Here is a 53463-nt window from a genome sequence, read left to right on the forward strand (position 1 = left end):
AGCGATTTCAAGCACTTGCTTGAAGAGTGGCGCGCCCGAAGAGATTCGAACTCCTGACCCCCAGATTCGTAGTCTGGTGCTCTATCCAGCTGAGCTACGGGCGCGCATCAGGCCATGTTTTCGACGGCCCCGCGATCCGATCCGAAAGACCGGCCGCGAATGTGTGCAGTTCCCTAACGACTGAATTTGCGAAAAGCAAGCCGATCCGGCAAAAGTTTTGTCGCAAGCCTGTCATCCAGCGATGCCGGCGCCGATCCGGCATTCTGAAGCCGCCGTGGGCGGCCTTGATCGAGACGGCGGACGATCAGGCGAGGCCAGGCAGGAACAACGGGCATGGAAGGCGGGGAATCCCTTGGGGAAACGGCAGGGAAGCGTCAGGCCGGGCGGCGCAGGCTGCCACGGGCCTGGTCGAGGCGCACCGGCTGGTCGGGGATGGTGACGGCGAATGTGGTGCGCCCGCCGATCGACTCGACCAGTTCCACCGAGCCGCCATGTGCCCGGATCAGTTCGTGGGCGATCGCCAGGCCGAGACCGGTGCCGCCGCTGCGCGCGGAGCCGCGGAAGGCCGCGAACAGGTTTTCGCGCGCCTTCGGCGGCAGGCCGGGGCCGGTGTCGGTGACGGCGATGCGGCTGACGCTGCCCATGCGCTCGGCCGATATGGCGAGCCGGCGCACGACGGCGCTTTCGGTATCGGCCGCCATCGCCTGCACCGAGTTGCGGCACAGATTGGTGAGCACCCGGAAGAGCTGGTCGGAATCGGCATCGACTTCGAAAGCCGCCTCGACGGCGTTGATGAATTCGATGCCCTCCTCGATGGCGAGCAGGCCGTGCACGTCCTCGACCAGCTGGCGCAGCCGCACCCTGCGGCGTGACGGCGGCGGTTCCTGCGTGCGGCCGTAGTGAAGCACGCCCTCCGAATAGGAGACGGCGCGGTCGAGCGCGCGCAGAAGCTTGGGCGCGAAAGCCTGCACGGTCGGATCCTTGACCTGGCGCAGGCGGTCCGACATCAGCTGGGCCGAGGCCAGGATGTTGCGCATGTCATGGTTGATCTTCGACACGGCGAGGCCGAGGTCGGCCAGATGCTTCTGCTCGGCCAGCATCTTCTGCAGCCGCTCCTGCATCTGCGACAATTCGCGTTCGGCCACGCCGATCTCGTCGGCGCGGTCGGCTGGATGGATGATCCGCCCGGGGTCGTCGGGTGCCTCGGAGAAGGACAGCATCGAGCGCGTCATGGTGCGGATCGGGCCGATCATGATCAGGTCGATCGCGGCGTAAACCAGCATGGCCGTGAACAGCGAGATCAGCAGCGAGACGAAGGCGACGTTGCGCGAATAGATGAGCATGGCCTTGCGCAAGGAGTAGTCCGGCATGATCAGCTCGAACTCCTTGTCGCTCTCGCCGACCGGCCCAAAGACGCGCAGCATCCTGTCGCCGCCGAAAAACAGCGTATCCAGCGCGCCCGTCATGCCCTTGACCATGCCGACGCTGGCGAGATCGATGTGCTCGTCGACCTGTGGCGGCATGTCGGCCACCACCAGAAGCCGCGAGACGCCGCCATCACGCACCGCGATCGCCTTGGCGCCGATCGCCATCAGCACGTCATTCTGAGCCGTGCGCGACAGCGAGGTCGACTCGCCCTGCACCAGCACGATCGACACGGCGGCGGCCGTGCTCAGCCTCTCCTTGAGCCAGCTCAGCCTATAGCTGGCGATCCAGGGCAGGAAGATCAGCACTTCGGCCAAAAGCACGAAAACGATGGTGAGCAGCAGCAGTTTTGTCGACAGTCCGCGCGACAGCGGCACCGTACGGACGGCGTCCGACGCCGTTCCGGTCCCTTCTCCCGCTTGACTGGCTTCGCTCATGCGACTCGATCTTCACAATCACTTGATCAGCCAAGATTATGCGATTACGGCTTTTTTGCCAATTTCGCCCTTGGTCGGAAAAATAGATGCTCAAAAGACGCGCGTCTTTGGCGCGCCGACGCCGGATTGACTTCCAAAACCCTTCTTTCTATAAGCCCGCTCACGCTCGGGCCATTCGTCCCGGCGCGGTTTCGATCGCGCCAAAACCGGCCCGGCAAAGCTCCTGTTACAAAGTGACAGACACAAGAAGGGCCGCACCCCGCGGTATTAAAACAAATGAAGCGTACCTACCAACCGTCCAAACTCGTCCGCAAACGTCGGCACGGCTTCCGTGCCCGCATGGCTACCAAGGGTGGCCGTGGCGTCGTCGCAGCTCGCCGCAATCGCGGCCGCAAGCGGCTCAGCGCCTAAGCGAGACGAGATCGTTGCCCGCAACCGGCAAGCCAGTGGGTCAAAGTCCCAAGCGGCTTCTGAAACGCGCGGAATTCCTGGCCGTCCGCCGCGGTGAAAAGCGCCGCGGGCGGTTTTTCCTCGTCGAGGTCCTTGACCGCGGCGATGGCGGGGTGCCGCGCGTCGGCTACACCGTCACCAAGAAGGTCGGCAACGCGGTTGTTCGCAACCGCGTCAGGCGGCGGCTGAAAGAAGCCGTGCGTACCCACGCCGCCGATGACATGATGCCCGGCAATGACTATGTCATCGTCGGGCGCGACGATGCGCTGCGCGCCCCCTTCGGCCAGTTGAAGGCCGAACTCTCCCGCCGACTTCGCGGAACACGATAGGCCAAGGGCTCTCGATGGAAAACAACCGGAACTTCTTCATCACCATCGCGCTGTCGGTGCTGATCCTGACTTTGTGGCAGGTTTTCTACATGAACCCGCGCGTCGAGGCGCAGCGCGAGGCCGCCAAGGTCGAGCAGCAGCGCGTCGAGGACCAGAAGAAGGCGGCCGATGCCGCCAATCCGGGGGCGTCGACACCGGCGCCGGGAACGACCGCTCCGGGCGCCATCCCCAATGCGCCCGGCGGCGACGTCGTCACCGCTGCCGGCCGCGACCAGGCGCTGGCGGCTTCCAAGCGCGTCAAGATCGACACGCCGAGCCTCGAAGGCTCGATCAATTTGACCGGCGCGCGGCTCGACGACCTCAAGCTCAAGCATTACACCGAGACCGTCGACAAGAATTCGCCCGAGATCGAACTGCTCAACCCGCAGGCGCTGCCCACGGGCTATTTCGCCGAGATCGGCTTTGTCGGCAACGACAAGACCGGCGCGGTGCCGGGCGCGGAAACGGTGTGGAACGTCGACGGCAATCCGACGCTGACCCCGTCGACGCCGGTGACGCTCACCTACACCAACGACAAGGGTCTGACCTTCAAGCGCACCTTCTCGGTTGACGCCAACTACATGTTCACCGTGTCGGACACGGTGCAGAACGCCGGCTCGAGCGCGGTTTCGCTGTTCAACTATGGCCGCGTCACGCGCTACGACAAGCCGGCGGTGGCCAGCACCTATGTGCTGCATGAAGGCCTGATCGGCTTCACCGGCACGGAAGGCCTGCAGGAACACAAATATGCGTCCGTCGAGAAGGACAAGCAGTACCAGCCTGGCAAGTCGACCGATGGCTGGCTCGGCATCACCGACAAATATTGGGCCGTCACGCTGGTGCCGACCGAGAAGCAGCCTTTCCAGCCGCGCTACGCCTATTTCGAGGATGGCCGCCATCGCTACCAGTCCGACTTCCTGACCGACGCCATCAATGTCGATGCCGGCCAGTCGGCGACCGTCGAGACCGAAATCTTCGCCGGCGCCAAGGAAGTCGGCAAGATCAACGCCTATGCCGAAGACCGCCACATCAAGCGGTTCGACCTTTTGATCGACTGGGGCTGGTTCCACTTCATCACCAAGCCGATGTTCTGGCTGATCGACACGCTCTATAAATTCCTCGGCAATTTCGGCCTGGCGATCCTGGCCACCACCGTCATCGTCAAGGCCATCTTCTTCCCGCTCGCCAACAAGTCCTACGCATCGATGGCGAACATGAAGAAGGTGCAGCCCAAGATGCTTGAAATCCGCGAGAAATACGCGGACGACAAGATGAAGCAGCAACAGGCGATGATGGAGCTGTACAAGACCGAGAAGATCAATCCGCTCGCCGGCTGCTGGCCGGTGGCGCTGCAGATCCCGGTCTTCTTCTCGCTCTACAAGGTGCTCTACATCACCATCGAGATGCGGCACGCGCCGTTCTTCGGCTGGATCCAGGATCTGGCCGCGCCCGATCCGACCTCGCTGTTCAATCTGTTCGGGCTGATCCCGGTCACCCTGCCGCACATGCTGATGATCGGCGTGTGGCCGTTGATCATGGGCGTCACCATGTTCCTGCAGATGCGCATGAACCCGACGCCGCCGGACCCGACGCAGGCCGCGATCTTCACCTGGATGCCGGTGATCTTCACCTTCATGATGGCGGGCTTTCCGGCCGGCCTGGTCATCTACTGGGCGTGGAACAACACGCTGTCGATCCTGCAACAGGGCGTGATCATGAAGCGCCAGGGCGCCAAGATCGAACTGTGGGACAATCTGGTGGCCTTGTTCCGCAAGAAGCCTTCGCCGGCCGAATAGCCGCCCTCCTGAAGGCAAACAATGTCAAAAGCGCCGGCTCGTCCGGCGCTTTTTCGTTCGGGCAGGCCTCTGTTCACGTTCCCGTGATCGGCGAAACTGCGAGCACGCGCGGGGCGTGACTGCGTGTGCGTTTCCAAAGGCTATCAATTCCGATCAGCCCTCACCCGGAGGAAGACCACATGCGCTTGCCCATATTCAGGACCATCGCCATTTCAGCCCTTGTCGCCGGCATGGCGATTGCCGCTCCCGCCTATGCCAAGAACCCGAATGTCGGCGGCGCGCCGATGTACGCCACCAAGAACATCGTCGAGAACGCGGTCAAGTCGAAGGACCACACGACGCTGGTCGCCGCCGTCAAGGCGGCCGGCCTGGTCGACACCCTGCAGGGTGCTGGCCCGTTCACCGTCTTTGCCCCGACCAACGAAGCCTTCGCGGCGCTGCCGAAAGGCACGGTCGACACGCTGCTCAAGCCCGAGAACAAGGACAAGCTCACCAAGGTGCTGACCGCGCATGTCGTGGCGGGCAAGATCTCGGGCGCCGAGATGATGAAGAAGGCCAAGGCGATGGGCGGCAAATACGAGATGAAGACCGTCTCGGGCGACACGCTCACCGCCGAAGTCAAGAAGGGCAAGCTCTACATCATGGACGAGTCCGGTGGCGAGGCGAAGGTGACGATCGCCGACGTCAACCAGTCGAATGGCGTCATCCATGTCGTCAACAAGGTGCTGTTGCCGAAGTAACGGCTTCCGGCGAAAGGGGGCGTTGGCGGGCCGTTGGGGCTTTCTCGGTCCGCCATCCCCGCCTCACCACGAGGTGCCATGTTTCTTGGGAAGCCGTGTCGGCCAGGCCGGGGCCCTGTCGTCCCTCACAGGGCCCCGGTTTCCTTTAATGCCGTGAGGACGGTCAGCATCGAAACTCGACCGCCCAGGCCGATCACTCCATGACGGCGCTATGGTCGACCTTGGCCGGCGTTCCCGGCTTGCGCAGCAGCAGCACCAGCGGGATCGCCGCCAGCGACAGGATCATCATCAGCTTGAAGTCGTTCATGTAGCTGATAACAGTCGCCTGCAGTGTCACGACGCCGTCGAGCGCGGCGCGGCCGGCGGCGGTGTAGGGGTTCATCGCCTGGAAGATCGCCGGATCGCTGAACGCCTGGTTGAAGGGCGTGACATAGGTGGCGATGTTGGCGTGGTTGATCTGCACATTCTGCGTCAGAAGCGCGGTGACCACCGATATGCCGACGCTGGAGCCGATGTTGCGCGACAGATTGTAGAGGCCGGTGCCTTCCGCGCGCCGCTCCGGCGCCAGCGTGGCGAAGGTGATGGTGGTCAGCGGCACGAACAGGAAGCCAAGCCCGGCGCCCTGGATGAAGCCGGTTGAGATGATGGTCCATTGCGAGACATCGGGCGTCCAGCCGGTCATGTCGTACATTGCCCAGGCGGTGACCAGCAGGCCGATGAGCAGCAGCCAGCGCGTGTCGACCTTGCCGATCAGCCGGCCAACCAGGAACATGCAGGCCATAGTGCCAAGCCCGCGCGGCCCCATGACGATGCCGGCCGTCACCACGGGATAACCCATCAGCGTCTGCAGATAGGGCGTCATCAGCGCCAGCGAGGCGAGATAGGTGATGCCGATGATGAAGATGAAGACCATGCCGACGGCGAAATTTCGGTCGAGGAAAAGCCTCGGATTGACGAAGGTGTTGCGGGCGGTGAAGGTGTGGACGAGGAAGATGTAGAAGGCCGACGCGCAGATCACCGCCTCGACGATGATCTCGGATGACGAGAACCAGTTGAGCTGCTCGCCGCGATCGAGAAACATCTGGAGGGCGGCGATGGTGATGCTGAGCATGCCGAAACCCAGCCAATCCAGCCTTGCCTTGAAGTCCAGCTTGGTTTCAAGGACGTATAGCGACACGCCGGCGAAGGCCAGCGCGCCGATCGGAACGTTGATGTAGAACACCCAGCGCCAGCTGACATTCTCGGTCAGCCAGCCGCCAATGACGGGTCCCAGCACCGGCCCGACCATCACCGAAATGCCGAACAGCGCCATGGCGGAGCCGCGCTCCTCCACGCTGTAGATATCGAGCAGGATGCTCTGCGACAGCGGCACGAGTGCGGCGCCGAACAGGCCCTGCAGCAGGCGGAAGCCGACGATCTGCGGCAAAGACTGCGCGAAACCGCACAGAACGGAGGCAACGACGAAGCCGGTGATCGAGGTCAGAAGGATGCGCTTGCGGCCGAAGCGATTGGCAAGATAGCCCGAAGGCGGCGTCATCACGGCGGCTGCCACGATGTAGGAGGTCAGCACCCAGTTGATCTGGTCGGCGCTGGCCGAAACGCTGCCCTGGATATAAGGCAGCGCAACATTGGCGATGGTGGTGTCGAGCGCCTGCATGATGACGGCCAGGATCACGCATGCGGTGATGGCGCCGCGATTGGCGACCACCGGCGTGGCAGCTGTCGCGGACGCGCTGGTCATGACTTTTGTCCGAACAGGCCGGTGAGGTTGGTGACGAAGTCCGGCAGGCCGCGCGCATGGCCCGTGTCGACATCGACCACGGCGCTCATGCCGCCGCGCAGCGGCGGGTTGCCCTCGATACCATCGATCGTCACGCGCATCGGAATGCGCTGCACGACCTTGACCCAGTTACCGGTGGTGTTCTGCGCCGGCAGCAGCGAGAAGCTCGACGACGAGGCGGGACTTATCGAGGCGACCTTGCCGTGCCAGACGGCACCCGGATAGGTGTCGACGCTGATCGTCGCGGTCTGTCCCGGCCTGACATAGGTCAGCTCGGTTTCCTTCGGTTCCGCCGCGATCCACAGATCGGTCGACGAGACCAGGCTGAACGCCGGCTGCGAGGCCGGGAGATATTTGCCGACCTGCAGCGCGTCGACATTGGTGACGATCCCGTCGAACGGTGCCTTGACCACGGAATCGGCGAGGTTGCGCTGCGCATCGTCGACACCCGACTGGGCCTGCAGGTAGAAGGGGTTCTTCTCGACCGGCTGGTTGGCGTCGCCGCCGAGCTGCGCGAGCGTGGCCTGCGCCTGCGCCTTGGCGACGGACACTTTCTGACGCGCGGCGACGAGATCGTGCTGGGCGCTGTCGAAAGAAGCCTTCGAGGCGGTGGAGGTCTTGAGCAGATCCTGCTGCCGCTGGAAAGCGGCTTCGTAATAGGGGATGTCGGCCTGCGCCTGCTCGATCTGCGACAGCGACTGCTGGTAGCTCGCCTCCAGGGTCAGAACCTGGTTGCGCACCGTGCCGAGCTGGGCCTGGGCGGCGGCGAGAGCGGTCTCGAAGGAGGCCGGCCGCAAGCGGAACAGCACATCGCCCTTCTTCACCGCCTGGTTCTCGTGCACGTCGATCTCCTGCACGGTACCGGAGACGTCGGTGGAGACGCCGAGCGACTGCGCCTGGATATAGGCATTGTCGGTCGTCATAAGCTGACCGCCGGTGACATAGTAGTAACCGCCGACGACAAGGGCGACGGGAAGCAGGGCAAAAAGCACCGGCCGCGTCAGGCCGCGCTTTGGCTTGACCGGCACAGGGGGAGCAACAGCGACAGGAGGAGCCTGCTGTGACTGCGGCTCCTTGGCCGGAGCCTCGAGCGCCGCCGGCTCCAGGGCGACCGGCGCTTCCAGTTCGTCATTGTCGATGACGACATTGGCCCGCCGTTGTTCGCGCTCGCTGTCGAGCTGGATAATCTGGTCGGTCCGGCCCGCCGGCGTTTCTTCTCCGGCAGGCTTCTTGGGGGATGTCGAGTCAGCCATGTATTTTCTCCCGGTCGACGGCCCGATGGGTGCGAGCCGCGAACAGATTGGATTCGATCAAGCGTTGCGTTTTCAGCCGATGCCCAAGCCGCCAATGTCCAAGCGGCCGATGCCCAAAGCCCCGATGCCCAGGCCCCCGATGCCCAGGCCATTGTCGAAGCCGGCGCGCGGCGTCACGCGGCACGAAGCCGATGGTGGATGAGGAGGGCATGATAAGGGATCGTCTGCGGACAAGTTTTCGTGAGCATGCTTATTATCATCATGCACATAATCCTGCTGGACGGCGCGCGCAAGACGCACTAAGCCGCCCAGAAGAAAAAACTGATGGGCCACGGCACGCGGCAAGTGCCGGGCGATACGCGTTTGCCGGCAAGGATTTCGACGATGAACTGGATCAGGATCGCAGCCGTCACGGCTCTGGTTGGATGCCCCGGTGCCGCTGTTGCAAAGGAAGCGGTCAGCTGCGGCGGCGCCGCCATGCTGGGCGGCGCGCAGCTCAATTGCAGCCATGTCGAACCCAAGGCGCCGCCGCAATTCTGCACTTTTAGCTGGGATCTCCACACCATGGCGGGAGATCAGAAGGTCGTCGAAGGCAGCTTCATGCTGCCGCCCGGAGCCTCCAACGTTCAGGTCTACCAGGGCAGCGGTTTCGACAGCGCGCTGTCCAACCCGATCGTGATCTGCCGCGGCAACAAATGAGCGCGGTGAGCAAGGAAGGCTCGCTCGTCAGCCGATTGGTGCTATAGGGCGGATCACGTTATTTTGACCAGGCGCGCGGATTTCCGGATCCGCGTGGCTATCACTTCCTGGACGGACTTCGACATGGATGGACCCAATCCCGGCATCAAGCACCCGATCCCGATGCACACGCGCGTCGGCTTCCTCAGGCCTCTGGTGACAGCGCCGAACATCGAGATCGGCGACTTCACCTATTATGACGACCCGGAGGGGCCGGACAAATTCGCCGAAAAATGCGTGCTGCATCACTATCCCTTCATCGGCGATCGTCTCATCATCGGCAAGTTCTGCGCCATCGCCGAAGGCGCGCGCTTCATCATGAATGGCGCCAATCACGCCATGTCCGGCTTCTCAACCTATCCATTCAACATTTTCGGCCATGGCTGGGAAAAGGGTTTTGACCCACAGACATGGTCGAAGGAAGTGCGCGGCGATACGATCGTCGGCAACGATGTGTGGATCGGTATGGAGGCGGTGATCCTGCCTGGCGTGGAAATCGGCCATGGCGCCATCATCGCCGCCAAATCGGTGGTGACGCATGACGTTCCGCCCTATGCGATCGTTGCCGGCAACGCGGCCACGGTGGTCAACACGCGTTTCGACGACAGGACGATCCGGCGGCTCGTGGCGGTGGCCTGGTGGGACTGGCCGGTGGACAAGATCGGCCGCAACCTCGATGCCATCCGGGGCTCCGATATCTCTCTTCTGGAGGCAGCAGCTTGAACGTTCCCAACAGCACCGCGATCCAAACCGACCTGTTCACGCGCGGGTGGATCTTCATCCGGGGCGTGCCGGCCATGAAATTCCTGCCGCCGGAAGGACCGCCGGAGATCGCCTTTGCCGGCCGCTCCAATGTCGGCAAGTCCTCGCTGATCAACGCGCTGGTCAACCAGAAGGGGCTGGCGCGTACCTCGAACACGCCGGGGCGCACGCAGGAACTCAACTACTTCGTGCCGGACGGATTTTCCGGCGAGGGCGCCGACCTGCCGCCGATGGCGCTGGTCGACATGCCGGGCTACGGCTATGCGAGTGCGCCCAAGGAAAAAGTCGACGACTGGACCAAGCTGGTCTTCGACTACCTCAAGGGCCGGGTCACGCTGAAGCGGGTCTATGTGCTCATCGATGCCCGCCACGGTATCAAGGCCAAGGACGACGAGGTGTTGTCGCTGCTCGACAAGGCGGCGGTGTCCTACCAGATCGTGCTGACCAAGACGGACAAGATCAAGGCCGCCGGCGTGCCGCGGCTGATCGAGGAAACGCTGGCCAAGATCAAGAAGCGTCCTGCGGCGTTTCCGTTCGTCCTGGCGACCTCCTCGGAAAAGGCCGAAGGCCTGGAGGACTTGCAGGCTGCTATCGTGCTTGCAGCCAATGGCGGTTAGCAGCGCGGGACAGGGCTGATGGCGTTAGGGCCGTTGGCGGCGGGGATTATGATTTTTCCGGCGGACCGTCTCTGACATTCGGAATTGACCGAAGCCTCGCCAACTTCGTCATCCACGGGCGGAGCAGGAGCGAAGCTCCGTCGCGGAGACGCGAGGATGACGAAGGGATTAAGGTTCCCGCCGACCGCCAAAAGACGCGCCAGGCAAGCGACGTCCGGAACCTTGGCTAAGGCTTCGCCTCGATTGCGATCAGCTGGTGGCTCTCTTCCTCGGCCAGCCTCTCGGTGCCGTAGGCCTTGAGGAACATGTCGACCCCCGACCTGACAATGTGGTCGATTTCCTCCTGGCTCGGCGCCTTGGTGCGGTAGGCGAAGATGCACTGCCTGAAAAGGCCGGCCAGGCACAGTTCGGTGAATTGATAGGCGGCAAGATCGACATCGTCGATCTCAAGCAGGCCCCGTTCGATGGCGACATTGAGGAATGTCACGACCTTGTCATGGCCGCGTTTGGGGCCGCGTTCGTAAAAACGCGCGCCCATGTCGGGTATCCGGTCGGAGGCGCCGATGACCGTGCGCTGCGCCTGGATGACCCTGGCCGAGGTGATCTTCATCGACAGCACCTTGCCGTACTTAACCAGCGTCTGGCGCAAATCGTCGGCGCGGTCGAGCACGTCATACATGTTCTTGAAGATGGTGCCGCGCTCTTCCTCGATCAGCGCCTCGAACAGCTCTTCCTTGTTGGCGAAGTAGACATAGATGGTGCCTTTCGACACCCCGGCCTCGCGCGTGATGTCGTTCATCGAAGCGGCCTCGAAGCCTTTTTCTATGAAGACACGACGGGCGCCGTCGATGATCTGGCCGCGCTTGACCGGATCCTGTCCGGCCGCCGGGCGGCCACGGCGCAGACCGTCCAGCAGGTCTTCGCAGTGGTCGGTTTCGGCATTGCTCACAGTCTCAACCATCAAAGTGACACCTCGAAAATAATTCGAACCAACCGGTTCGATTTCCCCTTGATATGGTCCTCTTTCCGCGCTATGTCAACGCCCGGATCGAACCGAACGGTTCAGTATTATATTTTAGAGAGATGTCATGTCCTCGAACACGCCCGCCACCGCCGAAGTCCGTCCTTTCCCCAACGCCAAGGTTGCCCCGGCGACGGAAGCGCCCGACGTGCATGTCCAGCCGGCTGTCGCACCGCCACCTGAAGCGGAAGCCCCGGCCAAGAAGAAGCGCTCGGTGCGCTCCCTCCTGCTGCCGATCATCGGCCTTGCCCTTTTGAGTGGCGGCGCCTGGTATGGCTATGACTACTGGACCACGGGCCGCTTCATGATCTCGACGGACGACGCCTATGTCCAGGCCGACATGGCGTTCGTCTCGCCAAAAATTTCCGGCTATGTCGATCAGGTCCTGGTCAGCGAGAACCAGCAGGTCAAGGCCGGTGATCCGCTGCTGACGATCGATGCCGGCGACTACAAGATCGCCGTTGCCCAGGCCGAGGCGCAGATCGCCACGCTAGCCAAGACGCTCGACCGCATCGACGCGCAGACCAAGGCCGCGCAGGCTTCCCTGCAGCAGGCACAGGCGCAGAAGGTCGCCGACCAAGCCGCCGCCGACAATGCCGGCCGTGCCCAGCAGCGCGCCGCGCAACTGGTCAAGACGCATGTCGGCACGCAGGCACAGCTGGACGACGCCCAGACCGCGCTCGACCAGGCCAAGGCGGCGCTCGTCGGCGCCGACGCGCAGATCGCCGCCGCGCAGGCCAATATCGGCGTGCTCGAGGCGCAGCGCGCGGAATCCGCCAGCACGCTGGCCTCGCTGCAGCTCGGCCGCGACAAGGCCGCGCGCGACCTCTCCTTCACCGTGCTCAAGGCGCCATATGACGGCGTCGTCGGCAATCGCTCCGTCGAACAGGGCGATCTGGTCAGCCCCGGCCAGAAGCTCGCCGTCGTCGTGCCGATGGACAAGCTCTACATCGTCGCCAATTTCAAGGAGACGCAGCTTGCCCGGCTGGTGCCCGGCGAAAAGGTCAACATCTCGGTCGACGCCATCGACGGCCAGCCCATCCAGGGGACCGTCTCCTCGCTGGCGCCGGCCTCGGGCGCGGTGTTTTCGCTGCTGCCGCCGGAAAACGCCACCGGCAACTTCACCAAGGTGGTGCAGCGCGTGCCGGTCCGCATCGACGTGCCCGCCGATGCGCTGAAGACCGGCAAGCTGCGCGCCGGCTTGAGCGTCGTCGTGGCCGTCGACAGCCGTACCGCGCCCGCCGCGACCAGCAACTAAGCGCTTTTCGGAGGGCGGCTTGGTGGCTGATTGAAGCACCGAGCCGCCCGGCCTGCCTCAACGAGGCCCCAAGGAGGGCCAGGAAATGGCAACCGCAACCATCACCGCAGGATCGCCGCCGGCAATGCCGGCCGCGCCCGACACGATTTCGACGCGCCGCGTCATCGCCTTCCTGGCGATGGTGTTCGGCATGTTCATGGCGATCCTGGACATCCAGATCGTCTCGGCCTCGCTGGCCGAGATCCAGGCCGGCCTCAGCGCAAGTTCCGACGAGATCCCGTGGGTGCAGACGGCGTATCTGATCGCCGAGGTGGTCATGATCCCGCTGTCGGGCTTCCTCAGCCGCATGCTGTCGACGCGCGTGCTCTTCACCGTCGCGGCGGCGGGCTTCACCGCGGCCAGCGCGCTGGCCGCGACCGCCACCAACATCGACCAGATGATCGTCTACCGCGCCGTGCAGGGCTTCATAGGCGGCGGTATGATCCCGAGCGTCTTCGCCGCCGCCTTCACCATCTTTCCGCCGTCGCGCCGCGCCATTGTCTCGCCGATGATCGGCCTGGTGGCGACGCTTGCGCCGACCATCGGCCCGACCGTCGGCGGCTATATCAGCCACGCCTTTTCCTGGCACTGGCTGTTCCTGGTCAATGTCGTGCCGGGCATTCTGGTGGCGACCGCGGCCTGGACGCTGATCGATTTCGACAAGCCCAATCTCAAGCTGTTCTCGAAGTTCGACTGGTGGGGCCTCGGCGGCATGGCGGCCTTCCTCGGCTGCATGGAATATGTGCTGGAAGAAGGCCCGAACAATGACTGGATGCAGGACCAGGGCGTGTTCATCTGCGCCATCGTCATGACCATCGGCGCGGTGATCTTCTTCTGGCGGGTTTTCACCGCCGAGGAACCGATCGTCGACCTCAAGGCGTTCAGCAACATCAACTTCGCCTTCGGCTCGCTGTTTTCCTTCGTCATCGGCATCGGCCTCTATGGGTTGACCTATCTCTATCCGGTCTTCCTCGGCCGTATCCGCGGCTACGATTCGATGATGATCGGCGAAGCGCTGTTCGTCAGCGGCCTGGCGATGTTCGTCACCGCGCCCATTTCCGGTATCCTGTCCAGCAAGATGGATCTGCGGCTGATGATGATGATCGGCCTTTTCGGCTTCGCCACGGGAACGTGGTGGATGACGCATCTGACCGCCGACTGGGATTTCTACGAGCTGCTCATCCCGCAGATCCTGCGCGGCTGTTCGATGATGCTGTGCATGGTGCCGATCAACAACATCGCGCTTGGCACCTTGCCGCCGGACCGGTTGAAGAATGCCTCCGGCCTGTTCAACCTGACACGTAACCTCGGCGGCGCGGTCGGGCTGGCGCTCATCAACACGGTGCTGATCGACCGCAATGCCTTCCACTACGCCCGGCTCGCCGAGCACGTGCAGTGGGGCAGTGCCGCCGCGCAGACCAAGCTGCAGAACATGACGCTCAATTTCGAGCAGACCACCGGCCTGGATGCCTCAACTGCGGCGATCTCCAAGCTGTCGGGCATGGTCCAGCAGCAGGCGGCGCTGCTGTCGTTCATGGACGTGTTTTATCTGCTTACGGTGCTGTTCGGGACGCTGGGGTTCTTCACCATGCTGATCAAGAAGCCGGCCGCGCCCGGTGGTGGCGGAGGCGGCGGGCACTGATAGCAATTCCAGGAAAGCGTGAAGTGGTTTTCCTGGAACTGCGTGAAACAAAGAAAAGTGGGCAGCGGTTTCGGGAAGCTCCTCCAGTCCACGCCCGAAGCTCTGACCCACGCAAAAAACTCCGGGCCGCAAAGCCCGGAGTTTTTTATTGCCCTTGGTGTCGTCAGGCGGTCGCGGGCTTGAAGCTCAGCGCCACGCCGTTGATGCAGTGGCGCAGGCCGGTGGGCGCCGGGCCATCGTCGAAGACGTGGCCGAGATGGCCGCCGCAGCGCCGGCAATGCACTTCGGTGCGGGTCATGCCCAGCGACCGGTCCTCGGTCTTGCCGATGCCGTTGGCGATCTCCTGCCAAAAGCTCGGCCAGCCGGTGCCGGAATCGAATTTCGTCTCCGAGGGATAGACCGGCAGGTCGCAGCCGGCGCAGGCGAAGATGCCCTTGCGGTGTTCGTTGAGCAGCGGGCTGGTGCCGGGATACTCCGTGCCCTCCTTGCGCAGCACATTGAAAGCGGCCGGCGACAGGATGGCCTTCCATTCGTCGTCGGTCTTGGTGACCTCGAATTTCTCGGCGGCCAGTGCGGCCTGCGGGGCGCCCATGCGCAGCATTGCTGCCGCGGCTCCAACGACGCCGATGGCGGCGGCACCGCTCAAAAGAAAGTCGCGACGGTTCATGACCAGTTCCTCCTGTCGTCCGTTTTGCCAAACTATACCCGCCACGCGAAAGTCAAAAGCCGGTGACGGCTGCTCTCAAACGAACCCCGCGCCGTTCCACGATTGACCATGGAACGGCGCGGAGCACGCATGTCGATAGCGGATCACGGGAGCGAGACGACGCGATCGACGGAGAGCTCTTGCAACGGGTTCGTCCGCGACAGCCTCCCCGTTACATCCTCCACCCGATCACATCTTCGGGAGCAGAACCTTGTCGATGACGTGGATGACGCCGTTGGACTGTTCGACATCGGCGATCGTCACATTGGCGACATTACCGTTCTCGTCGGTGACGGTGACCTTGCCGCCATCGGCCTTGAGCGACAGTTCGCAGCCGCCGACCGTCTTGACCTTGTGTGTGCCGCCGTCGGCCTTGGCCATCGCGGCCACGTCAGCCGCCATGGCCTTGGCGCCAATGACATGGCAGGTCAGGATCTTGGTGAGCTTGTCCTTGTTCTCGGGCTTGAGCAGCGTGTCGACCGTACCGGCCGGCAGCGCGGCGAAGGCTTCGTTGGTCGGCGCGAAGACGGTGAACGGGCCGGCGCCCTGCAAGGTCTCGACCAGGCCGGCGGCCTTGACGGCGGCGACCAGGGTCGTGTGATCCTTGGAATTGACGGCGTTGTCGACGATGGTCTTGTTGGCATACATGGCGGCGCCGCCGACCATCGGGTTTTCAGCATAAGCAGCCGTGGCAAGCGCCGAGACAGCGATCGTACCGGCGAGCAAAAGGGTGGCGAATCTACGCATTGTATTAAAACTCCTCGGGTTTTCTCTTCCCATCTTTGGGAACGCGAGGAGATACGAGACACAAACGCGTGAGTTTCAGAATGTTTTTGAATTTTCAATTTAATCGTGGGGTCGAGAGAGTTATTCGACTCAATATTTTGCCGGCTTACGCGTCTGTTTAGACACGCATGACATAAGATGCATTGGAATTATTCTGGTGACGGTTTCGCGGTGAGGAGACGAGGTCAGATGCTCTTCAGGTCGCCCGCGGCCACCACCGGCCCGGTGGGCTGCCCGGTAGGCGAACCACCGGCGGGCTCAAGACTGACGGCCAGCACCGCACCTTGGGCAAGCTTCTGCTGGGCTGCCGGCGAGACGACGATATGCGCTGTCGACCCGACCGGAATGACACCCATCGACACCGGCGGATTCTTGCCCTCGATCATCCAAAGTTCGAAGTCCTTGCCGGAGGCACGCTCACCGGAGACATGCGACAGGCCAACCTCGTGATGCGCCGCATCATAAACGGCCAGATATTTGACGTCGCTGCCATCGGCAGCCAGCGAGGCGACGAGCCGAGCCTGCGGCTGTGCGACCGGTGGGTTGACGTAAGGGATCGCAATGTAGATCGCCAGTGCGGCGACCGCCGCGGCGGCTAGTCCGCGCCAGAAGGCGAGGCTGGACCACAGGCCGGCACGCGGTTCGGCAGGTGCCGCGGCGGCGGATGAAAACAGCCGGCCGTCGATCGCCGGCTTCACCGAAGCCGGCGGCTCGACTTCCGGATAGGCCGCGGCCAGCGGCGACAGGCGAACTTCCCAGCCATCGACGAGCCGCGCGAAATCGGTCTCGGCGTCGATGCGCCTGGAGGCTATCTGCCGCTCTTCGACCGGCAACACGCCAAGAACGTATTCGGCGGCGAACAGGTCGTCGCCCCCTCGTTCCGGTCCGTTGTCCTCTGCCAGCGTCATCTTTCCAGACATTCTCTCAGTTTCATCAGGCTGCGGCGCAGCCAGGTACGCATCGTGTTCAACGGCACGCCGTGGCGTTCCGCCAGTTCGGCATAGCTTTCGCCCTTGAGATAAGCGCCCCGGACGGCCGCCGCCCGGTCTTTTTCCAACTCGTCGAGACAATGATGGATACGCTCGGATTCGTCGCCCGCCACCACCATCGCTTCAGGCCCCGGCGCCGGATCGGCCACGTCGAGCGCGGCATCGATATCGGCGGCGGGCTTGCGCCGCGCCCTGATGCGATCGATCGCATGATTGCGCGCGATCGCTACCAACCAGGAGATCGGGCTCAGATCGGATACAGCAAAGCGATCCGCCTTCGTCCATATCTTGACGAAGACTTCCTGCAGCGCTTCTTCAGCATCTCCCCGGTCGTTCAATACACGAAGGCATACGCCGAAAAGTTTCGCACTGGTCTGTCGGTAAAGCAGATCGAACGCTGCCCGATCCTTCATCGAAGTCCGGACGATCAGCTTGGTAATGTCCTGCGGCGTCATGCGAGCCAAATTAGGCGATTGCGTTGTATTTGCAACGCCGGAAATATGCTGTGCACCTAAAGTTCGGCGCCACGCGCAGGCTGCGATTGCCAAGGAAATTGCCGCTCACTAGCGTGGCGGCAAACGGGGGAGCGCGCATGTCGGTCGAACGGGTCCTGTGGGAAGAAGACGCAACCGGCCTTGCCGGCCTGGTGCGCAAGGGCGAGCTGACAGCGATCGAGCTGACTGAAGCGGCGATCGCCCGCGCGGAGGCAACAAGGCCCGCAATCAACGCCACGGCGGAGCCGCTCTATGAAGCGGCACGGGTCCGGGCGAAGAGCATCGACCGTTCGCTGCCGCTGGCCGGCGTGCCCTTTGCCATCAAGGATCTCGGCATCGCCATCAAGGGCGTGCCCACGCATGGCGGCAGCCGCATTCCCGCCTGGGTGCCCGATTTCAACTCGGTGATGACAGAGCGCTACCTCGCCGCCGGACTGATCCCGATCGTCACCTCGACATCGCCGGAACACGGGCTGCGGCTGATGACCGAGTCGAAAGCCTTCGGCATCACCCGCAATCCCTGGAACACCGGCCACACCACCGGCGGATCGTCCGGCGGCGCGGCAGCCCTGGTCGCCGCCGGCGTCGTGCCGGTGGCGCATGCGTCGGATGGCGGCGGCTCGATCCGGGTGCCGTCCGCTTGCAGCGGGCTTGTCGGCCTCAAGACCTCGCGCGGCCGCATTCCGCTGTCGCCGCTGGTAAGTGAAAGCTGGTACGGCATGGTCGTCGATCACGCCGTCACCCGCTCGGTGCGCGACTGCGCCCTGCTGCTCGACCTCACCCACGGTCCCGATCCGCTGGCGCCTTATGCCGCGCTGCCGCCCAAGGGCCCGTTCGCCGCGGCCGCCGCGCGTGATCCCGGCAAGCTCAAGCTGGCGGTGTACCGCAAATCACCCCTCGGTCTGCCGATCTCGGCCGAGACGCTCAAGGCGCTCGACATTGCAGTGGCGCTCGCCCGCGAGGGCGGCCATACCGTCGAGGACATCGAGCTGCCCTTCATCGGCCGCGAGTTCTTCGCCGATTTCTGCACGACGGTCGCCTCCGCCGTTGCCGGTTCATTGCGGGGTGAAGCGCTGCGCGTCGGCCGCTCCGTGACGGGCGACATCGAGCGCGCCACGCGGGTGCTCGGCCGGTTGGGCGAATTGGTCTCGGCCGGCGAGGTCTATGCCGGCCTGCAGCGGCTGCATGCCGCCTCACGGCGGATGATCGAGGAAACCGCGCGGTACGACGCCGTCCTCATGCCCATCATCGCGCACCCGCCGCTTCCCTGCGGCGCCATGGATCCCAAAGGCGCCGACGAACTGATCGAAAACCTGCTCGACAAACTCCACCTGACCCCGTTGCTCAGGATCAAGCCCCTGTTCGGCCAGTTGATGGACAAGAGCCTTTGGTTCACGCACTGGCCGGCGATCCACAATGTCAGCGGCCAGCCGTCGATCGCGTTGCCCGTCCATGTCACGGCGGCCGGCCTGCCGCTCGGCATCCAGGCCGCCGGCCGGCCGGGCGACGAGGAAACGCTTTTGTCGTTCGCCGCGCAGATGGAGAAAATCTCGGGCTGGCTTGGCCGCAGGGCGCCGCTGATGGTGCCGTCACAATGACGACACCGTGAACCGACTATGACAGCAATGCCATTTGCGGCTCGCGTCAATTCCCGCTAAGACGCCGCCGTCCTTAGCTAGTATTATCCAGGGAACCACGCCGATGACGGACGTCGCCGCCACCGCCGAAATGCAGGCCGCCCTCTTGTCGCGCGCGCTGCCTTACATGCAGCGCTACGAGCACAAGACGGTCGTGGTGAAATATGGCGGCCATGCCATGGGCGATCTCGAACTCGGCAAGGCCTTCGCCCGCGACATCGCTCTGCTCAAGCAGTCCGGCGTCAATCCGATCGTCGTCCATGGCGGCGGCCCACAGATCGGCGCCATGCTGGCCAAGATGGGCATCGAATCCAAGTTCGAGGGCGGACTGCGCGTCACCGACCAGAAGACGGTCGAGATCGTCGAGATGGTGCTGGCCGGTTCGATCAACAAGGAGATCGTGGCGCTGATCAACGCCGAGGGCGAATGGGCGATCGGCCTGTGCGGCAAGGACGGCAACATGGTTTTCGCCGAAAAGGCGCGCAAGACCATGATCGATCCCGACTCCAACATCGAGCGCGTGCTCGATCTCGGCTTCGTCGGCGAGCCGGTCGAGGTCGACCGCACGCTGCTCGATCTTCTGGCCCGCTCCGAAATGATCCCGGTGCTGGCGCCGGTGGCGCCCGGCCGCGATGGCCACACCTACAACATCAACGCCGACACCTTCGCAGGTGCCATCGCCGGCGCCTGCAAGGCTTCGCGCCTTTTGTTCCTCACCGACGTGCCCGGCGTGCTCGACAAGAACAAGAAGCTGATCGATGAGCTGACGGTCGCCGAGGCCAAGGCGCTGATCAAGGACGGCACGGTGTCGGGCGGCATGATCCCCAAGGTCGAGACCTGCATCGAGGCCATCGAGCGCGGCGTCGAGGGCGTCGTCATCCTCAACGGCAAGACGCCGCATTCGGTGCTGCTCGAACTGTTTACCGAGCACGGCGCCGGCACGCTGATCGTGCCGTAGCCGACGATCAGCCGGCTAACTTCGGTTCTCCTGGCACCTGACTGCCCTCGAGGACGGGGACAGCCAGCTTTCGCGCCGGGCGTGAAACCCTCATCGATTCCTCTTCGGCGTCCTGCGGCGCGCCCCAGAATTCGGCCAGCGTCGGGCCATCCTTCACACGGCGGTCCGTCGCCAGAAACCCCCAGACCTCGCGGAACCAGACGCGGCGGCCCATTTGTGTGTACCAGCGCATCGAGTGCCGCTGCTCGGGATCGGGATGGAACAGGATGCGTGCCAACGCCTTCGGCCGCGACTGCACGGCGAGTTCGATCAGCTTGACGCAGAAGAACAGCATCCATGGCTTCAGCCGGCTCATGTGCAGCACCTGGTGCTTGTAGTCCCACAGGCGGGCGTCCTTTTGGATGACCCTGCGGTCGCGCGCGATGCGGAAGAACGGCGTCCAGCGGTGCGGCGTCACATAGAGCGCCTGGATCTGGTCCGGGTCATAGGCGAGGAGCTGACGAAAGCCGCGCCACAGATCGCGAAAACCCTCGTCCTCGAAGCCGGCCACCCAGGTCGCCATCGACAGGATGCCATGTTTTCGCAGCAGCCTTATCGCCTCCCGGTCGGACGAGGTGCTGCCGCCCTTGCGGATCAATTGCAGCGTCTGCTGGTCGGTGTTTTCCATGCCGAGCAGCCAGCGGATGACGCCGGCCTTGCGGTAGAGATGCAGCATGTCGGCATCGCGAACGATGTCGTCGGCGCGTGTCGAGCCGACGATCAGCACCGGCACGTTCTCGGCGATCATCGCATCCAGGAAAGCGCGCCAGGCCTTCTTCGAGACGGTCGGGTTCTCGTCGGCGAGGTTGACCAGCTCGACGCCGTGCTCGCGGTGCAGCCAGGCGATCTCCTGCGCGAATTTCTTGGGGTCGCGGTGCCGCCAACGGGTCCAGAAGCCGCGCTGGCCGCAATAATTGCACAGATGCGGGCAGCCGCGCGAAAACTGCATGACCACGGCACGCTTGCCGCCCCAGTAACTGTATCTGCGGTGGTCGATCAGTTCCCAGCCGACGCGGTAGGCATCGAGATCGGCAATGGTCATCGCGGCCTGCGTGGCGAAGGGACGGCGAAGATCGTCGCGATAGGCGATGCCGGCAACGCTTGCAGGCGGCTGGTGCATTTCCAGCGCCTCGACCAGCGCCATCACGGTCGCTTCGCCCTCGCCGCGCACGATGAAGTCGAAAACGTCCGCTTCTGCCAGTATGTCGCGCCAATGATAGGTCGGGAAGACGCCGCCATAGATGACGATCGTCGCCGGCGCGCGCGCCTTGATCATGCCGGCGATCAACAAGGCGGTCGGATGCGCCGAAGTGGATCCGGAATGGCCGATCAGGACGAAGTCGGGACAGTCCTCCAAGGCTTCCGCGACGACTGTGGCAAGCGGCATCGGCCCGAACTCGGCATCGACGAGCCGCACCTGGTGGCCGGCATCGATCAGCGGGCCGCCGATGGCCAGCAGGCCGAGCGGCGGCAGGTGATCGTCGGGCACGCGGCTGCCGATGGCGGTATGCGGCGGATTGATCAGGACGATTTTCATGACGGACCTCCGGGGAAGTTGGTCCGCGCATGCTGGGTGGCGATCGTGCCGCCCGATTGGCCCGTTTCAGCAGTTTGCTTGCAGCTTTTCCGCAGAAACGGGGAAGCGCCCTCACCGCCTCAGATGCGCGAGCGGCACGTGGCCGGGTCCCTTGATGTTTTGCAGCACCAGCTGCGTGTGGACGTCGCGCACCCCGTCAAGCCGCATCAGCCGGTGCATGACGAAGGCGTTGAGTTCGTCGACCGAGGGCACCATGACATGCAGCAGGAAATCGTGGTCGCCGGTCATCGTCCAGCACGACGACACCTCGTCCATGCGCTGCACGGCGGCAATGAAGCTTTCGGGCGAGCCGTCGCTGTGGCTGACCAGGCGCACCTGGATGAACACCTCGACCATCAGGCCGACCGCGCGGCGGCTGATCACGGCGGCAAATCCCTTGATGATGCCGGCTTCCTGCAGCGCCTCGAAGCGCCGCGCGCAAGGCGTGGTCGACAGGCCGATCTCCTGTGCCAGCTCGGAGACGGGCTTGCGCCCATCGCGTTGCAGGACATCGAGCATCTTGATCTCGAAGTCGTCAAATTGAGGCATTTTCACTCCCCTGATGCGAATTATGAGTGAATATTATCCCGATTGCCGCCAGCGAGCCATCATCAAAACCGATTTGCCTCGGCAAATCCGGTTAACCTCTTCTCAGCCATTGATGATTTGCGAGGGAGAGAAAGCCATGACGACGATGAGCGTTGCCGAATATGCCCGCGACTGCGCGGCACAGGGTTTGCGCGGCGACTATTCGGTCTGCCGCGCCGATTTCACCGTGGCGCAGGATTATGACTACAGCGCCGAGGAGCAGGCCGTGTGGCGCACGCTCTGCGACCGCCAGACCAAGCTGACGCAAAAACTCGCCCATCATTCCTATCTCGACGGCGTCGAGAAGCTTGGCCTGCTCGACCGCATCCCCGATTTCGCTGACGTCAGCGCCAGGCTGCGCGAGCTGACCGGCTGGGAGATCGTCGCCGTGCCGGGCCTCATTCCGGCCGCACCCTTCTTCGATCACCTTGCCAACCGCCGCTTCCCGGTCACCAACTGGCTGCGCGCCAGGCAGGAACTCGACTACATCGTCGAGCCGGACATGTTCCACGATTTCTTCGGCCATGTGCCGGTGCTGTCGCAGCCGGTGTTCGCCGACTTCATGCAAATGTATGGCAGGAAGGCCGGCGACATCATCGCGCTCGGCGGCGACGAGATGATCACACGGCTCTACTGGTACACAGCCGAATACGGCCTGATGCAGGAGGCCGGCCAGCCGCTGAAGGCCTTTGGCGCCGGGCTGATGTCGTCCTTTACCGAACTGCAGTTCGCCGTCGAAGGCAAGGACGCCCACCATGTGCTTTTCGACCTGGAAACGGTGATGCGCACCGGCTACGAGATCGACAAGTTCCAGCGCGCCTATTTCGTGCTGCCGTCCTTCGACGCCTTGCGCGATGCCTTCCAGAACGCGGATTTCGAGGCGATCGTCGCGCGCCGCAAGGGGCAACCGGCGCTCGACCCGGCGACGGTCTAATGCGTTTCGGTCAAAAATGACCTCGCCATTAGGGTAGACTAAGGCGCGTCGCATGAGTCCCTCTCGACGCGACGCGCCTTAGACGCTTTGATCCCGACAGATTATTGCAGGGCGGCGGGGTTCATCCACAGGAACTCCCAGACGTTGCCGTCAGGGTCTTCGATGTGGCGGTTGAACATGAAGCCGAGATCCTGCGCCGGATTGGGATCAGCGCGGCCGCCTGCCGCCACGCCCTTCTCGATCACGGCATTGACGTCGTCCTTGCTGTCGGTGGTGAGAGCGATCAGCATCTGGCTTTCACGCTTGGGGTCGCCGATCTGCCTTGCCGTGAACTGGCCGTAATGCTGATGCGTAAGCAACATGACTCCAATGGAGTCCGAGAACATGATCGAGCTGGCCTGGTCGTTCGAGAACTGCGGATTCAGCGTGCCCCCGATCGCGAGATAAAAGTTGGTCGCTGCCTGCAGATCGCGCACCGGCAGATTTATGAAGATCATCTTGGTCATCGGTCTAAAGCCTTGCCTTCGTTGACAGGTACTAGTCAGTCCAGTACCGTTTGACGACTATCACGCGGGAACGGTACCGTCTAGTACTGGTAAAGGAGCGCCATGCAAATCGAAGGGGAGACCAGATCGGCACGCAAGGATCGTGAAATCATCCAGGCGGCCACGGCGGCGTTCATCGCCAAGGGCTATGATGGAACCAGCATGGAGGAAATCGCCACCAGGGCGGGAGCTTCCAAGCAGACTGTCTACAAGCATTTCACGGACAAGGAGACGCTTTTCGCCGAAGTCGTTCTATCAACCGCGACCCAGGTCAACGATATCATCGAGTCCGTGACGACACTGCTTTCAGAGGCGAAATTCATGCAGGGTGGCCTGCAGCAGCTTGCCCGACGTTTGATAACGCTGCTCATGGATGAAGAGTTGTTGAAGCTGCGACGCCTGATCATCGCCAATGCGGATCGAATGCCGCAGCTTGGTCGCAGCTGGTACGAAAAAGGTTTTGAGCGCATGTTGGCCTCGATGGCGTCGTGCTTTCAAAAGCTCACCAATCGGGGACTGATGCAAACCAGCGACCCCCATCTGGCAGCCAGCCATTTGTTTGGAATGCTTCTCTGGATCCCCATGAATGAAGCCATGTTCACTGGGAGCAACCCGCGCTCCAAGGCCGAACTTGAACGGCACGCGGATGCCTCGGTAGAGGCGTTTCTTGTCGCCTATGGCGTCCAGCCTAAATAGTCCGTCGCCCGCCGACGTTTGCGGCAAAGCCGGCCGGGTGTTGGCCGCGGAGGCGTCCCGCCACGCGCTACAATGCGTAGATGGTGCGGTTGAACTTCGTCTCCATCACCACATGGGAAGCGGTTTTGACGACGCCGCTGATTTCATTGACGGCATTCACCTCCCGGTTCAGCTTCTCGAGCGTCTCGGCGGCGAGGTGAATGATCAGGTCCCACTCGCCGGTTATGGCGTAGACCGCCTGGATCGAAGGCATCGCCTTGATCTTCCTGGAGACGTCCGGATAGCTCTTGTTGTTCAAGGCGGCGAGCGTGAAACAGTGGACCGCGTTCTGGGTCACCGCCTTGGCCAGCCGCACGGTATAGCCTTCGATAATGCCGCCGGCCTCCAGCTTCTGTATCCGCTCCTGCAGCGCAGTCCGCGATACGCCGAGCTGCCGTGCCAGTGAAGCGACCGGCTCACGCGCATTCTTCTGCATGAGCGCGAGCAGCTGACGATCCTTCTCGGTCAATTCCACAAACAAATCCTCTCGCTCGATCCGCGCTGTAACCGCCGCGCGATCCTATCGGCTGAACCGCCTCCGCGACAATCGGGAAGACTGGCTGGAAGACTGGCCGGGGCGAACAGCACAAGGCGAACCTTTCAGGCACTTTGCCGTCTCAAGGCACGCAATGACTGCGTAATCGCCATTATCGCGCATTTCGCCGGGTGGAAGCCTGCTTTTTGCGACCTGACTGTCTGGGGCACAAACGCCGGTCCATCAGGGGGAACAAGCCCCGGCGTGGGGCACAAACCAATCCGCGTTGGACTTGTGCAGAAGCGCTGAGGTCCAACGTTACGCATCCTATCAGTTTCAACCACAAGGGAGGGATAACTTTGAAAAAGCTGCTCGATTTAGCCATTCTTGCCGCCGCGACATTCGCGATCACGACGGCCGCCATGGCCGGGGAAACCCTGGACCGCGTCACGTCGAAAAAGGCGATGGTCATCGCCACCAACGCCGCCTGGCCGCCACAGAGCTTCCTCAACGACAGCAACGAACTCGCCGGTTTCGACATCGACGTCTCGCGCGAGATCGGCAAGCGGCTTGGTGTCGAGGTCTCGTTCGAAACGCCCGACTGGGCGACGCTGACCGGCGGCCGCTGGCAGGGACGCTACGACCTCGGCGTCGGATCGGTCACCCCGACCAAGGCCCGTTCCAAGGTGATCGACTTTGTCGGCATCTATTATTACAGCCCTTATGTCTATGTCGTGCACAAGGACAGCGGCGCGAAGTCGGTCGCCGATCTCAACGGCAAGATCATCGGCGTCGAGACGGCCACCACCTCGGAGGATTTCATCCGCCGCAAGCTCGAAATCGACGCACCCGGCCTGGCTCCCATCGAATACAAGCTCGAACCGGGCGAGGTCCGCACATACGCGGATTCGATGCTTCCCTTCGATGACTTGCGGCTTGGAGACGGCGTGCGCCTGAACGCCGTGATCGCGCCTGAGCAGACGGCGCAGAACGCCATCAAGAACGGTTATCCCGTGAAGATCCTGGAAGGCGAGTACGCCTTCCGCGAGCCGCTCGTCGTCATCGCCGAGAAGAAGGATCCCGAGTGGACCGCAAAGGTCGCTGGCATTATCACCGGGATGAAGACCGATGGCACGCTCGCCGCGCTGACCACGAAGTGGTACGGCAAGGACTACAGCGCCAAGTGAGGTCATTGCGCCGGCTGCCCTCGGCAGCCGGCGGCGTTATCCCACAAAATGAACCACCACTCACAGCAAAAGTCGCCGATGGCCTATCCGGACACCTATTACGCCCGCACCCTGACCGACCGGAAGACGAGGCCGCCGCTGCAAGGCGAGGCGCGATGTGACGTGGCCGTCGTCGGCGCCGGGTTGGCCGGGCTGACGACGGCGCTGCAGCTGGCGCGCGCCGGACTGCATGTCGCCGTGCTGGAAGCCCAGCTCGTCGGTTTTGGCGCTTCGGGCCGCAATGGTGGTTTCGTGACGCCCGGCTTCGCCACCGGCGGCGACAACATCGCCGCACGTGTCGGCGGCGAGGCAGCGCGCGACCTGCACCGGCTGTCGATCGAAGGCGTCGAATTCGTGCGCGACATCATAGAGGCGCTCGCAATATCGTCTGCCGAGCCGCGCGCCGGCCTGCTCAGCGTCCTGCGCTACGACGATGGCGACGCGCTGAAGGCCTATGCCGACCAGATGGCACGCGACCATGGTTACGAGCTTCAATATCTGCGCCGGGAAGACGTCCGATCAGCGCTGAAGTCCGCCCGCTATTACCAGGGCCTGCGCGACCCAAACGCCTTTCACATCCATCCGCTCAACTATCTCCGTTGCCTGGCCGACGAAGTCGAGCGCCTGGGTGGCAAGATCCATGAGAGCTCCGAGGTCGTGCAATGCGACCTGTCGGGAACGCAAAAGATGCTGCGCACCAGACAGGGCACGCTTCGGGCGCCCCAGATCGTGCTGGCGACCGGCGGCTACACCGGGCCGGTGTTCGGCCAGCTCTACCGCGCCTTCCTGCCGATCGCGACCTATGTGATGGTTTCCGAGGCGGCTCCCCGCCTCATCGCGCAGGCCATCGCCACCACGGATGCCGTCGGCGACAACAGGCGGGCCGGCGACTATTATCGTCTGGTCGAGAGCGGCAATCGCCTTTTGTGGGGCGGGCGCATCACCACGCGCCCCGCTTCCGCCGACGCGCTGGCGCGCGAGTTGCGCCGCGAGATGGTCGGCACCTACCCGCAGCTTGCCGGTCTCAAGACCGAATTGGCCTGGTCGGGTCTGATGTCCTATGCCCGGCATCTGATGCCCCAGATCGGCGCGCTGCAGCCGGGCGTCTGGTACTGCACCGCTTTCGGTGGCCATGGCCTCAACACCACGGCGATTGCCGGAAAAGTCGTCGCGGAAGGTATTCTGGGCGCTTCGGATCGCTACCGGCAGTTCGCGCCGTTCGGATTGAACTGGGCCGGCGGCGCCGCCGGCCTGGCCGCCGCGCAGCTCACCTACTGGAAGCTGCAGGCGCAGGACTGGTGGCGGGAACGCAACGCCACCGCCAAGGTGGTGGCATGATCGGCCGGCTGATGCTCTCCCATCCAGGGCTCGCCCGCCGTGCGGCCGCGGTGTTTTTTCCGGCGCTGCTGGCCGCGGCCCTCTACGCCATGGGCATCAAGTCGAGCTGGCTCGCTACGTTGATGCCCGACGCATCCGACTGGGTGCGGGCCAACCCCGCCTTGTCGCAGGCCCTCTCCGCCGTATCGATCGCGCTGCTGGTGCTGGTGAATTGCAAGCTGCTGCTCCTCCTGCCCCGGCGCCAGCAGATCGTCGGCGTCTGGATCGAGCTGTTCGCGCTGCTGATGCTGTTCTTCTATTCCTTCGACCTCTCGCTCGCCTTCATCGCCAGAAAGATTGGTTTCCTGGTCACGCAGGGCGTCACCACGACGCTTTACATTTCGGCGATCTCGATCCTGATCGCGACCGTCATCGCGCTGGTCGGCGCCATCGCCAAGCTGACCGGAAACGGCATCGTCTACGGGCTGGCCACCTTCTACACGTCGCTGTTTCGCGGCCTGCCTCTGCTGATGCAGATCTACATCATCTATCTCGGCCTGCCGCAGGTCGGCTATGTGATCGGCGCGGTGCCGGCGGGCATCGTGGCGCTGTCGCTGTGCTACGGCGCCTACATGACCGAGATTTTCCGCGCCGGCATCGAAAGCATCCCGCGCGGCCAAAGCGAAGGAGCCACGGCGCTCGGCCTGAGCCCGGGCCAGACCATGGCGCTGGTCATCCTGCCGCAGGCCATGCGGGTCATCATCCCGCCGACCGGCAACCAGTTCATCGCCATGCTGAAGGATTCCTCGCTGGTGTCCGTCGTCGGCGTTTGGGAGATCATGTATCTCGCCCGCACGATGGGCCAGACGGAGTTCCGTCATATCGAGATGCTGATCACCGCCTCGATGATATACTGGGCCCTGTCGATCGCGCTCGAATTCGGCCAGGCCTATCTCGAACGGCGTTTCGGCCGATCGGGTCGCCAGGTGTGATCCGGCGGCCTAAAGTGTGCCGGAACGGTCCATGCGACATTTTTAGCGCGCCGGGGCACCTCGGCCTTCAGCCGCTTGAGCTGGGCGCGTTGCAGGTCGAGCGCGCTGGCGGCCGCCGCCGTTCTGGTGCGCATCGCCGTCCAAGGCTTTTGAAGCCGCTGCCGGCGCCATCATTGGCGCCGGGCTTGCCGGCCGATGCGATTCGGCGGGCCGACTTTGTCGGCCCTCAGACGAAAACCACCTTGCTCAGGTGCTCGCCCAACCGGCAGGCGAGCGCGGTGATGGTCGTCGTCGGGTTGGCTTGGCCCGACGTGCAGAACACCGAAGAGCCACCGACATAGAGATTGTCCATGCCATGCACCTTGCAATTGGCATCCACCACGCTCCTGGTCACGTCGGTGCCCATGCGCGTGCCACCCATATGATGGTGCCCCGCCGTTTCTTCGTCGGTCGGATAGTCCGCGCCATTGCCGATCCAGTCGGCGATGCGCACACGGCCCAGGTTCTTCTCGATCAGCGTGGCGCCGAACAGCCTCAGCCCTTCGAGCAGCGTGCGCCGTTCCAGCTCCGATTTCTTCCAATGCAGCTCGATGCGCGGCACACCGGCATGATCGACATCGGTTTTCGACAGTTCGATCTGGTTGGAGGCGAGCGGCGCCTGCTCCCAGGCGACATAGAGCTGCGCGGCACAGCGCAAATTCTGGCTGAGCTTGGATGACATCCATTCGGCCATGTTTGGCGCCGTGCAGGCGAGATCGGCGATGAGGTTCTTGACGCCAGGATATGGCTTCTCGATCAGCCTGATACCGAAATTCATGATCCGCAGCCGCTCCATCGCGGCAAGCGTCGGCGAGAAGAAGGCCTCGTTGACGGCATCGACCTCGAAGGCACCATAATTGCCCAGGATGGCATCGCCGCCCTCGAAGGTCGGATGCTCCATCCAATAGCGGCCGAGGGCCGTGGCGTTCGGCACCACACCGCCATTGGAGCGCTGGTTCGACCATAGAAGCAGCCGCGAGTTCTCCAGACCGCCGGTGCAGACGATGAAGTAATCGGCCGCGAACGAGCCGGCGTCCTGCCCGTTGGACCACAGCCTGGCGCCCGTCACCCGCTTGCCGTCGCCGGCGAGCTCGGTGGCGTAGGTGTTGAGCACGACGGCGATGTTCTTGCTCTTGTCGAGCTCGTCGGCGAATTTTTCGGCGAACCGCACCGCCGGGCTCTTGATCAGCTGCACCCAGCGAATGTCATCCGAGATCGGCACGTCGGGCCGGAAATCGGGAAGGTCGAGGATGTCGCGCACCTCCGGCAGGTAAGGTTCGATATCGGCGCGGCGGATCGGCCAGCCCGTGTCGGGCGCCCAAGCCTTCGGCTCGAAATCCTGTTTGTCGAGCACGCGGCACCAGCCGGCCCAGTGATTGGAGCTGCCGCCCATGAGCCGCAGCCGGGTGATGTCGAGATCGAAATAGAAATCGCCGACCGTGGTGCCGCGGTAGAAGTCCTGGGACTCGTCGCTGAAATCCCGCGAGCCGGCTTCCATCACCACGACCGGGATGCCGGCCGCACCAAGTTTTCTAGCGATCGTGGTGCCGGCCGGACCGGAACCAAGGATGCAGACCTTCGGCGCGAAATTGGCGGCGCGATACGCCTCGTAGCTGTCGAAGATCATGCCAGGTCGCTCCGCTTCAGGATCCAGCCATTGACCTCGACGATTTCGTCAGGGTCGGCCCGCGACGGACCGGCATGATCGGCATTGGCATCCGGCCGATTGCGGAACAAGGACAGGGCAGGCAGGGCAATCAGCGTCTGCACGAGCGTGCGGCGCGACATTCTTTTGATGAAGAAACTCATGACAGGCCTCTCGGGGCAGGGCTTCGATGCGCGCATGACGTTCCCCGAACGGCACACGCATCGTCACGCAAGCCAGTATCGTGCCACGCATGGCCTCAACGCGGTGAAAAGGCTGATAAGCGGTACAACCGAATGCAAACAGGGTTAGAAATTCCTTAACGGGCCGAGTGTATCGACCCGCCGGCTCACGCGGCTGCGGAAATGTCCGTATCCAGCATCGTGAGGTTGCGGCCGGCATGCTTGGCCTGATAGAGGCGGCGGTCGGCGGCCCGCATCAGTTCGGAGACGTTGGCCTCCTCGCCGCAGACGGTGCCGCCAATGCTGACAGTGAGCGGAATGGTCCTTTCGTCGACCGGCCGGAAGCGGATCAGCTCGACCTCGCGGCGAATGCGCTCGGCGACGCGTTTGGCCTCCTGCTCGGTGGCTCCGACCAGATACGCGCCGAACTCCTCGCCGCCGATGCGGCCGAGCACGTCACCGTTGCGCACGCCGCGCTCGATGGCGCTGGCGATCAGCAGCAGCGCATCATCTCCGGTCAGGTGGCCGAAACTGTCATTGATCGCCTTGAAATGGTCGGCGTCGATGATCAGCAGCGCGCCGCGGTCGGACTTGCGCCGGGAGCCGTCCAGCGCGGCAAAGAAGCTCTCCCGGTTGAGCATGCCGGTCATGTCGTCGCGGCTCGCCTTTTCCGCCAGGCGGCGGTGCGCGGCGGCGAGCTGGGCATGGGCGCGGGCAAGTTCGCGATGCGCGTTCTTCAGCCTGTCGCTCTGCCAGAACGTGCTGGCGCAGGCTGCCCAGGCAAGGACCAGCGGACAGAGGGTCGAGGTCAGCCAGATCGTGCGCGTTATCGGGAATCCCATGGCTGGGACGATGATCAATGTCAGCAGGAGGGAAGCGGCTACGGAGGCGAAAGCGATGGCGGCGGATCTCAGTATAATGCTGTTCATCGCGAACTCCCCACAGGACTGTCTCTGTGCCAGCAAGCCCTGAAGGCCACCTTTCCCGGATGGTTAAAATTTGAATCGTCAGGCCATTTCTGCAACCTCAACGGGCAGAAGTTGTGGATAAAGTCCCTTTCGGAATCCCTGTTTCATGCCATAAGGAGCCCATGACGACGCTTCCCGATCCCACCCGCTTCGCCCACGTCACCGACTGGGTGTTCGACCTCGACAACACGCTCTATCCGCACCACTCGAATCTGTTCTCGCAGATCGACGTCAAGATGACTGCCTATGTCGGGGAGTTGCTGGCGTTGCCGCGCGAGGAGGCGCGCAAGCTGCAGAAGGAGCTCTATCGCGAATATGGCACGACGCTGAACGGGCTGATGACGCGCCACGGCATCGATCCGGACGACTTTCTCGAGAAGGTCCATGACATCGACTATTCGTGGCTGGTGCCAGATCCCGTCCTGGGCACCGCCATTCGCCAGCTTCCCGGCCGAAAGTTCATCTTCACCAATGGCGACCGCAGGCATGCCGAACGCACCGCTCGCCAGCTCGGCATCCTCGACCATTTCGACGACATCTTCGACATCGTCGCCGCCGGCCTCAATCCCAAGCCGGCGCGCCAGACCTACGAGAAGTTCGCCGAGCTGCACGCCGTCACCGGCCACAACGCGGTGATGTTCGAGGATCTCGCGCGCAACCTGGCGGTGCCTAAGTCGCTGGGCATGACCACGGTTCTCGTGGTGCCGCGCAATTTCGAGCCGACCTTTTCCGAGATCTGGGAACGCGATCCGGCGCAGGAGGACGATGTCGACTATGTCACCGACGACCTGGCGACGTTTCTCACGGCGATTGTGGAGAAGGAGTAGGGGAATTAGGGAATTGGAGAACTGAGGAACTGAGGAACTGAGGAACGATCCGGCCCCCTTTTTTCTTCAATTCTTCAATTCTTCAATTCTTCAGTTCTTCAATTCCCCAGTTCAATTCCCCAGTTCCCACCCCTACTCCCCTAACTTGTAAAACCGGCTGATGATGCCCCAGGCCTCGTCGGCCGTGTCGACGAAATCGATGATGTCCTGGTCGCCGGGGCTGATCGTGCCCTGCTCGGCGAGGAAGTCGAGGTCGATCGCCCGCTTCCAGAAGGACTTGCCAAACAGGATCACCGGCACGCGCTCCATGCGCCCGGTCTGGATCAAGGTCAGGGTCTCGAAGAACTCGTCCATCGTGCCGAAGCCGCCGGGAAACACCGCCACCGCCTTGGCGCGCATGACGAAGTGCATCTTGCGGATGGCGAAATAGTGGAAGTTGAAGCACAGTTCCGGCGTCACATAGGCGTTCGGCGCCTGCTCGTGCGGCAGCACGATGTTGAGCCCGATCGACGGCGCGCCGACATCGTCGGCGCCGCGGTTTCCGGCTTCCATGACACCTGGACCGCCACCGGTCACCACGACGTATTCACGGTAATATGAGGCGGCCGACTGCTGCGAGCAGAGGCGGGCGAATTTGCGCGCCTCCTCGTAATATTTGCTGTTTTCCTCTAGGTTCTTCTTCTGCGTCTCGTTCTTGGCCGCCCAGGCCTCGCCACCGGGCTCCGGCAGACGCGCGCCGCCGAACAGGATCACCGTCGAACGGATGCCACGCTCGGCCAGGATCATTTCCGGTTTCAGCAATTCGAGCTGCAGCCGGACCGCGCGCAGTTCGCGGCGCGTCATGAAGTCGGGATCGTTCCAGGCCAGGCGATAGGTCTCGGCCCGCGTTTGCGGCGTGTCCGGCACGCTTTTCGACCGCTCCAGATCCTCGTCCGAATGCGGCAGCGGCGTCCATCCCGCCTTTTCCATGGGAGTCATCAAATCCACCCGTCCAATTCCTTCACTTACGTCGTCCCGTGACGCAGCCGCGATTGACCCTCATTAAGCCTTAACATAAGCAGGTTCCGCAAACGTGTCCGGCGGTTTTGCGACAAGAACCTGCTACATGCAAAGACCCAGGCATGCAAAGCATGCCAGGGGTCCGCGCGACTTTAAAACAGGTTAAGGCGCAGCCCCTTAACAGCTTGGTAATGGAGCAAATTCATGTCGAAGCCCGATCTGGCGAGCCTCGAAAAGACCATCGACAAGGCCTTCGAGGAACGCGACGCCATTTCGACCGCGACCCGCGGCGAAGTGCGCGACGCCATCCAGGCGGCGCTCGACCTGCTCGACCACGGCACCGTCCGGGTCGCCGAGCGGCAGGCCGACGGCAAATGGCATGTCAATCAGTGGCTGAAGAAGGCGGTGCTGCTCTCCTTCCGGCTCAATCCGATGGAAATCATCAAGGGCGGCCCCGGCGAGGCCGTGTGGTGGGACAAGGTAGCGTCCAAGTTCGACGGCTGGAGCGCCGTCGATTTCGAAAAGGCTGGCTTCCGCGCCGTGCCGTCGTCGATCGTGCGCCGTTCGGCCTATGTCGCACCGGGCGCCGTTTTGATGCCGTCCTTCGTCAATGTCGGCGCCTATGTCGATAGCGGCACCATGGTCGACACCTGGGCCTCGGTCGGCTCCTGCGCCCAGATCGGCAAGAACGTCCACCTTTCGGGCGGCGTCGGCATCGGCGGCGTGCTGGAGCCGATGCAGGCCGGCCCGACCATCATCGAGGATAACTGCTTCATCGGCGCGCGCTCCGAAGTCGTCGAGGGCTGCATCGTGCGCGAAGGCTCGGTGCTCGGCATGGGCGTTTTCATCGGCCAGTCGACCAAGATCGTCGACCGCGCAACCGGCGAGATCTTCTATGGCGAGGTGCCGCCGAATTCCGTCGTCGTCGCCGGCTCGATGCCGGGCAAGGCGTTTCCGAACAACGAGCCGGGTCCGGGCCTCTACTGCGCCGTCATCGTCAAGCGCGTCGACGCCAAGACCCGCTCCAAGACCTCGATCAACGAATTGCTGCGCGATTGATCTTTCAGCCCGGCAAGCGCACCTTCCGCCGGCGCGACGATCGGTCGCGCTGGTTCAACATGGAGGGGTGACATGGACTGGAAATATCTGCTGACCAGCTATGAGGGCCGCATCAACCGCGCAAAATTCTGGGCATGCGTGGGCGTCATTTTCGTCGGCGCGGTGATCGCGATGATCCTCGACAACATACTGGGCACCACATTCAACCAGATGCCTTACGGCTTTATCTATTTGCTCTACTCGCTCGCCATGCTCTATTCGATCTTCGCCGTCTATGCCAAGCGTTGGCATGATCGCGACAAATCCGGCTGGTGGACCCTGATCATCCTGGTGCCTGTCATCGGCGCGATCTGGTTCCTGGTGGAGTGCGGCATTCTCGAGGGCACCAAGGGTGCCAATCAATACGGACCGGACCCGCTTGCCTGACAGATCAGATCTCACCTGGCTTTTCTTCAAGACATCGGGCCGCGTCAGCCGCGCGGCCTATTTCCTCGGCGGATTGCTCGTCGCCATAATCCAGGCGTTCCCGCTGTACCGTTTCACACTGGTGCCGGAGGGCTCGCCCGAGAGCAACATGTGGTCGTTCATCTTCTTCATCGCCTTCATCGCGTCGCTGTGGTCCAACATCGCGCTGGCGGTGAAGCGGCTGCACGACCTCGACAAGCCGGGCATTGCCGCGCTGATCCTGTTCGTGCCGGTCGTGTCGATTGTCGCCTTTATTGTCTTGTGCCTGTTTCCAGGGCAGCCTGGACCCAATCGCTATGGCCGGCGCACCAACGAGCCGGCGCAACCCTGAGGCCCGATTCATGGGGTCGGATATCTCGCCATGCGCTACCGCACGCTTGATCCGAAACTGATCATCGAAACCGCCGAGCGGCTTGAAGGCCGCGTCGCCGAGCGTTTCCCGGACGCCGGGTTGCGCGGCGTCGCGGCCGAACTGGTGTCGCTGTCGCGCGATCTGGCCAAGGCGGCTCAGGCGCTCGAAGCGCCGATCTGGTGGCTGCGCGGCATTATCGTCGCGGCCGTCATCGCCGGCGCGTTGATCTTCCTGTTCGTCGGCACCATCCTGCCGCTCATTCACATCTCCCAGGCCGACGACGCGGTGCAGTCGGTGCAAGGCATCGAAGCCACGATCAACATGATCATCCTCGCCGTGCTCGGCTTCCTCGCCCTGATCCGCACCGAGGAGCGCATCAAGCGCAAGCAGGTGTTTCGCCAGCTGCATGGCCTCAGATCGCTGATCCACGTCATCGACATGCACCAGTTGACCAAGGATCCGGCGGCGCTGTCGGCCAGTTTCAAGCCGACCTCGCACTCTCCGGCGCGCATCACCAATGCCCCGGATCTCGCGCGCTATCTCGACTATTGCTCCGAAATGCTGTCGATCACCGGCAAGATCGCGGCGCTGTTCGCTCAGTCCGTCAATGACGACGTGGTGATCGACGGCGTCAACGATATCGAGAACCTGGCGTCCAACCTGTCGCGAAAGATCTGGCAGAAGATCACGCTGATCGAGAGCCATCCGGCGGCGCTACCTGTCGCGGCGCCAGGCCCGGCGAGCCAAGCCGTTCGGCTTCCGCCGCGCGCACCAAGGCGCTGACCCGCCGGATCGTCGGCGCCGGCGTGCCGGCTTTTTCGGCCAGTAGCAAGACAGCACCCTGCAGTTCGTCGATCTCGGTCGGCCGGCCACGCTGCAAATCGTCCCACATCGACGAGCGGGCCTCGGGGTCGATAGCCAGCATGCGCCGCGCCAGCAATTTGAACAGCCAGTCGGGCAACCTCAGCACTGTCGGCAGCAGCGCTGGCCGCAGGCCGGCGATGCGCGCCGGCTCGATGCCGGAAGCCTTCATCGCCCGCAAGGCCTCGTCGATCTGGCCGGCCAGGATCAGCCGCCAGCGCCTGTCGGCGAGTTCGGTCGCCAGCGGCAGGTCCGACAGCGCCACCAGCGCATTGTTCAGGTTCATCAGCAGCTTGCCCCACAGCACGGCCTTCATGTCGCCATGCGTTTCGACGGCGAGGCCATCGACATCAAGAAAACCGGCGATATCGAGAAGCCCGGCAGGTCCCCGGTCCTCGACCATTACGTTGCCGTCGCTGGCACGGTGGACGCGCAGCGGCGGTTCGCCGTCGGGCGACTGCACGACATTGAACGGCACCATGCCGGCCAGCACCGTTCGTTGGCCAAGCGCGGCGCGCAGCCTGTCGGCATTGTCGACGCCGTTCTGCAGGCTCACCACCACGGCTTCGGGACGGGCATGGGCCTTGATCAGTGCCGCCATATCCTGCGTCGCGCCGCTCTTGACGGTGACCAGGATCACATCGGCCTCCGGCAAGGCAGCGGCCGGATCGGTGGTGACGACGAGCTGTTCCGGCTTGATCAGGCGATCACGGCCCTCCAGGTCGCTGACACGCAATCCGCCCTGCCGCAACGCTGCCTCGATGCGCGGCCGGGCGAGCAGGACAACCTGTCGCCCGGCGAGTGCCAGGCAGCCGCCGGCATAACAGCCAATGCTGCCGGCGCCGGCAATGACGATCCTGTTTCCCCCGTTTGCCATCTCTTGCTCCGCACCAGTCCGACTATACGACATGAAAACCATAATGTCGGCGGCATCGTCGGCGATAGGGCTGGCCCCTACGTCTGGCCGTGACAGGCCCTCAGCTTTCGACTATCGCTTTTGCCATGACGCTGCCGACCGATCCCGCCGCAAACCTTGCCTCCCTCATCCGCTGTGCCTCGGTGACCCCAGCCGAAGGCGGCGCGCTCACCGCGCTGGAGGCGATGCTGAAACCGCTCGGCTTCCTCGTCGACCGGCCGGTGTTCTCCGAGGACGGCACGCCCGATATCGAGAACCTCTATGCAAGGCGTTCCGGCAACGGCCCGCATCTGATGTTCGCCGGCCATACAGACGTGGTGCCGGTCGGCGACGAAGCCGCCTGGACGCATCCGCCCTTCGCCGCAGAGATCGCCAATGGCGAGATGTATGGCCGCGGCGCGGTCGACATGAAGGGCGGCATTGCCTGTTTCATCGCGGCGGTGGCGCGCCATGTCGAAGAGAAGGGCGGCCCGAAGGGCTCGGTCTCGCTGCTGATCACCGGCGACGAGGAAGGGCCGGCCATCAACGGCACGGTCAAGCTGCTCGAATGGGCCGCGTCCAAAGGCGAGAAATGGGACGCCTCGATCGTCGGCGAGCCGACCAATCCGGATGCGCTCGGCGACATGATCAAGATCGGCCGGCGCGGCTCGATGTCGGGCGGCATCACCGTCAATGGCCGCCAGGGGCACGCAGCCTATCCGCAGCTCGCCGACAATCCGGTGCGCGGGCTGATGAGCCTCGTCGACGCCTTGCTGCATCCCGTCTTCGACAAGGGCACGAAGGATTTCCAACCGACCAATCTGGAGGTGACCTCCATCGATGTCGGCAACCCGGCCACCAACGTCATCCCGGCCAAGGCGACCGCCACCTTCAACATCCGCTTCAACGACAGCTGGACGGCCGAGACGGTCCAGGCGGAAATCCACAACCGCCTCGACCAGGCGGCAGGGCGCAAGAAGTACCGGCCAGGCAAGACAACGCCGGTCGACTATGAGCTGGTCTGGCGCGACCGGCCAAGCCATGTCTTCCTGACCCGCGACGACAGGTTGGTCGAGACGCTGAGCGGTTCGGTCGGCGCGGTGGTCGGCAAAAAGCCGGCTTTGTCCACCTCCGGCGGCACATCGGATGCGCGTTTCATCAAGGATCATTGTCCGGTGGTCGAGTTCGGCCTGGTCGGCAAGACCATGCACATGGTCGACGAGCGTGTCGCCATCGCCGATCTCGAAACGCTGACTCAAATCTACCAGCGCTTCATCGAAGACTGGTTCGGACAGGGCTGACCAGCATGCTTTCGGCGGACGAAACCCAAGCTTCGCTGACGGGCGCCTGGCGGCTGATGCTCGGCAAGGTCGACGGCCTGCGCCTGCTCGACCTGTCGGCGGATGGTTTCTGGAACTCGTTCTTCGCCATCATCGTCGCGGCTCCGGCGCTCATCGTCGGCTGGGTCGGCATCGCCAACGAGATCGGCGACCCCGATGCCTTCGCCGGCCGCTTCTCCATGCTGGTGCGCCTGGCGACGGTCGATATCGGCTCCTGGGTGCTGCCGTTGGTGGCGCTAGCCTTGGTGGCGCCGCGCGCCGGCATTGGCGGGCGCTTCGTCCACTATGTCGTCGCCAGCAACTGGGCCTCGGCAATCACCGCCTGGCTGATGCTGCCCTCGGCGCTGATCAGGCTCTTCCTGTCGTCGGCAAGCCAGGTCTCGAGCCTGGTGTCGCTGCTGTTGTTTGCCCTGTCGATGGTGCTGACCTGGCGCATGACCAATGTCACGATCGGCAAGGGGGCAGCCGTCGGCACAGCCGTTTTCGTCGGCATGTTCATCGCTTCGCTGCTGGTGTTGTTCGGGCTGCAGATGGTGCTCGGCATCAGCGTGCCGGACGATGTCGGGGCGCAGAGCCTGTCGGGACTCTATCCGGGGTAGGCTGGGTGCTTGTCTCCGATGGAACCGGGTTCCATCGATGGAACGGGGTTCCATCAGGGGTAATCGACGCCTATCAGGAAAAGTCCGTCGGGCGGCGCCACCTGGCCGCAGGCGGCGCGGTCGCGCGCCTCGAGCGCGGCCTTGAGGTCGCCTGATGTCCAGCCGCCGTCGCCGACCCGCTTGAGCGAGCCGACCATGGAGCGCACCTGATTGTGCAGAAAGGAGCGCGCCGAGGCTCTTACCTCGATCACGTCGCCCGTCCGGCTGACATCGAGCCGCTCCAGCGTCCTGACCGGGCTGTTTGCCTGGCACTGGGTCGAGCGGAAGGTGGTGAAGTCGTGTCGTCCGAGCAGGAGCTTCGCGGCTTCATGCATGGCGGCTGCATCGAGCCGCTTCGGTACCCACCACACCTTGCCCTTTTCCAGTGCCGAGGGCGCGCGCCGGTTGAGGACACGGTAGAGATAGTGCCGGCCGGTGGCCGAGAAGCGGGCGTCGAATTCGTCGGGGACGACCGCGGCCTTCAGCACGGCAATGCGCGCGCCGGCCGCCTGCAGATGGGCGTTGATGGCGTCGCGCACCTTGTCGCCCGACCATGCCTTGGCAAGGTCGACATGCGCGACTTGGGCGGTCGCATGCACGCCGGCGTCGGTGCGGCCGGCGGCGCGCAAGCGGACCTCTTCGCCGCTGAATTTCTCGACGGCCTGCTCGATCGCCTGCTGCACCGAAGGCTGATCAGCCTGGTGCTGCCAGCCGGCAAACAGGCTGCCGTCATATTCGATATCGAGGCGAAAACGCGGCATGCCGGTCGGCTATACGCTCTCGCCTAGGCGGCGAGAGCGGTGAAGGCGGAGGCGTAGACCAGCCTGCCGGCTTCGGGCGCGTCGCCCCAGGCAAGCGCCTGCAGCGCTTCGCCCTGGTATTCGCTTTCGAAGTTCTCGGCACGCGCATGGCTGTAGCCGAAACGGCCGTAATAGGCCGGATCACCCAGCACCACGGCCAACGTCTCGCCAGCGTCCTTGAGCCGGATGTGAGCCTCGCGGATCAGCGCGCCGCCAATGCCGGAGCCGTGAAAAGACGGTTCCACCGCCAATGGCGCCAGCGCCACGGCGGCGAAGCTCTTGCCGCCGCTCTGGACGAACAGCCGCGAAAACAGGATGTGGCCGACGGCCTGGCCGTCTTCTTCCGCCACCAGTTCGACGACGGCATCACCGCCCGTCACCAACGCGTCGACCAGCCCGGCCTCCGCCTGCTGGCCGAACGCGTGTTCCTCGACGAGGCGAATGGCCTCGCGGTCCCGCGGCGTCGCCGCGCGTATCGACATCATGCTCATGAGAATTTCAGTCCTTTTTCGATCTTGGCTCCGCGCAGGAATTCCGACGCGGCGGCGGGCTTTCCGCCCGCACGTTGAACTTCGACCAGCCTGATCGCGCCTTTTCCGCAGGCGACCGTCAGCCGGTCATCGAGAATTCCTCCCGACTCGCCCAAATCTTCCGAAAGCGACAGGCCCCCGGACAGCGTCGAGCGAAGCAGCTTCAGCCGCTCCATGCGGCCGCCAATTTCAATCTCGGACCAGGCGCCGGGAAAGGGCGACAGGCCGCGAACGCTATTGTGGACCTCGACAGCAGGCCGTGTCCAATCCAAGCGCGTCTCGGATTTATCGATTTTCCTGGCGTAAGTCACCCCGTCTACCGCCTGCGCGGTAAATGTCAGGGTGCTCTCTTCCAGCCGCGCCAGCGCTTCCACCATCAGGGCCGCGCCAATGCTCATCAACCGATCATGCAGATCGCCGGCTGTCATATCGGGGTCGATGGCGCATTTTTCAAGCAATCCCACCGGACCGGTGTCGAGGCCCTCCTCCATGCGCATCACCATCATGCCGGTCTCCGTGTCGCCGGCCATGATGGCGCGCTGGATGGGAGCGGCGCCGCGCCAGCGCGGCAAGAGCGAGGCGTGGCCGTTGACGCAGCCAAGCCGGGGCGCCCCCAAAACCGCCTTCGGCAACAGCAAGCCATAGGCGACCACCACGGCGATATCGGCGTCGAGCGCGGCAAAAGCGGTCTGCTCGGCCTCGCCTTTCAGAGATGTCGGCGTGCGCACCTCGATGCCCAGTCGCTCGGCCTCGCGCTGCACAGGAGATGGCGTCAGTTCCAGCCCGCGCCGGCCCGCGGCGCGCGGCGGCTGCGTATAAACAGCTGCTATCTCATGTCCGGCTTCAGCAATGGCGCGCAGCGTCGGCACCGAAAACTCCGGCGTGCCCATGAAGATGACGCGAAGGGGCATTTTTCTTCCGTGGTCTTTCTCTGCTTGCACGAGCCGGTTCAGGCAACCGCTTCAAACGGGTTTACGAGCTTCAGGTCAAGCCCGTCGAAGTCGCGGACATTGCGGGTCGCCAGCGTAGCGTCATGCGCGAGGCAGATCGAGGCGATCATGGCGTCCGGAAGGCTGATAGGGCGGCCGATCCTTTCCCGCGCCGCCCGGAGCTTGCCGGCAAGACGGGGGATGGAGCCAGCAAATTCGACGACGCGACCGGAGAACTGCTTCGAGATCAGGTGATCGAGAGCACGGACATGACGATCGGAACCGGTCTTGTTCAGAAACCTTTCGGCACCGAAGGATTGCTCCATGACGACGGGGCCGCACAGATACAAGTCGAGCAACTCCTGTTTGCGAAACCATTCGACCACGTTCGCATCGGGTGCCATCCTGCTCGTTTCGGAAATGACGTTGGTATCGAGGACGATCACTCGAAATCCTCGACCGCTCGCCCGAAGTCGCGTTTTCTCTCCGCTTCGATTTCTTCCATGATCTCGGCGAACTCGTCGTCGACCGCATTCTCGGCCGCGAACGCGGAGCGAATGTTGTCCCATGCCGACAGACCAGGCTCTGGCTTGGCCTCCTTTTCGGCGACCATGCCCTTACGCAAAAGATCGATCGCCTTGCCGGATAAGCTTTGGCCGCCGCTTCGCGCAGCTTGTTCGATTTCGCGTTTCAACGGTTCGGGGATGTCCCTGATCAGCATATCGCCCATGCAACCCTCCAGCGTTGATATCGGTGATATCACGATAAGGGTTGCGGCTCAATGGGAGTCTACGCTGTCGATCCGCGCCTATCCGACCAGCTTGCCAGGCGCCTTGTCCTTGGCGAGCTTCCTGAACTTCTTCACCACCATGTCGCGCTTCAGCTTCGAGATGTGGTCGATGAACAGTACGCCGTTAAGATGGTCGATCTCGTGCTGCAGGCAGGTCGCCATCAGCCCTTCGGCCTGCATCTCCCGCAGCGTGCCGTCGCGGTCGAGATATTTGACCCGCACCGAAGCCGGGCGTTCGACCTCGGCATAATAGTCCGGGATCGACAGGCAACCTTCCTCGTAGACGGACCGCGCGTCGGCGCTTTCGAGAATTTCGGGGTTGATGAAGACGTGGGGCGCGGGCGTTTCGTCTTCCTTGGCGAGGTCGATCACCAGCATGCGCAGCGGCTCGCCGATCTGGATCGCCGCCAGCCCGATGCCGGGCGCGTCATACATGGTCGCCAGCATGTCGTCGGCCAGTTTGCGCAAGGGCGCATCGACGCGCTCCACCGGCTTGGAAACCTGGCGCAGGATGGGGTCGGGAAGGATGATGAGCGGCTTGATCGGCATGGCGCTTCACCTAAGACCTCCAAGGAAAGGCGTCAACCGGTGCGCCTGCGTCTCGTTCACGTTTTGATCTGTGCCAGCGTGCCGAATCGGTTATGCTGTCCACATGAATGATCTGAGCACCATCCTTTCGGAGCCCGTCGCGCGGCTTGGCGCCTCGACAATCACGCTCGGCCACGCACTGGCCTTCGGCGCGTTGCTGTTTCTCGGCTTGTTCATAGCGCTCGTCGTTGCGCTGTGGCGGTCGGCCAAGGCCCGCACGGTGGCTGCCGCGGAAGCCGCCGACCATGCCCGTGACGCCGAGGCGCGGATGGCCGGCATTCTCCAATCCCAGGCCGAGATGCAGGGCCGCATGGGCGCCATCGCCGAAGTGTTCGGCGCCCGCCAGGCCGAATTGACGCAGTCGATCGGCCAGCGTCTCGACGCCATGACCGGCCGCATCGGCCAGACCATGACAGAACAGACCAAATCCACCCATGAAAGCCTGGCGAAACTGCAGGAGCGGCTGGCGGTCATCGACACCGCGCAAGGCAACATCCAGTCGCTGGCCGGCCAGGTGGTGCAACTGCAGGCGATCCTCTCCAACAAGCAGACGCGCGGCGCCTTCGGCCAGTCGCGCATGGAGGCGATCGTCGCCGACGGCCTGCCGCACGGCGCGTATGAATTCCAGGCGACACTGTCGAACGGCAGCCGGCCGGATTGCCTGGTGAAAATGCCGAACGGCGCGCCGTCGCTGGCCATCGACGCCAAATTTCCGCTGGAGGCTTGGAATGCCATCCGCGCCGCCGATGGCGTCGACCTGCAGAAGGTCGCGGCCCAGGCGTTTCGCCGCGATATCGAGATCCACGTCCGCGACATTTCGGAAAAATACCTGCTCCAGGGCGAAACCCAGGACACCGCCTTCATGTTCGTGCCGTCGGAATCGGTGTTTGCCGAGATCCACGAGAATTTCGAAGCGGTTGTCCAGAAGGCGCACCGCGCCCGCGTCGTCATCGTCTCGCCTTCTCTCTTGATGCTGTCGATCCAGGTCATCCAGTCGATCCTCAAGGATGCCCGCATGCGCGAGCAGGCGCATCTTATCCAGGGCGAAGTCATCCGGCTGATGGAGGACGTCCAGCGTGTCGACGAGCGGGTGCGCAAATTGCAGGGCCATTTCGGCCAGTCTGCCAAGGACATCGAAGACATCCTCGTCTCGACCTCGAAAGTGACCAAGCGCGGCCAGAAGATCGAGGCGCTGGAATTCGGGGAAGGCGAGCCCGACGCCCCGCGCGGCGGCGCCACCAAAGTGGAGGCCGCACCGCGGGTGGCCGATTCCAAGACCGGACAGCTGAGGTTGAGGGTCGTCGAAGGCGACGACTGAGAGGGGAGCAATTCCAGGAAAACCGCGCTGCGGTTTTCCCGGAAGAAGCGCGTAGCGCTTCCCCTTGGGAATTGGGTGAGAGACAGGAGCTACTGCTCCTCCACCGTCGTCATGCCCTCGAATTCCGGAAGCCAGTGCAACGCCGACCGGTGCCATTTCTGGTGTCTGGGGATCAAGTCCTGGCGCTGCCGCGAGGTGCCGACCCTGATCCCATAGACCTTCGGACCGTCGCCGACCGATGTCGCATAAAGGTGCGAACCGCAGTCGGCGCAAAAAGCCTGGGTTCGCCTGGCGCCGCTCGCCACGATCTTGATATAGATTTTCGGTGTACCCCTTGTGATCCGGTACTGATCCTCCGGCGCGGGAACGGTGACGCGAAACGCCGTGCCGGTCAGTTGTTGGCAATCGGTACAATGACAGATGGAGGTCTTTTCCGGGTCGACCTCCGCCTCATAGGCGATGGCACCACAATGACAGCCGCCGTCAATCTTCATCGTCATTCCTCCAAATCGTTTGGCTGATCTTAGCGGCGCAGGGAGGCGAGGCAACGGCGCGGCGCTGGTCCAGAGGCCAGGGCATGATCACGAAGAGGGTTTCGGGGTCATGCTCAACTTTCTCCTGACGCGGATTCGATCACCTTGCGCCGTTTTTCCCAGGTGCCTGACGTCTGCGGTTTGACGAACAGCCGCGTGATCTCAGGCATTTCCTTCCTCAGCCGCGCCTCGATGCGCTCGACACAGGCCTCGATCTCCGGCGCCGCCAGATGGTCCTCGAACTCGACGCTGAGGGCGGCAACGATCTCTTCCGGTCCCATATGCACCGTCAGCACACCGTTCGCTCGCTGCACCGCCGGATCCTGCTGGACGATTGCCAGCACCTTCCTCTGCACCTCGGGCGAGGCCGGCTCGCCGATGAGCAGGCCCTTGCTTTCGCGCGCCAGGAAAATCGCCGTGGCGCCGAGTATGAGGGCGATGCCGATGGAGGCGGCGCCGTCGATTTCGGGCATTTCCAGCAGTTCCGCCGCAAGGATTCCGGCGAAGGCGACGATCAGGCCGAGCAGGGCGGCGCTGTCCTCGAACAGCACCGTGTAGACGCTCGGATCCTTGCTCGACTGCACCGCTGTCAGCCAATCCTGCTTGCCCTTCTGCTTGCGGAATTCCTTCAGCGCCACCAGCCAGGAGCTGCCTTCGAACAAAAAGGACAGGCCGAGCACGATATAGTTGACCTTGACGTTGGCGACCGGTTCAGGCGCCATGATGTGGGTGATGCCCTCGTAGAGCGACACGCCGGCGCCCAGCGCGAAGACGAGAAGGGCGACGATGAAGCTCCAGAAATAGAGTTCGCGGCCATGGCCAAGCGGATGCGTACGGTCGGCTGGGCGCGCGGCCCGGTGCATGCCGTAGAGCAGCAGGCCGCCATTGCCGGTATCGACCAGCGAATGCACGCCTTCCGACAGCATTGCCGAACTGCCGGTGAAAAAGGCGGCGGCGAACTTGGTCAGCGCTATGGCAAGATTGCCGGCCAGCGCCGCATAGATGACCGTTTTGGAGCCGCCGTGCCCTGCCATGCAGGTTTGTCCCCTTCAAGTACAGTGTAGCTGCCCCGCCGCCGAAGCTCCACAGCCATCACAACGCACCAATCCCCGGGTCGTTCAAAGTCTTCGAAAAATCCGAAGGAACCGCCGGCTATTCCTGAATCTCGTCGGTCCACACCTTGAAGCCGGCGAGTGTCCCTGGTCCGAAAATATGGGTCAGCGGCACATCAGCGGCGTCGCGCCCGGAGGCGATCAGGATGCGCCCGATACGTGGCGCGTTATTGCGTGGATCGAAAGCGTGCCAGCGGCCGCCGAGATAGACTTCCATCCAGGCGCAAAAATCCATGCTCGCCCAGGGCTTGGGCATGCCGATGTCGCTAATATAGCCTGTGCAGTAGCGCGTCGGGATGTTGAGTGCCCGGCAGAAGGTGACGGCGAGATGCGCGAAGTCGCGGCACACGCCGCTCCGCTCGCGCCAGGCTTCGGCGGCGGTGCGCGTCACCCGTGCGTTGCCGTAGTCGAAGACGATGTGGTCATGGACGAAATCGCACACCGCCTGTACGCGCGGGATGCCGAGCGGCGTGTGGCCAAACAGCCGCCATGCCTCGTTTGCCAAGAGGTCGCTTTCGCAAAACCGGCTGGGCAGCAGGAACAGCAGTGTCTCCGCCGGCAGGTCGCGCACCTCGTGCTGCCACGCTGTGAGTTCGCCCATCTCGAATGTGCCGGGATCGCGAATCACCGCATCCGTGCCGAAAGTGAAACGCCCGGGGGGCGCGACGAACCGGTTGCACCAGTTGCCGAAACTGTCGCGATAACCCTGAATCGGGACTGGCGGGTTGGAGGTAAGGAAATCCGGGCGCTCGAGATCGGAGGCACGGGAATAGTGGACATTGAGCATCGCGATGAGCGGCGTTTCCTGCGGAAAGTCGAAGCTCATCTCGCAGCCGATATGGATCCGCATTGTCGTCCTGACCGGCCTGCCTGACGATCACCCGGCGGTGCGCGGGTCGATGCTGCAGCGCGAAGACAACCATGGCATGGACCGCCGGGGTTTACGAGCAAATTAGAAACCGGTTGAAAGCGGCCGGCCGGGGGCCGTGACAGGCGCTCCCCCCTTGCGGCAAAGCGTTTCTCTTGTTTCACTTCGCTTCCCGCAACTGGAGGAACGAATCATGGCTAAAGGTGCGATGAAGGCAGGCAAGGAAGCCCGCAAACCAAAGAAAGACGCCAAGAAGCCTGTAGCCGCTCCGGCCCTGAAGGCGCCGCCGGTCAAGGCAATGAGGATCAAGGAAAAATAGATCTCGTCAAGCGCGCATGGATTTCACCGGCGGCGTTCCGAATGCCGCCGGCGAGTTGTTGATTGGGCGTTCAGACACCCTAGATCGACGATGCGGGGACGACCTCGCATTTCCCGAAAATCCGGTTGGGACGGCCCGCCATGGTTTGATTGAACAGCCGAAGACCTTTCGGATGTTCTGGATGGAGCGTTTCGATGTCATGGATTCTTCTGTTTTTCGCCGGCCTGTTCGAAATCGGCTGGGCGATTGGCCTCAAATATACCGACGGCTTCACCCGGCTGGTTCCGACCGTGCTCACGGTCGCTTCGATGATCGTCAGCCTCACCTTGCTCGGCCTGGCGCTGAAGGCGCTGCCTGTCGGCACAGCCTATGCGGTGTGGACAGGCATCGGCACCGTCGGCACGGCGCTGCTCGGTATCTGGCTGCTGGGCGAGCCGGCGACGGCGATCAGGCTCGGCTGCATCGCGTTGATCGTCTGCGGTATCATAGGGCTGAAATTCGCGGCCTGAACGGCCTTGGCCGCCGACAGACGATATCGATCGACATCCCTGGACGCAGGGAGGCTTCCCGTGGGCAACACCGACAAACGCGAAAAAGGGCCGCGCCTTGGCGCGTCCCTCATTCATCATCCGTCGAGGCGAGCGCTCCTAGCGACCCGTAAAGCCGGGCGGCGTCCTGCCGGTGCGCTGCTTGCGTGCCGCATAGCGCGCATCGCGCTTTGCCTTTCGCTCGGCTTCGTCGGCAAGCAAGCGAGCAATGCGCTCGGTCTCTTCAGCCTCCCGAACCTTGGCCTCGGCTTCCGCTGCCTCTTCGGCGGCGATGCGCGCCGCTTCGGCGGCGGCCTCGCGCTGGGCCTTCTCGGCCGCCTCGCGTGCCAGCTTTTCCTGCTTCAGCCTGGCCTTTTCGGCCTCGCGGATTTCACGGGCCGCAAGGATCGCCTTGCGTTCGGCCTGTCGCGCCAGCACGGCGGGATCGTCTGCTGCCGGCTTTGACTTGAAGCGCTCCAGAAGCGCCTTCTTTGCCTCGGTCGCGGCATTGCGCCGCTCGAAAATGTCTTTTTCCCTGTAGATAGCCAAGTCCACTTCCTTGAAGTCTATTCGCGACGCTTACATACGCGCGAAAACCCGGAGTTCAAGCGCCAAAACGGTATGCCAGCCATGAAATTCCGGGATGTTGCACCGGGGAGACGCATTTCCCGCCGAAATCGACATGCACTGTTCACCAGCGGCCCTCTGGCGGCGCGATGGACGCGCCGCTACCTCTAGCGCAACAATCAACACACTGGGATGACATCCAAATGGAACTCGGCCTCTACACTTTTGCCGATGTGAGCCCTGTGCCGGGTCCCGGCGCCATCGGCCCGCACGAGCGGCTGCGCAACCTGATCGAGGAGATCGAACTGGCCGACCAGGTCGGGCTCGATGTCTTTGGCCTCGGCGAACACCATCGGCCCGATTATGCCGCCTCGGCGCCGGTCGTGGCTTTGGCCGCGGCCGCGGAGCGTTCGAAGCGCATCAAGCTGACCAGTGCGGTCACCGTGCTCTCCTCCGACGACCCGGTGCGCGTCTTCCAGCAATTCGCCACGCTCGACCTTCTGTCCGGCGGCCGGGCCGAGATCATGGCCGGGCGCGGTTCATTCATCGAATCCTTCCCGTTGTTCGGCTACAAGCTGGAAGACTATGACGAGCTGTTCGCCGAAAAGCTCGACCTTCTGCTTGCCATCCGCGATCAGGTGAAGGTCACCTGGTCGGGCAGTCTGCGGGCGCCGATCAACGATCGCGGCGTCTATCCCAGGCCCTTCCAGGACAGGCTGCCGGTCTGGATCGCCATTGGCGGGACGCCGCAATCGGCCGCTCGCGCCGGCGCGCTCGGCCTGCCGCTGGCGCTTGCCATCATCGGCGGTGAACCGGCGCGCTTCGCGCCGCTGTTCGACCTCTACCGTGAGGCCGCCAAGCGGGCCGGAAGCGATCCGGCAGGGTTGGCCACCAGCATCAACGTGCACGGCTTCATCGCCGACACGACCGAGCAGGCGGCGGACGATTTCTATGGCCCGCAGGCCGAAGTGATGAACCGCATCGGCCGCGAGCGCGGCTGGGGGCCGACATCGCGCGCGCATTTCGATCAGTCGCGTGGTCCCGATGGCGCGCTGTTCGTCGGCAATCCGGAGCAGGTGGCCGAAAAGATCGTCGCCCAGCACAGGATTTTCGGCAATGACCGCTTCCTGCTGCAAATGGCTATCGGCACCATGCCGCACGCCAAGATCATGAGGGCGATCGAGCTTTACGGCACCAAGGTCGCGCCGATCGTGCGCAAGGAAACGGCCAAACCCGTGCCGGCCGTGGCGGCGCCCGTGGCGTGACCTTGATGAGGCCCGCAGCGATGGGGCCTCATTGCGCTGGCGTTGCCCGGTACGAGGCCGCGTCCATCATCGCGGCATGGTGGGTCTCGGTCGCCTCGTCGGCCGGGAACATGCACTCGATGCGCAGTTCCTGGGCGGCGACAGTTTGAGGAGTGCCCACCGTGGTGACCATCGAAAAGTAATTCAACCGGCGACCGTCCTTGACAAAACCAAGCGGAATGACCGGCATGAAGCCGATCGCCACCGGATTTTTCCACTCGACATCCACGTCCGGATAGGCGAGCAGCGCCGTCAGCAGCTCGCCGGTCTTTTCGTCGACGACCCGGCCGATGGATTCGCGATAGACCCGCTCGAACAGGCTCCGCGCCACGTCGGGCCAATTGGCGACGAACGGGCGCATGCCTTCGGGATCGAAGATGAGGTGGAGCATGTTGCGCTGCCCTTGCCTTGCGGCCATGTCGAGGAAACAGCCGAAGAAGAGCGGCGCGGGCTGGTTGGTCATCAGCACATTCCAGTACCGATCCATGACCAGCGCCGGATAGGGTTCGTGCTGCCGCAGGATGCGCGTCAAGGCATCGGTCACGCTCTTCATCTCCACGGAGTCCCAGGCGCCTTCGGAAAACATCGGCGCGTAGCCCGCCGCCAGAAGCAAGGCGTTGCGCTCGCGCAAAGGCACATCGAGCGCACCGGCGATCGCCATCAAGGTCTCACGGCCGGGAACGCTGCGCCCGCTTTCGATGAAGCTGATCTGCCTTTGCGAAATGCCGGTATCGAGCGACAGGTCAAGCTGACTTCTGCCACGCACATCGCGCCAGTAACGCAAGAGCGTGCCCAGGTCGGCTGTCATGGTGGTTCGAGGGTTCGTCTTCATAGCCCGCTGTCCTCGCGATCCCTCGGACGATACACCGATACGACCGGCATTGCCTGACGGCGCATGGCACCAGCCGGTCCATGCGCCGTCGATCGGGTCAGGCGGCCATCGCGGCGGCGGGAGACCATGCCTGCGCCTGGAAGCGTTCCTCGATCGCCGTGCCGGCCATATTGGTGGTGGTTGCCGCCATGGTGGAAACGCCGACGCCGGTTACCACTTCCAGGATCTGCGCCTTCGAATAGCCCGCCGAGGTAAACGCGTCGATGTCGGCATCGCTCACGTTTCCCTTGTTTTCGATCAACGCCTTGGTCAAGGCCGAAAGAGCCGCATATTTCGGGTCCGCCGGCAAGCCGCCGTCCCGGATTGCCTTGACCTCGCTTGGCGCAATCCCGTCCTCGATGGCGAATGTCGAATGCGCGGCGACGGTCCAGGGGCATCTGATGGTGACCGCGTTGGTCAGCAGCAGTACCTGTTTTTCGATCTCGTCGAAGCTTCCGCCGTGAAAACTGCCGAAGCTGGAGACGAAACCGTTGAGGAGAACCGGATTGTTGGCCATGGTCGCCATAACGTTGGGAAGAAAGCCAAATCTTTCTTGCAACGCCTCTAGCGCGGGCCTGGATCGTTCCGGTGCCGACTCGATTGTCTGAAGGGTAAACCTTTGCATTTTGAAATCCTCTGTTCAAAGATCGGTTTCTGATCGCATGGACAGTTTCGGCGCCGCGCCACGACATCGTGTGATCAATCATGCGCTGCACTGCCCGCTTTTCTCATCCGAGCACGGATTTACATTAAACCCGCTGCGCGAAAGCCTGCTTGTTCTAGCCAAGCCGCGAGCGTCGTCTCAATTACACCGGATGTAATATTTCGCGCGATGCGCTGCGTCGGAGTGGTCTGAAGAGTGCGCATGACGGACCTCGCTCTCGAAGCCGGCTCATGGAACCTCCGCCCGCGACTCCGCGTTTCCACCGGGCATTGCCGATCGCTGAGGGGCGCCGGCGCGAGGGGGTGAGCATGAAGACCGAACCCGCTGCCTTAGCCGCAGGCGTTGCCGACGAACAGGATTCGCGTGCCGAGGCGCGCGCGAACTTGCGGCTGATGCGGTCGCTGCTGATCGGAATCTTCATTTTGGCGGTCACCGCCGCGTTCTACTTCGGCCGGGCTTTTTTCATGCCCGTCATCCTTGCCTTCCTGCTGGCGCTGACCCTAACGCCGATCGTCCGCTTCCTGCGCAAGAGCGGCATTCCCGAGGTGGTTTCGGCGACAATGCTGGTGCTCTTCTCCATCTTCGCGTTTGCCAGCGCCGGTTATCTGCTCAGCGGGCCGGTCATCGATCTGATCAACAACACCTCCTCGATCGGGCAGCAGCTCACGGAACGGCTGGCGCAGTTCAAGCGGCCGCTGGCGCGGATGATGGATCTCGCGCATCAACTGGAAGCGCTGACCGAGACCTCGCAGGAACCGGGCGTGCAGCGGGTCGCGGTGGCGCCGTCCGGCATCCTGTCGACGGCCGCCAGCAACATTCTCGACGCGGGCACCAGCATCACCATCGTTTTCGTGCTGTCGCTGTTCCTGCTTGCCTCGGGCACGCTGTTCTACGAGAAGATCATCCAGTCCTTCGCCAGCCTCAGCCAGAAGAAGCGGGCTCTTCGCGTCGTCTATGATGTCGAGCGCGAGATCTCGCACTATCTGCTCACCGTCGCCGTCATCAATGCCGGGCTGGGCGCCGTCATCGGGCTCGGCCTCTGGGGGCTCGGCATGCCCAATCCGCTGGTCTGGGGCGCGGCGGCGGCGCTGCTCAACTTCCTGCCCTATGTCGGGGCGCTGATCACCATCCTGCTGGTCGCGGTCATCGCGCTGATCAGTTTCGATTCGATCTCCTACGCGCTTCTGGCGCCCGCCTTCGTTATCCTGTGCGATATCGTCGAAGGCCAGTTCGTGACGCCGATGGTGGTCGGGCGGCGGCTCGAGATCAACGCCGTTGCGATCTTCATCGCCATCGCTTTCTGGTCATGGCTGTGGGGCTTCGTCGGCGCGCTGATGGCAGTGCCGTTGCTGGTCGTCATCAAGGTGTTCTGCGACCATTTCGAAGGCCTCAGCCATGTCGGCAATTTCCTCGCCGCGCAACATGTCACGGTCGTGGAAGAGGAAGCCAACGAACAGGATAGCAAGGCTGCCGCATAACCGTCGCAGGGTTTGCGGCGGCGGGATCGAGTGCCTATATCCGGCCGATCAGCGCCCGGTGTCTTTCCCCATGAGCGACATTCCCTTCGGCCTCGACGCCTATTTCGCCCGGATCGGCCATGCCGGTTCCAGGGGGGCTTCGCTCGACACGCTGAAGACGCTTCATTTCCTGCATCCGCAGGCTATCCCCTTCGAGAACATGGATCCGTTTCTGGGCCGCCCGGTCCGGCTGGACGCCGCCTCGCTGCAGGACAAGATCGTGCTTGCCGGACGTGGCGGCTATTGCTTCGAGCACAATCTCCTCTTCATGCATGCGCTGGAGGCGCTCGGCTTCAAGGTCGGCGGTCTTGCCGCGCGTGTGCTCTGGGGCCAGAACGAGGACGCGATCACGGCGCGCAACCACATGCTGCTGCGCACCGAACTCGATGGACGGACCTATATAGCCGATGTCGGCTTCGGCGGCCTGACGATGACCGCCCCGCTGCTGCTCGAGCCGGGTCTCGAACAGAACACCCCGCACGAGACATTCCGCATCGTCGAAACCGGCGACCATTTCCGCCTGCAGGCCGCCATCGGCGGCGACTGGCGCTCGCTGTATCGCTTCGATCTGCAGCCGCACTATGAAGTCGACTATTCCATCACCAATTATTTCCTGTCGACCAACCCGGCATCGCATTTCCTGACCTCGGTTCTGGCGGCGCGCGCGGCGCCCGACCGGCGCTACGGCTTGCGCGGCAACCGCCTGTCGATCCATCACATCGATGGCCGCACCGAACAGAGGCAGATCGCCACCGCCGCCGAACTTGCCGACACGCTGGAAGGCCAGCTCGGCATCAACATTCCCGACCGCACGGCCTTCGAGGCACGGGTGCGCGAGACGAAGATCGTGGAGACCAACATATGACCGAACTGTCCGTTCTCGACCTGGCGCCGATCGTCGAAGGCAGCGATGCCTCGCAATCGCTCGCCAATTCGCTCGACCTTGCCCGCCACGCCGAGCGGCTTGGCTACAAGCGCTACTGGCTGGCCGAGCATCACAACATGCCGGGCATTGCCAGCGCGGCAACGGCCGTCGTCATCGCCCATGTCGCCGGCGGTACCAAAACCATCCGCGTCGGCGCCGGCGGCATCATGCTGCCCAACCATGCGCCGCTGGTGATCGCCGAGCAGTTCGGCACGCTGGCCGCCTTGTTCCCGGGCCGCATCGACCTTGGCCTCGGCCGGGCTCCCGGCACGGACATGAACACGGCGCGGGCGCTGCGCCGCAATCTCGAGGCCGGCGTCGACAATTTCCCGCAGGATGTCGTCGAGCTGATGGGCTATTTCCTGCCGGCCGAGGAGGGCCAGCGCCTACGCGCCGTGCCCGGCGAGGGCCAGACGGTGCCGATCTGGATTCTCGGGTCGAGCCTCTACGGCGCGCAACTCGCGGCGATGCTCGGCCTGCCCTACGCCTTCGCCTCGCATTTCGCGCCGGCGGAACTCGACCACGCGCTGGACATATACCGCTCGCGCTTCCAGCCGTCGGAGCAACTCGACAAGCCGCATGTCATGCTCGGCCTCAATGTCTTTGCCGCCCCCACCGATGCCGAGGCGCGGCTGCTGTTCACCTCGCTGCAGCAGGCCTTCGTCAATTTGCGCACCGGCCGGCCCGGACGCTTGCAGCCACCCGTCG

Annotated in this window: 59 protein-coding genes and 1 tRNA gene (1 of these 60 running past the window's edge); 30 read left to right on the forward strand and 30 right to left on the reverse strand. The window is 63.5% G+C overall.

Translation table 11 applies throughout. The features are described from left to right. Positions 1–27: 27 nt before the first annotated feature. Together FJ948_RS07460 and FJ948_RS07465 are read right to left on the reverse strand one after the other, a co-directional pair. Positions 28–104 (reverse strand) — tRNA-Arg (locus FJ948_RS07460). Between the two features lie 270 nt (positions 105–374). Further along, complete coding sequence (locus FJ948_RS07465; RefSeq protein WP_140702980.1) at positions 375–1862, reverse strand: HAMP domain-containing sensor histidine kinase; 1488 nt, start codon at positions 1860–1862, stop codon at positions 375–377. Between the two features lie 276 nt (positions 1863–2138). Between FJ948_RS07465 and rpmH the strand changes: the two genes are divergently transcribed. From rpmH to FJ948_RS07485, 4 genes are all read left to right on the forward strand, one after another. After that, the gene (gene rpmH / locus FJ948_RS07470; RefSeq protein ID WP_008833937.1) at positions 2139–2273 is read left to right on the forward strand and encodes a 50S ribosomal protein L34; all 135 of its coding nucleotides are present in this window, start codon (positions 2139–2141) and stop codon (positions 2271–2273) included. 14 nt (positions 2274–2287) lie between these two features. Beyond that, the gene (rnpA, locus tag FJ948_RS07475; protein WP_140702981.1) at positions 2288–2641 is read left to right on the forward strand and encodes a ribonuclease P protein component; all 354 of its coding nucleotides are present in this window, start codon (positions 2288–2290) and stop codon (positions 2639–2641) included. 14 nt (positions 2642–2655) lie between these two features. Continuing rightward, complete coding sequence (gene yidC / locus FJ948_RS07480; protein WP_140702983.1) at positions 2656–4476, forward strand: membrane protein insertase YidC; 1821 nt, start codon at positions 2656–2658, stop codon at positions 4474–4476. Between the two features lie 179 nt (positions 4477–4655). Further along, positions 4656–5216 carry a fasciclin domain-containing protein gene (locus FJ948_RS07485; protein ID WP_140702985.1) on the forward strand — a complete coding sequence of 187 codons (561 nt, stop codon included), beginning with the start codon at positions 4656–4658 and terminating at the stop codon, positions 5214–5216. Between the two features lie 193 nt (positions 5217–5409). Here FJ948_RS07485 and FJ948_RS07490 read toward each other — a convergent pair whose 3' ends face one another. Next, on the reverse strand, positions 5410–6957 hold the full coding sequence (locus FJ948_RS07490) for a DHA2 family efflux MFS transporter permease subunit (RefSeq protein WP_140702987.1): 1548 nt from the start codon (positions 6955–6957) through the stop codon (positions 5410–5412). Beyond that, positions 6954–8249 (reverse strand): HlyD family secretion protein, encoded by a 1296-nt coding sequence (locus tag FJ948_RS07495; RefSeq protein WP_140702989.1) that lies wholly within the window; start codon positions 8247–8249, stop codon positions 6954–6956. Before FJ948_RS07495 ends, FJ948_RS07490 begins: the two co-directional genes overlap by 4 nt. Positions 8250–8633: 384 nt before the next feature. Between FJ948_RS07495 and FJ948_RS07500 the strand changes: the two genes are divergently transcribed. The 3 genes from FJ948_RS07500 to yihA all read left to right on the forward strand — a co-directional run bounded on the left by FJ948_RS07500 (position 8634) and on the right by yihA (position 10366). Further along, entirely contained in the window at positions 8634–8948 is a 315-nt protein-coding gene (locus FJ948_RS07500; protein ID WP_140702991.1) for a hypothetical protein, read from the forward strand. Positions 8949–9071: 123 nt separating this feature from the next. Beyond that, positions 9072–9710 carry a CatB-related O-acetyltransferase gene (locus FJ948_RS07505; RefSeq protein ID WP_181173626.1) on the forward strand — a complete coding sequence of 213 codons (639 nt, stop codon included), beginning with the start codon at positions 9072–9074 and terminating at the stop codon, positions 9708–9710. Further along, positions 9707–10366, forward strand: coding sequence for a ribosome biogenesis GTP-binding protein YihA/YsxC (gene yihA / locus FJ948_RS07510; RefSeq protein ID WP_140702993.1), 660 nt, complete (start codon positions 9707–9709; stop codon positions 10364–10366). The genes FJ948_RS07505 and yihA overlap by 4 nt, the downstream gene beginning before the upstream one ends. A 226-nt stretch (positions 10367–10592) precedes the next feature. Here yihA and FJ948_RS07515 read toward each other — a convergent pair whose 3' ends face one another. After that, entirely contained in the window at positions 10593–11327 is a 735-nt protein-coding gene (locus tag FJ948_RS07515; RefSeq protein ID WP_140702995.1) for a TetR/AcrR family transcriptional regulator, read from the reverse strand. A gap of 127 nt (positions 11328–11454) precedes the next feature. Between FJ948_RS07515 and FJ948_RS07520 the strand changes: the two genes are divergently transcribed. Continuing rightward, positions 11455–12645, forward strand: a complete 1191-nt coding sequence (locus FJ948_RS07520; protein ID WP_140702997.1) for an HlyD family secretion protein — start codon at positions 11455–11457, stop codon at positions 12643–12645. Between the two features lie 124 nt (positions 12646–12769). Then, positions 12770–14326: a DHA2 family efflux MFS transporter permease subunit gene (locus FJ948_RS07525; RefSeq protein ID WP_246677491.1), complete on the forward strand. Its 1557-nt coding sequence runs from the start codon at positions 12770–12772 to the stop codon at positions 14324–14326. 163 nt (positions 14327–14489) lie between these two features. Here the strand turns inward: FJ948_RS07525 and msrB are convergent, their stop codons facing one another. The 4 genes from msrB to FJ948_RS07545 all read right to left on the reverse strand — a co-directional run bounded on the left by msrB (position 14490) and on the right by FJ948_RS07545 (position 17262). Then, on the reverse strand, positions 14490–14993 hold the full coding sequence (gene msrB / locus FJ948_RS07530) for a peptide-methionine (R)-S-oxide reductase MsrB (protein WP_140703001.1): 504 nt from the start codon (positions 14991–14993) through the stop codon (positions 14490–14492). Positions 14994–15221: 228 nt separating this feature from the next. Continuing rightward, positions 15222–15779, reverse strand: a complete 558-nt coding sequence (locus tag FJ948_RS07535) for a fasciclin domain-containing protein (RefSeq protein WP_140703003.1) — start codon at positions 15777–15779, stop codon at positions 15222–15224. 224 nt (positions 15780–16003) lie between these two features. Further along, positions 16004–16726 carry an anti-sigma factor gene (locus FJ948_RS07540; protein ID WP_140703913.1) on the reverse strand — a complete coding sequence of 241 codons (723 nt, stop codon included), beginning with the start codon at positions 16724–16726 and terminating at the stop codon, positions 16004–16006. Further along, on the reverse strand, positions 16723–17262 hold the full coding sequence (locus FJ948_RS07545; RefSeq protein WP_027040874.1) for a sigma-70 family RNA polymerase sigma factor: 540 nt from the start codon (positions 17260–17262) through the stop codon (positions 16723–16725). The genes FJ948_RS07540 and FJ948_RS07545 overlap by 4 nt, the downstream gene beginning before the upstream one ends. Before the next feature lie 137 nt (positions 17263–17399). On the opposite strand from FJ948_RS07545, the gene FJ948_RS07550 reads away from it, so the two are divergent. Both FJ948_RS07550 and argB read left to right on the forward strand, forming a co-directional pair. Next, positions 17400–18899 carry an amidase gene (locus FJ948_RS07550; protein ID WP_140703005.1) on the forward strand — a complete coding sequence of 500 codons (1500 nt, stop codon included), beginning with the start codon at positions 17400–17402 and terminating at the stop codon, positions 18897–18899. Between the two features lie 103 nt (positions 18900–19002). Next, the gene (gene argB, locus FJ948_RS07555; RefSeq protein WP_140703007.1) at positions 19003–19896 is read left to right on the forward strand and encodes an acetylglutamate kinase; all 894 of its coding nucleotides are present in this window, start codon (positions 19003–19005) and stop codon (positions 19894–19896) included. 7 nt (positions 19897–19903) lie between these two features. Here argB and bchE read toward each other — a convergent pair whose 3' ends face one another. After that, complete coding sequence (gene bchE / locus FJ948_RS07560) at positions 19904–21472, reverse strand: magnesium-protoporphyrin IX monomethyl ester anaerobic oxidative cyclase (protein ID WP_140703009.1); 1569 nt, start codon at positions 21470–21472, stop codon at positions 19904–19906. A 111-nt stretch (positions 21473–21583) separates the two neighbouring features. After that, the gene (locus FJ948_RS07565; RefSeq protein ID WP_127296467.1) at positions 21584–22060 is read right to left on the reverse strand and encodes an Lrp/AsnC family transcriptional regulator; all 477 of its coding nucleotides are present in this window, start codon (positions 22058–22060) and stop codon (positions 21584–21586) included. 136 nt (positions 22061–22196) lie between these two features. Between FJ948_RS07565 and phhA the strand changes: the two genes are divergently transcribed. Next, positions 22197–23033, forward strand: coding sequence for a phenylalanine 4-monooxygenase (gene phhA, locus FJ948_RS07570; RefSeq protein WP_140703011.1), 837 nt, complete (start codon positions 22197–22199; stop codon positions 23031–23033). Positions 23034–23134: 101 nt separating this feature from the next. On the opposite strand, the gene FJ948_RS07575 is transcribed toward phhA, so the two are convergent. Then, positions 23135–23539, reverse strand: a complete 405-nt coding sequence (locus tag FJ948_RS07575; RefSeq protein WP_140703013.1) for a VOC family protein — start codon at positions 23537–23539, stop codon at positions 23135–23137. A 102-nt stretch (positions 23540–23641) separates the two neighbouring features. Between FJ948_RS07575 and FJ948_RS07580 the strand changes: the two genes are divergently transcribed. Continuing rightward, complete coding sequence (locus tag FJ948_RS07580; protein WP_140703015.1) at positions 23642–24274, forward strand: TetR/AcrR family transcriptional regulator; 633 nt, start codon at positions 23642–23644, stop codon at positions 24272–24274. A gap of 67 nt (positions 24275–24341) precedes the next feature. On the opposite strand, the gene FJ948_RS07585 is transcribed toward FJ948_RS07580, so the two are convergent. After that, entirely contained in the window at positions 24342–24788 is a 447-nt protein-coding gene (locus tag FJ948_RS07585) for an Lrp/AsnC family transcriptional regulator (RefSeq protein WP_246677468.1), read from the reverse strand. Positions 24789–25210: 422 nt separating this feature from the next. Here FJ948_RS07585 and FJ948_RS07590 point away from each other — a divergent pair, with 422 nt between their 5' ends. The 3 genes from FJ948_RS07590 (at position 25211) to FJ948_RS07600 (ending at position 28323) form a co-directional block, all read left to right on the forward strand. Further along, entirely contained in the window at positions 25211–25975 is a 765-nt protein-coding gene (locus FJ948_RS07590) for a transporter substrate-binding domain-containing protein (protein ID WP_224693988.1), read from the forward strand. Positions 25976–26053: 78 nt separating this feature from the next. Beyond that, complete coding sequence (locus tag FJ948_RS07595; protein WP_140703915.1) at positions 26054–27352, forward strand: FAD-binding oxidoreductase; 1299 nt, start codon at positions 26054–26056, stop codon at positions 27350–27352. Next, complete coding sequence (locus FJ948_RS07600; protein WP_140703917.1) at positions 27349–28323, forward strand: amino acid ABC transporter permease; 975 nt, start codon at positions 27349–27351, stop codon at positions 28321–28323. Before FJ948_RS07595 ends, FJ948_RS07600 begins: the two co-directional genes overlap by 4 nt. 226 nt (positions 28324–28549) lie before the next feature. Here the strand turns inward: FJ948_RS07600 and FJ948_RS07605 are convergent, their stop codons facing one another. From FJ948_RS07605 to FJ948_RS07615, 3 genes are all read right to left on the reverse strand, one after another. Beyond that, entirely contained in the window at positions 28550–29989 is a 1440-nt protein-coding gene (locus tag FJ948_RS07605; protein ID WP_140703021.1) for a GMC family oxidoreductase, read from the reverse strand. Then, positions 29986–30171, reverse strand: a complete 186-nt coding sequence (locus FJ948_RS07610; RefSeq protein ID WP_140703023.1) for a hypothetical protein — start codon at positions 30169–30171, stop codon at positions 29986–29988. Before FJ948_RS07610 ends, FJ948_RS07605 begins: the two co-directional genes overlap by 4 nt. Positions 30172–30356: 185 nt before the next feature. Then, positions 30357–31118 carry a GGDEF domain-containing protein gene (locus FJ948_RS07615; RefSeq protein WP_140703024.1) on the reverse strand — a complete coding sequence of 254 codons (762 nt, stop codon included), beginning with the start codon at positions 31116–31118 and terminating at the stop codon, positions 30357–30359. 161 nt (positions 31119–31279) lie between these two features. On the opposite strand from FJ948_RS07615, the gene FJ948_RS07620 reads away from it, so the two are divergent. Continuing rightward, positions 31280–31984 carry a pyrimidine 5'-nucleotidase gene (locus FJ948_RS07620; RefSeq protein ID WP_140703026.1) on the forward strand — a complete coding sequence of 235 codons (705 nt, stop codon included), beginning with the start codon at positions 31280–31282 and terminating at the stop codon, positions 31982–31984. 132 nt (positions 31985–32116) lie between these two features. On the opposite strand, the gene FJ948_RS07625 is transcribed toward FJ948_RS07620, so the two are convergent. Further along, positions 32117–32962, reverse strand: coding sequence for an LOG family protein (locus tag FJ948_RS07625; RefSeq protein ID WP_115141502.1), 846 nt, complete (start codon positions 32960–32962; stop codon positions 32117–32119). 225 nt (positions 32963–33187) lie between these two features. On the opposite strand from FJ948_RS07625, the gene dapD reads away from it, so the two are divergent. The 4 genes from dapD (at position 33188) to FJ948_RS07645 (ending at position 35642) form a co-directional block, all read left to right on the forward strand. Next, the gene (gene dapD / locus FJ948_RS07630; RefSeq protein ID WP_140703028.1) at positions 33188–34042 is read left to right on the forward strand and encodes a 2,3,4,5-tetrahydropyridine-2,6-dicarboxylate N-succinyltransferase; all 855 of its coding nucleotides are present in this window, start codon (positions 33188–33190) and stop codon (positions 34040–34042) included. Between the two features lie 72 nt (positions 34043–34114). Then, entirely contained in the window at positions 34115–34468 is a 354-nt protein-coding gene (locus tag FJ948_RS07635) for a DUF805 domain-containing protein (RefSeq protein ID WP_140703030.1), read from the forward strand. Continuing rightward, positions 34461–34838 (forward strand): DUF805 domain-containing protein, encoded by a 378-nt coding sequence (locus FJ948_RS07640; protein ID WP_181173590.1) that lies wholly within the window; start codon positions 34461–34463, stop codon positions 34836–34838. The genes FJ948_RS07635 and FJ948_RS07640 overlap by 8 nt, the downstream gene beginning before the upstream one ends. 30 nt (positions 34839–34868) lie before the next feature. Further along, the gene (locus FJ948_RS07645; RefSeq protein WP_140703032.1) at positions 34869–35642 is read left to right on the forward strand and encodes a hypothetical protein; all 774 of its coding nucleotides are present in this window, start codon (positions 34869–34871) and stop codon (positions 35640–35642) included. On the opposite strand, the gene FJ948_RS07650 is transcribed toward FJ948_RS07645, so the two are convergent. Next, the gene (locus FJ948_RS07650) at positions 35545–36597 is read right to left on the reverse strand and encodes a 2-dehydropantoate 2-reductase (protein WP_140703033.1); all 1053 of its coding nucleotides are present in this window, start codon (positions 36595–36597) and stop codon (positions 35545–35547) included. The genes FJ948_RS07645 and FJ948_RS07650 overlap by 98 nt on opposite strands. A 125-nt stretch (positions 36598–36722) precedes the next feature. Here FJ948_RS07650 and dapE point away from each other — a divergent pair, with 125 nt between their 5' ends. Together dapE and FJ948_RS07660 are read left to right on the forward strand one after the other, a co-directional pair. Continuing rightward, entirely contained in the window at positions 36723–37916 is a 1194-nt protein-coding gene (gene dapE, locus FJ948_RS07655; protein ID WP_140703035.1) for a succinyl-diaminopimelate desuccinylase, read from the forward strand. Positions 37917–37921: 5 nt separating this feature from the next. Next, positions 37922–38554, forward strand: coding sequence for a transporter (locus FJ948_RS07660; RefSeq protein WP_140703037.1), 633 nt, complete (start codon positions 37922–37924; stop codon positions 38552–38554). Positions 38555–38607: 53 nt separating this feature from the next. Here the strand turns inward: FJ948_RS07660 and truA are convergent, their stop codons facing one another. From truA to def, 6 genes are all read right to left on the reverse strand, one after another. Then, positions 38608–39354: a tRNA pseudouridine(38-40) synthase TruA gene (gene truA / locus FJ948_RS07665; RefSeq protein WP_140703039.1), complete on the reverse strand. Its 747-nt coding sequence runs from the start codon at positions 39352–39354 to the stop codon at positions 38608–38610. Positions 39355–39377: 23 nt separating this feature from the next. Next, the gene (locus tag FJ948_RS07670; protein ID WP_140703041.1) at positions 39378–39884 is read right to left on the reverse strand and encodes an N-acetyltransferase; all 507 of its coding nucleotides are present in this window, start codon (positions 39882–39884) and stop codon (positions 39378–39380) included. Next, the gene (fmt, locus tag FJ948_RS07675; protein ID WP_140703042.1) at positions 39881–40834 is read right to left on the reverse strand and encodes a methionyl-tRNA formyltransferase; all 954 of its coding nucleotides are present in this window, start codon (positions 40832–40834) and stop codon (positions 39881–39883) included. The genes FJ948_RS07670 and fmt overlap by 4 nt, the downstream gene beginning before the upstream one ends. A 38-nt stretch (positions 40835–40872) precedes the next feature. Next, complete coding sequence (locus tag FJ948_RS07680; RefSeq protein WP_140703044.1) at positions 40873–41298, reverse strand: type II toxin-antitoxin system VapC family toxin; 426 nt, start codon at positions 41296–41298, stop codon at positions 40873–40875. Further along, the gene (locus FJ948_RS07685) at positions 41295–41582 is read right to left on the reverse strand and encodes a plasmid stabilization protein (RefSeq protein WP_140703046.1); all 288 of its coding nucleotides are present in this window, start codon (positions 41580–41582) and stop codon (positions 41295–41297) included. The genes FJ948_RS07680 and FJ948_RS07685 overlap by 4 nt, the downstream gene beginning before the upstream one ends. A gap of 78 nt (positions 41583–41660) precedes the next feature. Further along, positions 41661–42191, reverse strand: a complete 531-nt coding sequence (def, locus tag FJ948_RS07690) for a peptide deformylase (RefSeq protein ID WP_140703048.1) — start codon at positions 42189–42191, stop codon at positions 41661–41663. A gap of 103 nt (positions 42192–42294) precedes the next feature. Between def and FJ948_RS07695 the strand changes: the two genes are divergently transcribed. Next, the gene (locus FJ948_RS07695; RefSeq protein WP_140703050.1) at positions 42295–43548 is read left to right on the forward strand and encodes a DNA recombination protein RmuC; all 1254 of its coding nucleotides are present in this window, start codon (positions 42295–42297) and stop codon (positions 43546–43548) included. An 89-nt stretch (positions 43549–43637) separates the two neighbouring features. On the opposite strand, the gene FJ948_RS07700 is transcribed toward FJ948_RS07695, so the two are convergent. The 3 genes from FJ948_RS07700 to FJ948_RS07710 all read right to left on the reverse strand — a co-directional run bounded on the left by FJ948_RS07700 (position 43638) and on the right by FJ948_RS07710 (position 46043). After that, the gene (locus FJ948_RS07700; RefSeq protein ID WP_140703052.1) at positions 43638–44042 is read right to left on the reverse strand and encodes a GFA family protein; all 405 of its coding nucleotides are present in this window, start codon (positions 44040–44042) and stop codon (positions 43638–43640) included. Between the two features lie 113 nt (positions 44043–44155). Further along, positions 44156–45115: a cation diffusion facilitator family transporter gene (locus FJ948_RS07705; RefSeq protein ID WP_140703054.1), complete on the reverse strand. Its 960-nt coding sequence runs from the start codon at positions 45113–45115 to the stop codon at positions 44156–44158. Between the two features lie 118 nt (positions 45116–45233). After that, positions 45234–46043 (reverse strand): transglutaminase family protein, encoded by an 810-nt coding sequence (locus tag FJ948_RS07710; RefSeq protein ID WP_140703056.1) that lies wholly within the window; start codon positions 46041–46043, stop codon positions 45234–45236. Positions 46044–46197: 154 nt separating this feature from the next. On the opposite strand from FJ948_RS07710, the gene FJ948_RS07715 reads away from it, so the two are divergent. Further along, positions 46198–46380: a hypothetical protein gene (locus tag FJ948_RS07715; protein ID WP_181173632.1), complete on the forward strand. Its 183-nt coding sequence runs from the start codon at positions 46198–46200 to the stop codon at positions 46378–46380. 194 nt (positions 46381–46574) lie between these two features. After that, positions 46575–46889, forward strand: coding sequence for a quaternary ammonium compound efflux SMR transporter SugE (gene sugE / locus FJ948_RS07720; RefSeq protein WP_140703058.1), 315 nt, complete (start codon positions 46575–46577; stop codon positions 46887–46889). A 138-nt stretch (positions 46890–47027) separates the two neighbouring features. On the opposite strand, the gene FJ948_RS07725 is transcribed toward sugE, so the two are convergent. After that, a complete protein-coding gene (locus tag FJ948_RS07725) occupies positions 47028–47456 on the reverse strand; it encodes a DUF6481 family protein (protein WP_140703060.1) in 429 nt (142 codons plus the stop codon). 221 nt (positions 47457–47677) lie between these two features. Between FJ948_RS07725 and FJ948_RS07730 the strand changes: the two genes are divergently transcribed. Beyond that, positions 47678–48739 (forward strand): LLM class flavin-dependent oxidoreductase, encoded by a 1062-nt coding sequence (locus FJ948_RS07730; RefSeq protein ID WP_140703062.1) that lies wholly within the window; start codon positions 47678–47680, stop codon positions 48737–48739. Between the two features lie 28 nt (positions 48740–48767). On the opposite strand, the gene FJ948_RS07735 is transcribed toward FJ948_RS07730, so the two are convergent. Beyond that, complete coding sequence (locus tag FJ948_RS07735; protein ID WP_140703064.1) at positions 48768–49586, reverse strand: helix-turn-helix transcriptional regulator; 819 nt, start codon at positions 49584–49586, stop codon at positions 48768–48770. Between the two features lie 121 nt (positions 49587–49707). Then, complete coding sequence (locus tag FJ948_RS07740) at positions 49708–50166, reverse strand: carboxymuconolactone decarboxylase family protein (RefSeq protein ID WP_246677469.1); 459 nt, start codon at positions 50164–50166, stop codon at positions 49708–49710. A 455-nt stretch (positions 50167–50621) separates the two neighbouring features. Here FJ948_RS07740 and FJ948_RS07745 point away from each other — a divergent pair, with 455 nt between their 5' ends. The 3 genes from FJ948_RS07745 to FJ948_RS07755 all read left to right on the forward strand — a co-directional run. Next, positions 50622–51791 carry an AI-2E family transporter gene (locus tag FJ948_RS07745; protein WP_140703068.1) on the forward strand — a complete coding sequence of 390 codons (1170 nt, stop codon included), beginning with the start codon at positions 50622–50624 and terminating at the stop codon, positions 51789–51791. Positions 51792–51861: 70 nt separating this feature from the next. Beyond that, positions 51862–52695 carry an arylamine N-acetyltransferase gene (locus FJ948_RS07750; protein ID WP_140703070.1) on the forward strand — a complete coding sequence of 278 codons (834 nt, stop codon included), beginning with the start codon at positions 51862–51864 and terminating at the stop codon, positions 52693–52695. Continuing rightward, positions 52692–53463 carry the 5' portion of an LLM class flavin-dependent oxidoreductase gene (locus FJ948_RS07755; RefSeq protein WP_140703072.1) on the forward strand. Its footprint extends 230 nt past the window's final position, so the window shows 772 of its 1002 coding nt (coding positions 1–772); its start codon is at positions 52692–52694; its stop codon lies off the right edge, out of view. Before FJ948_RS07750 ends, FJ948_RS07755 begins: the two co-directional genes overlap by 4 nt.

Origin of the sequence: Mesorhizobium sp. B2-3-12 (assembly GCF_006442205.1) — a bacterium.
Classification (GTDB): Bacteria; Pseudomonadota; Alphaproteobacteria; order Rhizobiales; family Rhizobiaceae; genus Mesorhizobium.

What these genes read in the sequence shown, in the direction of transcription:
- FJ948_RS07685 (WP_140703046.1), bottom strand. Translation starts at nt 41,582, where the DNA reads ATGGGCGATATGCTGATCAGGGACATCCCCGAACCGTTGAAACGCGAA.
- FJ948_RS07520 (WP_140702997.1), top strand. Translation starts at nt 11,455, where the DNA reads ATGTCCTCGAACACGCCCGCCACCGCCGAAGTCCGTCCTTTCCCCAAC.
- FJ948_RS07535 (WP_140703003.1), bottom strand. Translation starts at nt 15,779, where the DNA reads ATGCGTAGATTCGCCACCCTTTTGCTCGCCGGTACGATCGCTGTCTCG.
- FJ948_RS07750 (WP_140703070.1), top strand. Translation starts at nt 51,862, where the DNA reads ATGAGCGACATTCCCTTCGGCCTCGACGCCTATTTCGCCCGGATCGGC.
- rpmH (WP_008833937.1), top strand. Translation starts at nt 2,139, where the DNA reads ATGAAGCGTACCTACCAACCGTCCAAACTCGTCCGCAAACGTCGGCAC.
- FJ948_RS07600 (WP_140703917.1), top strand. Translation starts at nt 27,349, where the DNA reads ATGATCGGCCGGCTGATGCTCTCCCATCCAGGGCTCGCCCGCCGTGCG.
- FJ948_RS07465 (WP_140702980.1), bottom strand. Translation starts at nt 1,862, where the DNA reads ATGAGCGAAGCCAGTCAAGCGGGAGAAGGGACCGGAACGGCGTCGGAC.
- FJ948_RS07650 (WP_140703033.1), bottom strand. Translation starts at nt 36,597, where the DNA reads ATGGCAAACGGGGGAAACAGGATCGTCATTGCCGGCGCCGGCAGCATT.
- FJ948_RS07495 (WP_140702989.1), bottom strand. Translation starts at nt 8,249, where the DNA reads ATGGCTGACTCGACATCCCCCAAGAAGCCTGCCGGAGAAGAAACGCCG.
- FJ948_RS07740 (WP_246677469.1), bottom strand. Translation starts at nt 50,166, where the DNA reads ATGGCCAACAATCCGGTTCTCCTCAACGGTTTCGTCTCCAGCTTCGGC.
- FJ948_RS07730 (WP_140703062.1), top strand. Translation starts at nt 47,678, where the DNA reads ATGGAACTCGGCCTCTACACTTTTGCCGATGTGAGCCCTGTGCCGGGT.
- FJ948_RS07660 (WP_140703037.1), top strand. Translation starts at nt 37,922, where the DNA reads ATGCTTTCGGCGGACGAAACCCAAGCTTCGCTGACGGGCGCCTGGCGG.
- FJ948_RS07550 (WP_140703005.1), top strand. Translation starts at nt 17,400, where the DNA reads ATGTCGGTCGAACGGGTCCTGTGGGAAGAAGACGCAACCGGCCTTGCC.
- FJ948_RS07645 (WP_140703032.1), top strand. Translation starts at nt 34,869, where the DNA reads ATGCGCTACCGCACGCTTGATCCGAAACTGATCATCGAAACCGCCGAG.
- dapE (WP_140703035.1), top strand. Translation starts at nt 36,723, where the DNA reads ATGACGCTGCCGACCGATCCCGCCGCAAACCTTGCCTCCCTCATCCGC.
- FJ948_RS07625 (WP_115141502.1), bottom strand. Translation starts at nt 32,962, where the DNA reads ATGACTCCCATGGAAAAGGCGGGATGGACGCCGCTGCCGCATTCGGAC.
- FJ948_RS07490 (WP_140702987.1), bottom strand. Translation starts at nt 6,957, where the DNA reads ATGACCAGCGCGTCCGCGACAGCTGCCACGCCGGTGGTCGCCAATCGC.
- FJ948_RS07745 (WP_140703068.1), top strand. Translation starts at nt 50,622, where the DNA reads ATGAAGACCGAACCCGCTGCCTTAGCCGCAGGCGTTGCCGACGAACAG.
- FJ948_RS07635 (WP_140703030.1), top strand. Translation starts at nt 34,115, where the DNA reads ATGGACTGGAAATATCTGCTGACCAGCTATGAGGGCCGCATCAACCGC.
- dapD (WP_140703028.1), top strand. Translation starts at nt 33,188, where the DNA reads ATGTCGAAGCCCGATCTGGCGAGCCTCGAAAAGACCATCGACAAGGCC.
- FJ948_RS07500 (WP_140702991.1), top strand. Translation starts at nt 8,634, where the DNA reads ATGAACTGGATCAGGATCGCAGCCGTCACGGCTCTGGTTGGATGCCCC.
- FJ948_RS07545 (WP_027040874.1), bottom strand. Translation starts at nt 17,262, where the DNA reads ATGACGCCGCAGGACATTACCAAGCTGATCGTCCGGACTTCGATGAAG.
- yidC (WP_140702983.1), top strand. Translation starts at nt 2,656, where the DNA reads ATGGAAAACAACCGGAACTTCTTCATCACCATCGCGCTGTCGGTGCTG.
- FJ948_RS07575 (WP_140703013.1), bottom strand. Translation starts at nt 23,539, where the DNA reads ATGACCAAGATGATCTTCATAAATCTGCCGGTGCGCGATCTGCAGGCA.
- FJ948_RS07540 (WP_140703913.1), bottom strand. Translation starts at nt 16,726, where the DNA reads ATGACGCTGGCAGAGGACAACGGACCGGAACGAGGGGGCGACGACCTG.
- FJ948_RS07710 (WP_140703056.1), bottom strand. Translation starts at nt 46,043, where the DNA reads ATGCGGATCCATATCGGCTGCGAGATGAGCTTCGACTTTCCGCAGGAA.
- FJ948_RS07620 (WP_140703026.1), top strand. Translation starts at nt 31,280, where the DNA reads ATGACGACGCTTCCCGATCCCACCCGCTTCGCCCACGTCACCGACTGG.
- FJ948_RS07590 (WP_224693988.1), top strand. Translation starts at nt 25,211, where the DNA reads ATGGCCGGGGAAACCCTGGACCGCGTCACGTCGAAAAAGGCGATGGTC.
- FJ948_RS07735 (WP_140703064.1), bottom strand. Translation starts at nt 49,586, where the DNA reads ATGACAGCCGACCTGGGCACGCTCTTGCGTTACTGGCGCGATGTGCGT.
- FJ948_RS07515 (WP_140702995.1), bottom strand. Translation starts at nt 11,327, where the DNA reads ATGGTTGAGACTGTGAGCAATGCCGAAACCGACCACTGCGAAGACCTG.
- FJ948_RS07595 (WP_140703915.1), top strand. Translation starts at nt 26,054, where the DNA reads ATGGCCTATCCGGACACCTATTACGCCCGCACCCTGACCGACCGGAAG.
- FJ948_RS07525 (WP_246677491.1), top strand. Translation starts at nt 12,770, where the DNA reads ATGCCGGCCGCGCCCGACACGATTTCGACGCGCCGCGTCATCGCCTTC.
- FJ948_RS07505 (WP_181173626.1), top strand. Translation starts at nt 9,072, where the DNA reads ATGGATGGACCCAATCCCGGCATCAAGCACCCGATCCCGATGCACACG.
- sugE (WP_140703058.1), top strand. Translation starts at nt 46,575, where the DNA reads ATGTCATGGATTCTTCTGTTTTTCGCCGGCCTGTTCGAAATCGGCTGG.
- FJ948_RS07610 (WP_140703023.1), bottom strand. Translation starts at nt 30,171, where the DNA reads ATGAGTTTCTTCATCAAAAGAATGTCGCGCCGCACGCTCGTGCAGACG.
- FJ948_RS07670 (WP_140703041.1), bottom strand. Translation starts at nt 39,884, where the DNA reads ATGAGCATGATGTCGATACGCGCGGCGACGCCGCGGGACCGCGAGGCC.
- msrB (WP_140703001.1), bottom strand. Translation starts at nt 14,993, where the DNA reads ATGAACCGTCGCGACTTTCTTTTGAGCGGTGCCGCCGCCATCGGCGTC.
- FJ948_RS07705 (WP_140703054.1), bottom strand. Translation starts at nt 45,115, where the DNA reads ATGGCAGGGCACGGCGGCTCCAAAACGGTCATCTATGCGGCGCTGGCC.
- FJ948_RS07615 (WP_140703024.1), bottom strand. Translation starts at nt 31,118, where the DNA reads ATGAACAGCATTATACTGAGATCCGCCGCCATCGCTTTCGCCTCCGTA.
- truA (WP_140703039.1), bottom strand. Translation starts at nt 39,354, where the DNA reads ATGCCGCGTTTTCGCCTCGATATCGAATATGACGGCAGCCTGTTTGCC.
- argB (WP_140703007.1), top strand. Translation starts at nt 19,003, where the DNA reads ATGACGGACGTCGCCGCCACCGCCGAAATGCAGGCCGCCCTCTTGTCG.
- FJ948_RS07565 (WP_127296467.1), bottom strand. Translation starts at nt 22,060, where the DNA reads ATGCCTCAATTTGACGACTTCGAGATCAAGATGCTCGATGTCCTGCAA.
- FJ948_RS07695 (WP_140703050.1), top strand. Translation starts at nt 42,295, where the DNA reads ATGAATGATCTGAGCACCATCCTTTCGGAGCCCGTCGCGCGGCTTGGC.
- FJ948_RS07700 (WP_140703052.1), bottom strand. Translation starts at nt 44,042, where the DNA reads ATGAAGATTGACGGCGGCTGTCATTGTGGTGCCATCGCCTATGAGGCG.
- bchE (WP_140703009.1), bottom strand. Translation starts at nt 21,472, where the DNA reads ATGAAAATCGTCCTGATCAATCCGCCGCATACCGCCATCGGCAGCCGC.
- def (WP_140703048.1), bottom strand. Translation starts at nt 42,191, where the DNA reads ATGCCGATCAAGCCGCTCATCATCCTTCCCGACCCCATCCTGCGCCAG.
- fmt (WP_140703042.1), bottom strand. Translation starts at nt 40,834, where the DNA reads ATGCCCCTTCGCGTCATCTTCATGGGCACGCCGGAGTTTTCGGTGCCG.
- FJ948_RS07605 (WP_140703021.1), bottom strand. Translation starts at nt 29,989, where the DNA reads ATGATCTTCGACAGCTACGAGGCGTATCGCGCCGCCAATTTCGCGCCG.
- FJ948_RS07485 (WP_140702985.1), top strand. Translation starts at nt 4,656, where the DNA reads ATGCGCTTGCCCATATTCAGGACCATCGCCATTTCAGCCCTTGTCGCC.
- phhA (WP_140703011.1), top strand. Translation starts at nt 22,197, where the DNA reads ATGACGACGATGAGCGTTGCCGAATATGCCCGCGACTGCGCGGCACAG.
- FJ948_RS07580 (WP_140703015.1), top strand. Translation starts at nt 23,642, where the DNA reads ATGCAAATCGAAGGGGAGACCAGATCGGCACGCAAGGATCGTGAAATC.